At 70.9% G+C, this 55,932-nt stretch carries 53 protein-coding genes and 1 pseudogene (1 of these 54 only partly in view); 37 read left to right on the top strand and 17 right to left on the bottom strand.

Annotated elements, in window-relative coordinates:
• On the bottom strand, positions 1-742 hold the 5' portion of the coding sequence (locus tag ABME01_RS09900; RefSeq protein ID WP_353828241.1) for a GNAT family N-acetyltransferase. It extends 335 nt beyond the left edge of the window; 742 of the gene's 1,077 nt are visible here — the first part of the coding sequence; its start codon is at positions 740-742; its stop codon lies off the left edge, out of view.
• Positions 743-886: 144 nt separating this feature from the next.
• On the opposite strand from ABME01_RS09900, the gene smc reads away from it, so the two are divergent.
• A complete protein-coding gene (gene smc, locus ABME01_RS09895) occupies positions 887-4,402 on the top strand; it encodes a chromosome segregation protein SMC (protein ID WP_353828240.1) in 3,516 nt (1,171 codons plus the stop codon).
• Between the two features lie 56 nt (positions 4,403-4,458).
• On the opposite strand, the gene ABME01_RS09890 is transcribed toward smc, so the two are convergent.
• Together ABME01_RS09890 and ABME01_RS09885 are read right to left on the bottom strand one after the other, a co-directional pair.
• Positions 4,459-6,123: an alpha-amylase family protein gene (locus tag ABME01_RS09890; RefSeq protein WP_353828239.1), complete on the bottom strand. Its 1,665-nt coding sequence runs from the start codon at positions 6,121-6,123 to the stop codon at positions 4,459-4,461.
• A 4-nt stretch (positions 6,124-6,127) separates the two neighbouring features.
• Complete coding sequence (locus ABME01_RS09885) at positions 6,128-7,126, bottom strand: TIGR03885 family FMN-dependent LLM class oxidoreductase (protein ID WP_353828238.1); 999 nt, start codon at positions 7,124-7,126, stop codon at positions 6,128-6,130.
• 155 nt (positions 7,127-7,281) lie between these two features.
• On the opposite strand from ABME01_RS09885, the gene ftsY reads away from it, so the two are divergent.
• The 4 genes from ftsY to ABME01_RS09865 all read left to right on the top strand — a co-directional run bounded on the left by ftsY (position 7,282) and on the right by ABME01_RS09865 (position 11,821).
• Positions 7,282-8,157, top strand: coding sequence for a signal recognition particle-docking protein FtsY (gene ftsY, locus ABME01_RS09880; protein ID WP_353828237.1), 876 nt, complete (start codon positions 7,282-7,284; stop codon positions 8,155-8,157).
• Positions 8,158-8,173: 16 nt separating this feature from the next.
• Positions 8,174-8,662, top strand: coding sequence for a DUF2004 domain-containing protein (locus ABME01_RS09875; RefSeq protein ID WP_353828236.1), 489 nt, complete (start codon positions 8,174-8,176; stop codon positions 8,660-8,662).
• A gap of 50 nt (positions 8,663-8,712) precedes the next feature.
• A complete protein-coding gene (gene ffh, locus ABME01_RS09870) occupies positions 8,713-10,278 on the top strand; it encodes a signal recognition particle protein (RefSeq protein ID WP_353828235.1) in 1,566 nt (521 codons plus the stop codon).
• Positions 10,279-10,387: 109 nt separating this feature from the next.
• Positions 10,388-11,821 carry a GH1 family beta-glucosidase gene (locus ABME01_RS09865; protein WP_353828234.1) on the top strand — a complete coding sequence of 478 codons (1,434 nt, stop codon included), beginning with the start codon at positions 10,388-10,390 and terminating at the stop codon, positions 11,819-11,821.
• Here the strand turns inward: ABME01_RS09865 and ABME01_RS09860 are convergent.
• Entirely contained in the window at positions 11,818-12,972 is a 1,155-nt protein-coding gene (locus ABME01_RS09860) for a glutamate--cysteine ligase (protein WP_353828233.1), read from the bottom strand. The two genes, ABME01_RS09865 and ABME01_RS09860, sit on opposite strands and share 4 nt — an antisense overlap.
• Before the next feature lie 266 nt (positions 12,973-13,238).
• Here ABME01_RS09860 and rpsP point away from each other — a divergent pair, with 266 nt between their 5' ends.
• From rpsP to ABME01_RS09835, 5 genes are all read left to right on the top strand, one after another.
• Positions 13,239-13,652, top strand: a complete 414-nt coding sequence (gene rpsP / locus ABME01_RS09855; protein ID WP_353828231.1) for a 30S ribosomal protein S16 — start codon at positions 13,239-13,241, stop codon at positions 13,650-13,652.
• Between the two features lie 4 nt (positions 13,653-13,656).
• The gene (locus ABME01_RS09850; RefSeq protein ID WP_353828230.1) at positions 13,657-13,893 is read left to right on the top strand and encodes an RNA-binding protein; all 237 of its coding nucleotides are present in this window, start codon (positions 13,657-13,659) and stop codon (positions 13,891-13,893) included.
• A 1-nt stretch (position 13,894) separates the two neighbouring features.
• Positions 13,895-14,509 carry a ribosome maturation factor RimM gene (gene rimM, locus ABME01_RS09845; RefSeq protein WP_353828229.1) on the top strand — a complete coding sequence of 205 codons (615 nt, stop codon included), beginning with the start codon at positions 13,895-13,897 and terminating at the stop codon, positions 14,507-14,509.
• A gap of 9 nt (positions 14,510-14,518) precedes the next feature.
• On the top strand, positions 14,519-15,253 hold the full coding sequence (gene trmD, locus ABME01_RS09840) for a tRNA (guanosine(37)-N1)-methyltransferase TrmD (protein ID WP_353828228.1): 735 nt from the start codon (positions 14,519-14,521) through the stop codon (positions 15,251-15,253).
• A 109-nt stretch (positions 15,254-15,362) separates the two neighbouring features.
• Entirely contained in the window at positions 15,363-16,124 is a 762-nt protein-coding gene (locus ABME01_RS09835) for a sirohydrochlorin chelatase (RefSeq protein WP_353828227.1), read from the top strand.
• A gap of 28 nt (positions 16,125-16,152) precedes the next feature.
• On the opposite strand, the gene map is transcribed toward ABME01_RS09835, so the two are convergent.
• On the bottom strand, positions 16,153-16,920 hold the full coding sequence (map, locus tag ABME01_RS09830) for a type I methionyl aminopeptidase (protein WP_353828226.1): 768 nt from the start codon (positions 16,918-16,920) through the stop codon (positions 16,153-16,155).
• Between the two features lie 86 nt (positions 16,921-17,006).
• Between map and ABME01_RS09825 the strand changes: the two genes are divergently transcribed.
• The 9 genes and pseudogenes from ABME01_RS09825 (at position 17,007) to ABME01_RS09785 (ending at position 23,895) form a co-directional block, all read left to right on the top strand.
• Positions 17,007-17,531: a hypothetical protein gene (locus tag ABME01_RS09825; RefSeq protein WP_353828225.1), complete on the top strand. Its 525-nt coding sequence runs from the start codon at positions 17,007-17,009 to the stop codon at positions 17,529-17,531.
• Positions 17,532-17,738: 207 nt separating this feature from the next.
• A complete protein-coding gene (gene rplS, locus ABME01_RS09820; RefSeq protein WP_353828224.1) occupies positions 17,739-18,086 on the top strand; it encodes a 50S ribosomal protein L19 in 348 nt (115 codons plus the stop codon).
• 78 nt (positions 18,087-18,164) lie between these two features.
• Positions 18,165-18,911 carry a signal peptidase I gene (gene lepB, locus ABME01_RS09815; RefSeq protein WP_353828223.1) on the top strand — a complete coding sequence of 249 codons (747 nt, stop codon included), beginning with the start codon at positions 18,165-18,167 and terminating at the stop codon, positions 18,909-18,911.
• 16 nt (positions 18,912-18,927) lie between these two features.
• Positions 18,928-19,599: a ribonuclease HII gene (rnhB, locus tag ABME01_RS09810; RefSeq protein ID WP_353828222.1), complete on the top strand. Its 672-nt coding sequence runs from the start codon at positions 18,928-18,930 to the stop codon at positions 19,597-19,599.
• A 6-nt stretch (positions 19,600-19,605) separates the two neighbouring features.
• Positions 19,606-19,929, top strand: coding sequence for a DUF2469 family protein (locus ABME01_RS09805; protein ID WP_353828221.1), 324 nt, complete (start codon positions 19,606-19,608; stop codon positions 19,927-19,929).
• Positions 19,930-20,151: 222 nt separating this feature from the next.
• Positions 20,152-22,140 carry a CHAT domain-containing protein gene (locus ABME01_RS09800; RefSeq protein ID WP_353828220.1) on the top strand — a complete coding sequence of 663 codons (1,989 nt, stop codon included), beginning with the start codon at positions 20,152-20,154 and terminating at the stop codon, positions 22,138-22,140.
• Positions 22,141-22,316: 176 nt separating this feature from the next.
• Positions 22,317-22,673: a YraN family protein gene (locus ABME01_RS09795; RefSeq protein WP_353828219.1), complete on the top strand. Its 357-nt coding sequence runs from the start codon at positions 22,317-22,319 to the stop codon at positions 22,671-22,673.
• Positions 22,673-22,924 (top strand): annotated as a pseudogene (locus ABME01_RS09790) (magnesium chelatase domain-containing protein); the annotation flags it as partial. The gene ABME01_RS09795 and the pseudogene ABME01_RS09790, both read left to right, overlap by 1 nt.
• Positions 22,925-23,007: 83 nt before the next feature.
• Positions 23,008-23,895: an AbiTii domain-containing protein gene (locus tag ABME01_RS09785; protein ID WP_353828218.1), complete on the top strand. Its 888-nt coding sequence runs from the start codon at positions 23,008-23,010 to the stop codon at positions 23,893-23,895.
• A 38-nt stretch (positions 23,896-23,933) separates the two neighbouring features.
• On the opposite strand, the gene ABME01_RS09780 is transcribed toward ABME01_RS09785, so the two are convergent.
• The 5 genes from ABME01_RS09780 to ABME01_RS09760 all read right to left on the bottom strand — a co-directional run bounded on the left by ABME01_RS09780 (position 23,934) and on the right by ABME01_RS09760 (position 27,612).
• Complete coding sequence (locus ABME01_RS09780) at positions 23,934-24,881, bottom strand: hypothetical protein (protein ID WP_353828217.1); 948 nt, start codon at positions 24,879-24,881, stop codon at positions 23,934-23,936.
• 13 nt (positions 24,882-24,894) lie between these two features.
• Complete coding sequence (locus ABME01_RS09775) at positions 24,895-25,221, bottom strand: hypothetical protein (RefSeq protein ID WP_353828216.1); 327 nt, start codon at positions 25,219-25,221, stop codon at positions 24,895-24,897.
• Between the two features lie 891 nt (positions 25,222-26,112).
• Positions 26,113-26,964 carry a hypothetical protein gene (locus ABME01_RS09770; protein ID WP_353828215.1) on the bottom strand — a complete coding sequence of 284 codons (852 nt, stop codon included), beginning with the start codon at positions 26,962-26,964 and terminating at the stop codon, positions 26,113-26,115.
• Positions 26,961-27,236 carry a hypothetical protein gene (locus ABME01_RS09765; RefSeq protein WP_353828214.1) on the bottom strand — a complete coding sequence of 92 codons (276 nt, stop codon included), beginning with the start codon at positions 27,234-27,236 and terminating at the stop codon, positions 26,961-26,963. The genes ABME01_RS09770 and ABME01_RS09765 overlap by 4 nt, the downstream gene beginning before the upstream one ends.
• Positions 27,237-27,342: 106 nt before the next feature.
• Positions 27,343-27,612, bottom strand: coding sequence for a hypothetical protein (locus ABME01_RS09760; protein ID WP_353828213.1), 270 nt, complete (start codon positions 27,610-27,612; stop codon positions 27,343-27,345).
• Positions 27,613-27,997: 385 nt separating this feature from the next.
• Between ABME01_RS09760 and ABME01_RS09755 the strand changes: the two genes are divergently transcribed.
• Both ABME01_RS09755 and ABME01_RS09750 read left to right on the top strand, forming a co-directional pair.
• On the top strand, positions 27,998-29,464 hold the full coding sequence (locus ABME01_RS09755) for an ApeA N-terminal domain 1-containing protein (RefSeq protein ID WP_353828212.1): 1,467 nt from the start codon (positions 27,998-28,000) through the stop codon (positions 29,462-29,464).
• Positions 29,465-29,576: 112 nt separating this feature from the next.
• Entirely contained in the window at positions 29,577-30,515 is a 939-nt protein-coding gene (locus ABME01_RS09750; protein ID WP_353828211.1) for a hypothetical protein, read from the top strand.
• 23 nt (positions 30,516-30,538) lie between these two features.
• On the opposite strand, the gene ABME01_RS09745 is transcribed toward ABME01_RS09750, so the two are convergent.
• Complete coding sequence (locus ABME01_RS09745; protein WP_353828210.1) at positions 30,539-31,966, bottom strand: recombinase family protein; 1,428 nt, start codon at positions 31,964-31,966, stop codon at positions 30,539-30,541.
• On the bottom strand, positions 31,963-32,592 hold the full coding sequence (locus tag ABME01_RS09740; RefSeq protein ID WP_353828209.1) for a hypothetical protein: 630 nt from the start codon (positions 32,590-32,592) through the stop codon (positions 31,963-31,965). The genes ABME01_RS09745 and ABME01_RS09740 overlap by 4 nt, the downstream gene beginning before the upstream one ends.
• On the opposite strand from ABME01_RS09740, the gene ABME01_RS09735 reads away from it, so the two are divergent.
• From ABME01_RS09735 to ABME01_RS09720, 4 genes are all read left to right on the top strand, one after another.
• Positions 32,474-33,934, top strand: coding sequence for a YifB family Mg chelatase-like AAA ATPase (locus ABME01_RS09735; RefSeq protein ID WP_353828297.1), 1,461 nt, complete (start codon positions 32,474-32,476; stop codon positions 33,932-33,934). The two genes, ABME01_RS09740 and ABME01_RS09735, sit on opposite strands and share 119 nt — an antisense overlap.
• The gene (gene dprA, locus ABME01_RS09730) at positions 33,931-35,184 is read left to right on the top strand and encodes a DNA-processing protein DprA (RefSeq protein ID WP_353828208.1); all 1,254 of its coding nucleotides are present in this window, start codon (positions 33,931-33,933) and stop codon (positions 35,182-35,184) included. The genes ABME01_RS09735 and dprA overlap by 4 nt, the downstream gene beginning before the upstream one ends.
• 76 nt (positions 35,185-35,260) lie before the next feature.
• Positions 35,261-36,181: a metallophosphoesterase gene (locus ABME01_RS09725; RefSeq protein ID WP_353828207.1), complete on the top strand. Its 921-nt coding sequence runs from the start codon at positions 35,261-35,263 to the stop codon at positions 36,179-36,181.
• A complete protein-coding gene (locus tag ABME01_RS09720) occupies positions 36,174-37,133 on the top strand; it encodes a tyrosine recombinase XerC (protein WP_353828206.1) in 960 nt (319 codons plus the stop codon). Before ABME01_RS09725 ends, ABME01_RS09720 begins: the two co-directional genes overlap by 8 nt.
• 33 nt (positions 37,134-37,166) lie before the next feature.
• Here the strand turns inward: ABME01_RS09720 and ABME01_RS09715 are convergent, their stop codons facing one another.
• Positions 37,167-37,799 (bottom strand): M23 family metallopeptidase, encoded by a 633-nt coding sequence (locus ABME01_RS09715; protein ID WP_353828205.1) that lies wholly within the window; start codon positions 37,797-37,799, stop codon positions 37,167-37,169.
• Between the two features lie 268 nt (positions 37,800-38,067).
• Here ABME01_RS09715 and rpsB point away from each other — a divergent pair, with 268 nt between their 5' ends.
• The 9 genes from rpsB (at position 38,068) to ABME01_RS09670 (ending at position 44,888) form a co-directional block, all read left to right on the top strand.
• Positions 38,068-38,991, top strand: coding sequence for a 30S ribosomal protein S2 (gene rpsB, locus ABME01_RS09710; RefSeq protein WP_353828204.1), 924 nt, complete (start codon positions 38,068-38,070; stop codon positions 38,989-38,991).
• A gap of 46 nt (positions 38,992-39,037) precedes the next feature.
• Complete coding sequence (gene tsf, locus ABME01_RS09705) at positions 39,038-39,868, top strand: translation elongation factor Ts (RefSeq protein ID WP_353828203.1); 831 nt, start codon at positions 39,038-39,040, stop codon at positions 39,866-39,868.
• A 155-nt stretch (positions 39,869-40,023) separates the two neighbouring features.
• Complete coding sequence (pyrH, locus tag ABME01_RS09700) at positions 40,024-40,755, top strand: UMP kinase (protein ID WP_353828202.1); 732 nt, start codon at positions 40,024-40,026, stop codon at positions 40,753-40,755.
• 30 nt (positions 40,756-40,785) lie between these two features.
• A complete protein-coding gene (frr, locus tag ABME01_RS09695; protein WP_353828201.1) occupies positions 40,786-41,340 on the top strand; it encodes a ribosome recycling factor in 555 nt (184 codons plus the stop codon).
• An 8-nt stretch (positions 41,341-41,348) separates the two neighbouring features.
• Positions 41,349-42,332, top strand: a complete 984-nt coding sequence (locus ABME01_RS09690; protein ID WP_353828200.1) for a phosphatidate cytidylyltransferase — start codon at positions 41,349-41,351, stop codon at positions 42,330-42,332.
• 40 nt (positions 42,333-42,372) lie between these two features.
• A complete protein-coding gene (locus tag ABME01_RS09685; protein ID WP_353828199.1) occupies positions 42,373-42,927 on the top strand; it encodes a DivIVA domain-containing protein in 555 nt (184 codons plus the stop codon).
• A 230-nt stretch (positions 42,928-43,157) separates the two neighbouring features.
• Positions 43,158-43,820 carry an aggregation-promoting factor C-terminal-like domain-containing protein gene (locus ABME01_RS09680; RefSeq protein WP_353828198.1) on the top strand — a complete coding sequence of 221 codons (663 nt, stop codon included), beginning with the start codon at positions 43,158-43,160 and terminating at the stop codon, positions 43,818-43,820.
• Between the two features lie 22 nt (positions 43,821-43,842).
• Positions 43,843-44,151 carry an Rv1322 family protein gene (locus ABME01_RS09675; protein ID WP_353828197.1) on the top strand — a complete coding sequence of 103 codons (309 nt, stop codon included), beginning with the start codon at positions 43,843-43,845 and terminating at the stop codon, positions 44,149-44,151.
• 11 nt (positions 44,152-44,162) lie between these two features.
• A complete protein-coding gene (locus tag ABME01_RS09670) occupies positions 44,163-44,888 on the top strand; it encodes an alpha/beta hydrolase (RefSeq protein ID WP_353828296.1) in 726 nt (241 codons plus the stop codon).
• Between the two features lie 54 nt (positions 44,889-44,942).
• Here the strand turns inward: ABME01_RS09670 and ABME01_RS09665 are convergent, their stop codons facing one another.
• A complete protein-coding gene (locus ABME01_RS09665; protein WP_353828196.1) occupies positions 44,943-46,007 on the bottom strand; it encodes an AI-2E family transporter in 1,065 nt (354 codons plus the stop codon).
• Positions 46,008-46,029: 22 nt separating this feature from the next.
• Positions 46,030-47,640 carry a DivIVA domain-containing protein gene (locus ABME01_RS09660; protein WP_353828195.1) on the bottom strand — a complete coding sequence of 537 codons (1,611 nt, stop codon included), beginning with the start codon at positions 47,638-47,640 and terminating at the stop codon, positions 46,030-46,032.
• Between the two features lie 194 nt (positions 47,641-47,834).
• Between ABME01_RS09660 and ABME01_RS09655 the strand changes: the two genes are divergently transcribed.
• Positions 47,835-49,712: a DUF8094 domain-containing protein gene (locus ABME01_RS09655; RefSeq protein ID WP_353828194.1), complete on the top strand. Its 1,878-nt coding sequence runs from the start codon at positions 47,835-47,837 to the stop codon at positions 49,710-49,712.
• Entirely contained in the window at positions 49,709-50,668 is a 960-nt protein-coding gene (locus tag ABME01_RS09650; protein ID WP_353828193.1) for a tetratricopeptide repeat protein, read from the top strand. Before ABME01_RS09655 ends, ABME01_RS09650 begins: the two co-directional genes overlap by 4 nt.
• A gap of 27 nt (positions 50,669-50,695) precedes the next feature.
• On the opposite strand, the gene glgB is transcribed toward ABME01_RS09650, so the two are convergent.
• The gene (glgB, locus tag ABME01_RS09645; RefSeq protein WP_353828192.1) at positions 50,696-52,900 is read right to left on the bottom strand and encodes a 1,4-alpha-glucan branching protein GlgB; all 2,205 of its coding nucleotides are present in this window, start codon (positions 52,898-52,900) and stop codon (positions 50,696-50,698) included.
• Positions 52,897-54,912: an alpha-1,4-glucan--maltose-1-phosphate maltosyltransferase gene (locus tag ABME01_RS09640; RefSeq protein WP_353828191.1), complete on the bottom strand. Its 2,016-nt coding sequence runs from the start codon at positions 54,910-54,912 to the stop codon at positions 52,897-52,899. The genes glgB and ABME01_RS09640 overlap by 4 nt, the downstream gene beginning before the upstream one ends.
• A 154-nt stretch (positions 54,913-55,066) precedes the next feature.
• Between ABME01_RS09640 and glgP the strand changes: the two genes are divergently transcribed.
• The coding region (glgP, locus tag ABME01_RS09635; protein ID WP_353828190.1) for an alpha-glucan family phosphorylase at positions 55,067-55,932 on the top strand (866 nt) is incomplete at its 3' end.

Genomic DNA, 55,932 nt, shown 5'->3' with positions numbered 1-55,932 from the left:
GGATGCGCGACGCGTTCCAGTGCTCCAGGCCCCAGGCGATCGCCCCCGCCGGCGGGTCGGTCGACATCCGCTCGTGCGCGAGGGCGAGGGAGTCCACGAGCTCGTCGGGCGCACGGTCCCGCCAGGCGACCAGCCGGTACGCGTCGCCGCCGCGCGCGCGGGCCGCGCCGAGCCGGCGATGGAACTCGTCGGCGCGACCGGCGACCTCCATCGCGCTCACCCGGTACAGCTGGCCGAGCGCGTAGCCGTGCGCGAGCGCGAAGCGCGCCGCCGGGGCATCCGCGGGGATGTCGCCCTCGCCCTGCGGCGGCTCGAGTCGGGGCCCGCCGGCTTTGTCGTGGTCGACGGGGTGGTCCGCCGAGAGCACGGTGCTGGGTCGCCCTGCGGCCCTCGCCGCCGCCTCGGCCGCCTCGAGGAGCGTCGAGCCGATGCCCTCGCGTCGCCGCGAGGGCTCCACGCCCAGCACCTCGATGTACGAGGTGGACTCGCCGTCGTCGACCTCCCACTGCACCTCGGCGAGGCCGACCAGTCGTCCGGCGTCGAATGCGCCGAGCCCGGTCCGCACCGCGTACTCGGCACGGCGGAGATCGTGCAGCACCTCGGGCGGTCGACGGGTCAACTCGGACGTCCCGAGCGACTCGACGTCGAGTCGCCCGAGGAGCCCGGCATAGGCGAGCAGCTCCTCCGCACCGGATCCGTCGGCGGTCCCCGGCAGCCGGATCGGGCGGACCTCGAGCGCCATCGCATGCCTCCCTCACTCGGGCAGCGGGCCAGCCTAGCTGCGGCCGATGACGGTGGCAACGGCGGGGGAGGAGCGGTCGGCGGCATCCGCTCGGGTACGCTCGTGCGAGGCATCCGCACGACCGCGCCGCGACCCCGGGGGGACATGTACCTCAAGAGCCTCACCCTCAAGGGCTTCAAGTCCTTCGCGCAGCCGACCACGTTCGCGTTCGAACCGGGGGTCACCTGCATCGTGGGACCGAACGGGTCGGGCAAGTCGAACGTGGTCGACGCGCTCGCCTGGGTGATGGGCGAGCAGGGCGCGAAGACGCTGCGCGGCGGCAAGATGGAGGACGTCATCTTCGCGGGCACCTCGACCCGCGGCCCGCTCGGGCGGGCGGAGGTCAGCCTCACGATCGACAACACGGACGGCGCGCTGCCGATCGAGTACGCCGAGGTGACGATCTCGCGCACGCTGTTCCGCAACGGGGGCAGCGAGTACGCCATCAACGGCGAGCAGTGCCGCCTGCTCGACGTGCAGGAACTGCTGAGCGACTCCGGCCTCGGCCGCGAGATGCACGTCATCGTCGGGCAGGGCCAGCTCGACCAGGTCCTGCACGCCAGTCCCGAGGACCGACGCGGCTTCATCGAGGAGGCCGCGGGGATCCTCAAGCACCGCCGTCGCAAGGAGAAGACGCTCCGCAAGCTCGACGCGATGCAGGCGAACCTCACGCGCCTGACCGACCTCGCGGCCGAGCTGCGCCGTCAGCTGAAGCCCCTCGGGCGGCAGGCCGAGGTCGCTCGCGAGGCCGCCGGGATCGCCGCGGTCGTCCGCGATGCCAAGGCCCGCCTCGTCGCGGACGACGTCGTCGAACTGCGGCGCGTCCTCGAGACCGCCGGGCGGACCGAGCACGAGCGCCACGCCGAGCGACTCGTGCTGCAGCAGGAGCTCGAGCGCCACGAGGCGCACATCCAGCGTCTCGAGCAGGCACAGGGAGGCGACGACGTCGACCGGGCTCGGGCGACGAGCTTCGCGCTCGAGCAGTCCGAGGCGAGGCTCCGCTCCCTCGACTCCCTCGCCCGACAGCGGATCGCCCTGCTCTCGGCCGCCGACGACGGCGCGGATGCGGCGCCGACCGTGACGCTCGCCGACATCGACGCCGCGCGCGCGGAGCTCGACGGCATCCGAGGGAGCGTCGGCGATGCCGCCGCGTCGCTCGAGCAGGCGACGACGGAGACCCGTGACGCGCGCGCCGCGCTCGACGCCGTCGACGAGGAGATCGCGGCGCAGGCCGCACGCGTCAGCGAGTACGACCTGCGCGCCTCCCAGCTCTCCGGCCGCGCCGACACCGCGGCGTCGGCGCTCGCGGCCGTCCGCGGCGAGGTCCTCCGCCATCGGAACGCGCTCGACGCGGCGACGCTGCGCCGGGATGCGGCCGCGACCGAGCTGGCGCGGGTGGAGGCCGAGACCGTCGCGGACCCCGTGACGGGGACCGACCTCGACGAGGCCTACGAACTGGCCCAGGCCGCCGTGTTCGAGGCCGAGGGCGAGATCGACCGGCTCCGCGAGGCCCTGCACGAGCGCGAGCGCGAGCGCGACGCCCTGGACGCACGCGTCACGGCGCTGTCGCTCGCCCTCGACCAGAAGGACGGCTCGGCCGCGCTGACCGGGTCCGGAACCCCGGGCGTGCGCGGGCTGCTCGCCGAGCACCTGCGCGTCGAGCCCGGCTACGAGGTCGCCGTGGCCGCCGCGCTCGGGCCGCTGGCCGAGTCCGTGCTGGTCGACGACCGCGGCGCGGCGCTGCGCGCCGTCGACGTGGCGGTCGACGGCGACTTGGGGCGCGTCGCGCTCACGGTCGCCGATCCGGGAGCCTCCGCCCCGGCGCCACTGGCGATTCCCGGGCTCGTCCCGGCCGCCGACGTCATCACGGCCCCGCCCGGCGTGCTCGCGCTGCTGGCCGAGGTGCTCGTCGCCGACGACCTCGACGCGGTCCGTGATGCGGAGCCCGGGCTCGCGGCCCTGGATCGGCCGGCCACGGTCATCACCCGCGACGGCACCGTCGTCGGACGGTACGTCGTGCACGGCGGGTCCGGGCGCACCCAGAGCCGCATCGAGCTGCTCGCCGAGCGCGAGCGCGCCCAGGCGCGGCTCGACGAGGTGCGGTCGGAGATCGAGCGCGCCCGCGCCGACCTCGACGGGCAGCGCGGCGCGGCCGACGGCGCGCGCGAGCGGTCGAAGCTCGCGCTCGCCGCGCTGCGCGAGTTCGATGCGCAGCTCGCCCAGCGCACCGAGTCGCTGAACCGCGCCCGGGTGCAGGCCGAGGCGGCCGCCGCCGAGACGGAGCGACTCGCCGACGCGCTGCGGAGGGCCGAGGACCGGGTCGCCGACGCCGAGACCGCGAGTGCCGAGGCCGGGGCCGAGCTCGCGGCCGCCCGTGCGCAGCCGCGTCCGGTGCTCGAGGCGGAGCGCCGCGACGGCGCGCTGGCCGCACTCGAGCGCGCGCGCGAAGGCGAGGTCGAGGCGCGCCTGCGGCTGGAGACCGCGCGCGAGCGTGTCCGCGCCGAGGAGGCCCGCATCGCGGTCATGCAGCGCCAGCACGAGGCCGAGCATCGGGCCGCCGAGGAGGCCGCGCGGCGCACCGTCATCCGCCGCGCCCAGCTCGCCGCGGCCCAGCGCGTGGCCGACGCCCTCCCGCCCGTGCTCGCAGCCGTCGGGCGATCCGTCGCCGAGGCCCGGCTCGCCCTCGCCGCCGCGGAGGCGGAGCGCGCCAGCCGCAACGAGGAGGTGCAGGCCGCCCGGCGCGGTGAGGCCGCCGCGCGCGAGCGCCTGCATGCGGTCACCGAGGACGTGCACGGCCTCGAGCTGCGCATCTACGAGAAGAAGCTGCAGGTCGGGTCACTCCTCGAGCGCGCGCAGAGCGAGCTCGGGCTCGACGAGGAGGTGCTCGTCGCCGAGTACGGACCGGACCAGCCGATCCCGGTCGACGGCGACCCGGACGCCGAGCCCCGGCCGTTCGACCGCGCGGCGCAGCAGAAGCGCCTCCAGGCGTCCGAGCGCAAGCTCGCACAGCTCGGCCGGGTGAACCCGCTCGCGCTCGAGGAGTTCGCCGCGCTCGAGCAGCGGCACCAGTTCCTCCAGGAGCAGCTGACCGACCTGGCGAACACCCGCAAGGACCTGCTGACGATCATCGACGAGATCGACGGCCGGATGGAGTCGATCTTCCGGGCGGCGTTCGAGGACACGCGCACGGCGTTCGCCGAGGTCTTCCCGATCCTCTTCCCCGGTGGCGAGGGGCGCATCGCGCTGACGAACCCCGACGACCTGCTCACGACGGGGATCGAGGTGAGCGTCAAGCCCGCGGGCAAGAAGATCGAACGGCTCTCGCTGCTCTCGGGCGGCGAGCGCTCGCTCGCGGCCGTCGCGCTGCTGCTCGCGATCTTCAAGGCGCGACCGAGCCCGTTCTACATCATGGACGAGGTGGAGGCCGCGCTCGACGACGCGAACCTCGGGCGGCTGCTCACCACGTTCGAGGACCTTCGCGAGTCGAGCCAGCTCATCGTCATCACGCACCAGAAGCGCACGATGGAGATCGCCGATGCTCTGTACGGCGTCTCGATGCGGCAGGACGGCGTGTCGGCGGTCGTCGGGCAGCGCGTGCGACAGGAGCTCGCGAGCGCCTGAGCGCCGCGGCGCCCCCGGCCGAGCGCGCCGCCCCGGCCGGGGTCAGCGGCGAGCGGTCAGGTCAGCCGGCGATCGCCCGGCGCGAGCACGCGGAACCACCGGTACCCGTACGCCTCGAGTTCGACCTCCACGCGACCGCGCTCGTCGATCGCGTCCGCGTCGACGGCGAACAGGTCGCTGAGCACCGCGTCCTCGGGCACGTCGCCGAGCTCGAGCGTCACCCGGACCGGGTCCGGTGCGAAGTTGTGCACCGCGACGAACCGCAGGTGGTCCTCGGTGATGCGATGCGCGAGCACCGCGGGTTCACCCGCGTCGAGCAGTTCGAACCGACCCCACCCGATCTCGGGCGAGCTCCGGTACCGGGCGATGAACCCGCGGATCGTCGACAGCAGCGAGTCCGGGTCGTGCATCTGCGCCTGGACGTTCACGTGCTCCGGCGCGGAGCCGTCCGCGGGCGGCTGCGCCGCCAGCCGGCTCGGCGCGGCGCGCGAGAACCCGCCGTTGCGGTCGCCGGTCCACTGCATCGGCGTGCGCACCGCCTGGCGCTTCTCCTGCTCCGGGTTCTCGCCCATCCCGATCTCCTCGCCGTAGAAGAGCACCGGCGTGCCCGGCAGCGAGAACAGCAGGCTGTAGACCATGCGGATGCGACGCGGATCGCCGCCGAGCATCGTCGGCAGCCGCCGCACGATCCCGCGGCCGTAGACGCGCATCCACTCCTCGGGCGCGAACGCCTCGAAGACCTCCTCGCGCTCGTCGTCCGAGAGCTTGTCGAGGGTGAGCTCGTCGTGGTTCCGCACGAAGTTCGCCCACTGCTTCTCCGGTTCGAGCTGCGGTCGGCGCGCGAGCATGTCGCGCAGGGTCGTGGCGTCGTCCCGTGCGAGCGAGAGGTAGAGGCGCTGCATCGCCTCGAAGTCGAACTGCAGCGTGAGCTCGGGCGGGTCGCCCTCCGCGCCGAAGTAGTCGAGCTGCTGCTCGTACGGCAGGTTGACCTCGCCGAGCAGGATGGCGTCGCTCGCACGGCGCTGCAGGTAGCGCCGCAGGTCGCGCATGAGCTCGTGCGGATCCCCGACGTCCTCGCCCTCCGGCGGCTCGATCAGGAACGGCACGGCGTCGACGCGGAAGCCCGAGATGCCGAGCTGGAGCCAGAACCCGACCGTCTTCGCGATCTCGTCGCGGACCGCCGGGTTCGCGATGTTGAGGTCGGGCTGGTGGCGGTAGAAGGAGTGCAGGTAGTACTGCCCCGTGCCCTCGTGCCACTCCCACACGCCCTCCTCCTCGCCCGGGAAGACGCTCTCGGCGGGGTTCGGCGGGATCTCGTCGCGCCACACGTAGAAATCGCGGTACGGCGAGTTCCGGCTGCGCTTGGCGGAGGTGAACCACGGATGCCGGTCCGAGGTGTGGTTCATGACCAGGTCCATGATCACCCGGATGCCGCGATCACGCGCGGCGCGGATGAACGCGACGACGTCGCCGAGCGAACCGAGCCGCGGATCGACCCCGAAGTAGTCGGTGATGTCGTAGCCGTCGTCCTGGTCGGGCGAGGGCTGGAAGGGCATCAGCCAGATGCAGGTGACGCCGAGCTCGGCGAGGTGGTCGAGCCGCTGGGCGAGCCCCTCGAAGTCGCCGGAGCCGTCGTCGTTCCAGTCCATGTACGTCTCGACGTCGAGGCAGTAGACGACGGCGGTCTTCCACCACAGGTCGCCGCGGGCGGTCGCGCGCATCCGGTCAGCTCCCCGCGGTCGTGGTCGGCGCAGCGGCATCGTCCGTCGTCGACAGCCTCGGCAGGACGTGCTCGCCGAAGGCATCGATGAACCCGCGTTGCTCCTGCCCGACATGGTGCAGGTAGATCCGGTCCACGCCGAGGTCGGCGAGCTCCTGCAGCGCATCCAGGTGCCGCTCGAGGTCGGAGGAGGCGAGCAGGGTCTCCGCCACCTCGCCCGGCGAGGCGTCCGAGGTCCGCTCGTCGAAGGCCTCGGGGCTGGCGAGCTCCCATGCGAGGTTCGGCGGAACGAGGCTCTGCCGCCACTGGTCGTGCGCGATGGCGACCGCCTCGTCGTCGGTCGGCGCCCAGCTCAGGTGCACCTGGACGCAGACCGGCCCGCGGCCGCCCGCGCCGCGGTACGCGTCCATGAAGTCCTTCAAAGCCGAGCGATCCTGGTCGACGGTGATGACGCCGTCGGCCCATTCGGCGGTCTCCGCGGCGGTCTCGGTGCTCACGGCGGCCGCCACCAGCGCGGGCGTGGTGTCGGGGCGGGTCCAGAGCCTCGCCTCGTGCACGCTGAAGGTGCCGTCGTGGTCGACGGTCTCGCCGGCCAGCAGCCGCCGCATCACGTCGATCGTCTCGGCGAGCCGCCGGTCGCGCGTGTCCTTGTCGGGCCACGGCTCGCCCGTGATGTGCTCGTTCACCGCCTCGCCGCTGCCGATGGCGGCCCAGAAGCGCCCCGGGAACATCTCGCCGAGGGTCGCGATCTTCTGCGCCGCGACGGCCGGGTGATAGCGCTGCCCGGGCGCCGTGACCACCCCGAGCGAGAAGGACGTGGCCTGCAGCGCGGCGCCGAGCCACGCCCACGCGTAGCCCGAGTGCCCCTGCCGCACGCTCCAGGGGGCCCAGTGGTCGCTGCACATCGCGGCGCCGAACCCGGCGCGTTCGGCGTGGACGACGGCGTCGAGCAGTTCGCTCGGCGGGATCTGCTCGTGCGAGGCGTGGAATCCGACGAGGGGCATGGGTCTCCTTCCGACTGCGCCACGATGCTTCCGGTCGCCGCTCGCCGCGACAAGGCCTTGCGGACCCGGAGCGCGCTCGGTAACGAGCGACCGCGCGGGTGCGGGGTGGACTGCGGGGTGAGTGGGCGGCATCCGTCACCCGTAGGCTGGACGGCATGGTGGAACGCGCATCGTGGTCGCTCGGATCGGCCCTCCGCAACGTGTTCGGCGCGAGGACGATCGACGAGGACACGTGGGACGACCTCGAGGCCGCGCTCATCCGCGCGGACTTCGGACCGGCCGTCACCGAGGAGATCGTCGAGTCGATCCAGGCGCAGGTCGAGCGGTACAAGACCACCGACCCGCGCGACGTGCAGCGGATGCTGCGCGAGACGATCGAGGAGCGGCTCGCGAAGTACGACCCGACGCTCAAGCTCACCGAACGTCCGGCCGTCGTGCTCGTGGTCGGCGTGAACGGCGTCGGCAAGACCACCACCATCGGCAAGTTCGCGAAGTTCCTGCGCAACTACGACCGCAGCGTCGTCGTCGGCGCCGCCGACACCTTCCGCGCCGCCGCGGTCGACCAGCTGGCCACCTGGGCCGCACGCGCAGGCGTCGAGGTGGTGCGTCCCGAGCGCGAGGGTCAGGACCCCGCCTCCGTCGCGTTCCAGACGGTCGACTACGCCAAGCGCACCGGCACCGAGATGGTCATCATCGACACCGCAGGACGGCTGCACACCAAGGGCGGGCTCATGGACGAGCTCGGCAAGATCCGTCGCGTCGTCGAGAAGCAGGCGCCGATCAGCGAGGTGCTGCTGGTGCTCGACGCGACGACCGGCCAGAACGGGCTCGCCCAGGCCGAGGCGTTCATCGAGCACGGCGGCGTGACCGGACTCGTGCTCACCAAGCTCGACGGCTCCGCCAAGGGCGGGTTCGTCATCGCCGTGCAGGAGAAGACCGGCCTGCCGATCAAGCTGATCGGCCAGGGCGAGGGCATCGGCGACCTCACCGGGTTCACGCCGCACGTGTTCGCACAGCAGCTGGTCGGCTGAGAGGGGAGCGGGACCGATGTCGATGGAGCACGACTACTTCGGGTTGGTCGGTGACTACTGGTCGGAAGACGTCGAGTACGGCGACCAGCGGGTGGAGGTCGTCCTCGACGCCGACGCCGACACCGTGTCGATGGCCGCGCTCGACGCCGCGGCGACCCTCGTCGGCGAGCTCGAGCTCGTCGACGACGAGCTCCGCTCCGCGTTCGTGACCCAGCTCGACTCCAGCGGGTCGCCGGTCATGCGCTTCCTGCTCACGCTGCTCGACCCCGAGTCGCCGCAGGCGGAGGAGGTCGAGACCGCCATCGGTCGCGACTCGGGCGACCGCCAGATCGACGCGCTGCGGTCGATGTCGCTCGTCCGCGTCGACCTCCGGCCCGACGCGGACGAGCCGGGCGACGCCTTCGCCGAGTTCGAGTACGGGCTCGCGCCGGAGGACACCGACGAGCGCCTCGTGGTCTCGATCGACGTCGGGCGCGAGATCGTCGACGTCCGCCACGAGGACTGAGCGGCCCCGCACCGTCCGCCCACCCGCGGCCCTCTACACTTGAGGGCATCATGGCTACGTTCGGCACCCTCTCTGACCGTCTGACCGAGACGTTCAAGAACCTCCGCACCAAGGGCAAGCTCTCCGCATCCGATGTCGACGGCACCGTCCGCGAGATCCGGCGCGCCCTCCTCGACGCCGACGTCTCGCTCGACGTCGTGAAGTCGTTCACCGCGACGGTGCGCGAGCGCGCACTGGGCGACGAGGTGAACCGCGCGCTGAACCCCGCCCAGCAGGTCGTGCAGATCGTCAACGAGGAGCTCGTCGGCATCCTCGGCGGTCAGCAGCGCCGACTCCAGTTCGCCAAGAACCCGCCGACGGTCATCATGCTCGCGGGCCTCCAGGGCGCCGGAAAGACCACGCTCGCGGGCAAGCTCGCGAAGTGGCTGAAGAAGGACGGCCACACGCCGATGCTCGTGGCCGCAGACCTGCAGCGGCCGAACGCCGTCAACCAGCTCCAGGTCGTGGGCGAGCAGGCCGGCGTGGCCGTGTTCGCCCCGGAGCCCGGCAACGGCGTGGGCGATCCCGTGAAGGTCGCCAAGCAGGCCGTCGCCCAGGCCGAGCGCGCCCAGCACGACGTGGTCATCATCGACACCGCGGGCCGGCTCGGCGTCGACGCCGAGCTCATGAAGCAGGCCGCGAACATCCGCGCGGCGACGAACCCCGACGAGGTGCTCTTCGTCATCGACGCGATGATCGGCCAGGACGCGGTGACCACCGCGAGGGCCTTCCAGGACGGCGTCGACTTCACCGGCGTCGTGCTCTCCAAGCTCGACGGCGACGCGCGCGGCGGCGCGGCGCTCTCGGTGGCCTCGGTCACCGGCCGCCCCATCATCTTCGCCTCGACCGGCGAGGGCCTGGACGACTTCGAGCCGTTCCACCCCGACCGCATGGCCAGCCGCATCCTCGACCTCGGCGACATCCTCACCCTCATCGAGCAGGCCCAGCAGGCCTTCGACGAGGAGGAGGCGATCAAGGTCGCCGAGAAGCTCGCCACGGAGCAGTTCACGCTCGAGGACTTCCTCCAGCAGATGCAGCAGCTGCGCGGCGCGGGCTCGATCAAGAAGATGCTCGGCATGCTCCCCGGCGCGGGCGGCATGAAGCAGCAGCTCGAGAACTTCGACGAGCGCGAGATCGTGCGCACCGAGGCGATCATCCAGTCGATGACGACCGCGGAGCGACGCAACCCGAAGCTGCTGAACGGCTCGCGTCGCCTGCGCATCGCGAAGGGCTCGGGCATGACCGTGACCGACGTGAACCAGCTCGTGCAGCGCTTCGAGCAGGCCGCCAAGATGATGAAGACCGTCGCACGCGGCGGCGTGCCGCAGGTGCCGGGCATGGGCCCGATCCCCGGCGGGCACGGCGGCGGCGCCCGCAAGGCCAAGGGCAAAAAGAAGCCGCAGGGCTCGCGATCCGGCAACCCCGCCAAGCGCGCCGCGGAGAACGCCGCACTCGCCTCGGGCCAGGCGCCTGCGGCGAACGCCCCGGCCGGGTCGGGCTTCGGCCTCGGCGGCGGCGCCAAGGGCGCGCCGAGCGACGAGGAACTCGCCACCCTGCAGAAGATGCTCGGCCGCTGACCGGACGGCCGACGGGGCCGCCGGCCGGGTGACCCCGTCGGTGCAGCCGCCGGCTCGGCATAGGGTTGGAGCGGTGGCGACCCCGCCTCGCCACCGGGACGGAGCGACGATGACCACCGGCGACCCCGACTACCGCGACTCGGGCCTCGAGTTCGCCCCCGACTTCCTCCTCGGCTCGGCCACGGCCGCGTACCAGATCGAGGGCGCGGCCACGGAGGACGGCCGCGGTCCGTCGATCTGGGACACGTTCAGCCACACCCCCGGCAAGGTGTGGAACGGCGATACCGGCGACGTGGCGTGCGACCACTACCACCGGATGGACGCCGACCTCGACCTCATGGTCGAGCTCGGGCTCGAGGCGTACCGGTTCTCGATCGCGTGGCCCCGCATCCAGCCCACGGGCCGGGGCCCGGCGAACGAGGCGGGCCTGGCGTTCTACGAGCGCCTCGTCGACGGGCTCATCGCCCGCGGCATCCGCCCCATCGCGACGCTCTACCACTGGGACCTGCCGCAGGCCCTCGAGGATGAGGGCGGCTGGACGAACCGCGCGACCGCCGAGTCGTTCGCCGACTACGCCCGGATCCTGGGGGAGCGGCTCGGCGACCGCGTGGCCGTGTGGACGACGCTGAACGAGCCGTGGTGCTCGGCGTACCTCGGCTACGGGTCGGGCGCGCACGCGCCCGGGCAGACGGACGGCGCGAAGGCGCTCGCGGCGGTCCACCACCTGAACCTCGCGCACGGCCTCGCGGTCGCGGCGCTGCGCGAGGTGGTCGTGAACGACCCGGAGTTCTCGATCACCCTCAACCTGCATGTCATCCGCCCCTCCGGCGAGACCGGGCACGAGGCCGCGCGCCGCATCGACGGCCTGGCCAACCGCGTGTTCCTCGGCCCGCTCTTCGGCGACGGCTATCCGGCCGACGTGATCGAGGACACGGCCGCGGTGACCGACTGGGCGTTCGTGAAGCCCGGCGACACCGAGCTGATCGCGCAGCCGATCGACCTGCTCGGCGTGAACTACTACTCCACGGTCACGGTGCGCATGTGGGACGGCGTCTCGCCGCGCGCCCACGCGGACGGGCACAAGGACATGGGCGGCACGCCGTGGCCCGGCTCCGAGCACGTGGAGTTCCTCGAGCAGCCGGGGCCGGCGACGGCGATGGGATGGAACATCGACCCGTCGGGGCTCGAGGACCTGCTCGTCGCGCTGCACGGCGCCTACCCCGAGGTGCCGCTCATGATCACCGAGAACGGCGCCGCGTTCGACGACCGCGTCGTCGACGGGCCGAGCGGCCCCGAGGTGCCCGACGAGGACCGGATCGACTACCTGCGCCGGCACTTCACGGCCGCGCACCGCGCCCTGGCCCGTGGGGTCGACCTGCGCGGCTACCAGGTGTGGTCACTGCTGGACAACTTCGAGTGGGGGTACGGGTACTCCAAGCGCTTCGGCATCGTGCGCGTCGATTACGACACGCTCGAGCGACTGCCCAAGGCCAGCGCGCGCTGGTTCGCGGAGCTCATCCGCACCCGTCGGATCCCCGCCTAGCCCCGGTCGGGCCCGCTGCCGGTGCCCTCTCGGAGCTCCCGAGCGAGGTGCGCGACCACGGCGGTGAGGTCGCCGTCGTGCTCCTCGGCGACCCGGAGCTGCCGCTGGTACCCGGCGCCGTGCTCGAGCGTGCGCCGGATGCGCTGGAGTTCGGTGGCGCAGCCGAGGCGCTCGGCGAACGGCGCGAGGGTGACGAGGAGCTCGGCGATCGCCTCCGCGACCGGGCGCTCGTTCCCGGCGGCGTCGGTGATGATCTCCGCGTGCATGCCGTACCGCGCCGCGCGCCACTTGTTCTCGCGCACGTACCACGTCTGCATGGTCGGCAGCGTCTCGCCGTCGTCGAGGCGGGTCGACATCCATTCGACGAGGCACTGGATGAGCGCGGCGATCGCGCCGATCTCCTCGGCCGACGAGACGCCGTCGCAGACCCGCACCTCCACGGTGCCCCAGCGCGGCGAGGGGCGGATGTCCCAGCGCACCTCGGTGTGGTCCTCGATCACGCCCGTCCGGACGAGGTCGTCGACGTACCGCTCGTAGGACGCCCAGTCGGGCAGCTGGTACGGCAGTCCTGCGGTCGGCAGCTGCTGGAACATCAGGGCGCGGTTGGACGCGTAGCCCGTCTCGACGCCCGCCCAGAACGGACTCGACGCCGACAGGGCCTGCAGGTGCGGGACGTACGCGAGCATCGCGTCGAGGATCCGCAGCGCCTTGTCGCGCTCCTCGATGCCGACGTGCACGTGGATGCCCCAGATCATCATGTTGCGCCCCCACCAGCGGGTGCGCTCGACGAGCTTGCGGTAGCGGGGCTTGTCGGTCAGGCGCTGGTCGTACCAGCGGCTAAACGGGTGGGACCCGCTGCAGATGAGCTCGTACTCGCCGAGGCGGTCGAGCACGGCGTGCACCTCGGCGACCTGGCCGGTCAGGTCCTCGACGGCGCCGGACACGCGGTCGTGGACGCCGCTGACCAGCTCGACGGTGTTCGTGAGCAGCTCGGACGTGATGGACGCGTGCGGGGTCCCGTCGGCGTCGCCCAGCTCGGACAGCACCCGATCGCCCACCGAGGCGAGTTCACCCGTCGAGCGATCGACGATCGCGAGCTCCCACTCGATGCCCACGGTGGACCGTTCCGACCGCGCGAACTCGATCTGCATGGGCGGCCCCCCGTCGTTCGCAGCGCGACATGCACGGCGTGCACGGCGTGCGCCCATCCTGCCACGGCGTGCCGCCGGTCGGTACGGGCGCGGATCGCGCCGGGCGGATTATCCTCCTGCGCCGAAATCTGCAAGAATGGTCAGTCGAGTTCTGTACCGCCCGACCCTCTATCCGGCGCGCAGGACACCCTTTGAGCTTCCGCCGAGTGTGCACCCCACGCTCACGGCTGTCAGTTCGCCTACCTCACAACACATCCAGGAGAATCGTGGCTGTCAAGATCCGCCTCAAGCGGCTCGGCAAGATCCGTGCCCCGTACTACCGCATCGTCGTCGCCGACTCGCGCACCAAGCGCGATGGTCGCGTGATCGAGGAGATCGGCAAGTACCACCCGACCGAGAACCCCTCGTTCATCGAGGTCGACTCGGACCGCGCCCAGTACTGGCTCGGCGTCGGCGCGCAGCCGACCGAGCAGGTCCTCGCCATCCTCAAGCTCACCGGCGACTGGGGCAAGTTCAAGGGCGACAAGGACGCGAAGTCCACCGTCCTGACCGCCGAGGCCAAGACCGAGTACCAGGTCGACGAGAACAAGAAGTCGGTCGTCAAGCCCAAGGCCGAGAAGCCGGCGAAGGCCGACGAGCCCGCCGAGGCCGCCGACGAGACCGCGTCGGACGAGGCGTAAGGCCTTGCTCACCTCCGCGCTCGAGCACCTCGTCAAGGGGATCGTCGATCACCCGGCCGAGGTGAAGGTCGTCTCCGCGTCGAGCGCACGCGGCGAGGTCCTCGAGGTGCACGTGCACCCCGAGGACCTCGGCCGCGTCATCGGGCGGTCCGGTCGCACGGCGAAGGCCCTGCGCACCATCGTCGCCGCCCTCGCCGACGGTCGCCGAGTCCGTGTCGACGTCGTCGACACCGACGACTGACGTGGCCGCGGCATCCCGCCCGCCCCAGCTGCGCGTCGGTCGCCTGACCAAGGCGCACGGCCTCAAGGGCGCCATCAAGCTCGAGCTCTACACCGACGACCCCGAGCGGCGCTTCGTGCCCGGCGCCGAGTTCTCGCTCCAGGTCCCCGAGAGCTCCCCCTGGCACGGGCGCACCCTGACGCTCCGAGAGCTGCGCTGGTACAACGGCCAGCCCGTCGGCTTCTTCGAGGGCGTCGACGACCGCACGGCCGCTGAGGGCCTCGTGCGGGCGATCCTCTGGGTCGACCAGCCGTCCGACGAGGAACCCGAGCCCGACGCCTGGTACGACCACCAGCTCGTGGGGCTGTCGGTCATGCGCGACGGCCAGAAGGTCGGCGAGGTCGCGCACGTCGATCACCTGCCGGCCCAGGACCTCCTCGTCGTCAAGGGCGGCGGCCGCGAGGTCATGGTCCCCTTCGTCTCGGCCATCGTGCCCGAGGTGGACCTCGAGGCGGGCACCCTGACGGTGACGCCGCCTCCGGGACTCTTCGAGGAGCTGGACGAGCCGCGCGAGAGCACCCGGCCCGCCGACGACGCCGACCGGCCCGGCGACGCGCCCGAGCCCGACGGCGAGTAGGCGGCGGCGATGCGCATCGACATCGTCACGATCTTCCCGTCGTTCTTCGACGTGCTCGACCTGTCGCTGCTCGGCAAGGCCCGGCAGACCGGCCTCATCGAGGTCGTGACCCACGACCTCCGCGACTTCACCCACGACCGGCACCGCACCGTCGACGACACGCCCTACGGTGGTGGCGCCGGCATGGTGATGAAGCCGGAGCCGTGGGGCGAGGCGCTCGACTCCATCGTCGGCGAGGGTCCGTCCGAGGCACTGCTGGTCGTTCCGTCGCCCGCGGGGGAGCCGTTCACGCAGGCCACCGCGCGGGAGCTCGCGGCGGAGGAGCACCTGGTGTTCGCGTGCGGGCGATACGAGGGCATCGACCAGCGCGTCGTCGACCACTACGCCACTCGCATGCGCGTCCGGCTCGTCAGCCTCGGGGACTACGTGCTGAACGGCGGCGAAGTCGCGGTGATGGCGATGATCGAGGCGGCCGGGCGACTGGTGCCGGGCGTCGTCGGCAACCCCGAGAGCCTCGTGGAGGAGTCCCACGAGGACGGACTGCTCGAGTACCCGAGCTACACCAAGCCCGCGGAGTGGCGCGGGCTCGAGGTGCCGCCCGTCCTGCTGTCGGGCCATCACGGTCGCGTCGCGGAGTGGCGGCGCGCGCAGCAGGTGGAGCGAACGCGTCGCGTGCGCCCGGAACTGCTCGGCGAGACCCCGGTCGCACCCGATCCCGCCGAGGAGCCGACCACCCCCGAGTGAGGGACTCTTCACGCGCCGGAAACACGCGGGTGTGTTCGGCGAAACACGCCCTGAATACCGTCGGAGCGGCGGATGAGACCGGACTCCGCCGGAAAGCGCGGGTCGGAAGATGGGTCGGACGAGTGACCTCGGAGTCGAGTCGGCGCCCGATCGCCGCCCCCCGCTCCGGCTCGTCGCCGTCACCCACGGTGCTCCGTCCGCAGCGAACCGCCAGGCGGTGATCCGCCTGGTCGACGGCGTGGCCTCGGCTCGCCCCGAGCTCGCCGTGTCGATCACGTTCGTCGACGCGAGCCACGCCGACATCGGCGCCGCGCTCGAGGCGGCGGCCGAACCGGACGCCGTGATCGTGCCGCTCGTGCTGTCGGCCGGCTTCCACGTCCGCACCGGTCTCTCGCTCGGCCTCGACCGCATCGGCGGATCGGCCCGGCTCGCACCCGAGCTCGGACCCGACGACCGCCTCGTCGACGTGCTCGCCGAGCGGCTCCTCGTGCACGGCATCGCCGACGGCGACACCGTGCTGCTCGCCGCGGCCGGGTCGAACGACCCGCGTGCGGTGCGCGAGTGCTTCGAGACGGCCCGACGTCTCGGGCAGCGTCTCGGGCGCTCGGTCACGGTCGGGTTCATCGCCGCGGCCATCCCGCGCCTGCCCGATGCGATCGAGATGATCCGCGAGGTGCATCCGGGCTCGCGGATCGTCGTCGGGCCGTACCTGCTCGCGCCCGGCACCTTCTACGACCAAGCGGTCGCCGCCGGCGCGGACGCGATCGCCGACCCGCTCCTGCTCCCGGACGCGCCGCCGCCGACCGCGCTCGTCGAACTCGTGCTCGACCGGTACACGGCGGTCGGGCAGGACCAGCGCGAGCACGCCTGAGGCCGGGCCGCTGCGGCTCCCGCCGAGCTCAGCCGCGCTGGGTCAGCACGATCGGGTCGCCGTCCGTGACGGCGACCGTGTGCTCGGAGTGCGCGCCGCGCGACCCGTCGACGCTTCGCAGCGTCCATCCGTCCGGGTCGGTGCGGATCCGGTCGGTCGTGTGCAGGAACCACGGCTCGATCGCGATCACGAGCCCCGGCTTCAGCGGCAGCCCGCGACCCGGTCGGCCGTTGTTCGGCACGTGCGGCTCGCCGTGCATCGTGCGCCCCACGCCGTGGCCGCCGAAGTCCATGTTGATCTTCAGGCCCTCGGCCTTGGCGACGTCGGCGATCGCGCGCGAGATGTCGCCGATGCGGTTGCCCGGCCGGGCGGCGGCGATGCCGGCGTCGAGCGCCCGCTGCGTGGTGTCGATCAGGCGCAGGTCCTCGTCGCGCGGCGTGCCGACGACGACCGAGATCGCCGAGTCGGAGACCCAGCCGTCGACCGCCGCTGCGAAGTCCAGGCTCAGCAGGTCGCCGTCCTTCAGGCGGTAGTCGTGGGGGAGTCCGTGCAGCACCGCGTCGTTGACGGAGGTGCAGATGACCTTGCCGAACGGGCTCGCGCCGAACGACGGGTGGTAGTCGATGTAGCAGCTCTCCGCGCCGGCCTTCCGGATCATCTCGTGCGCGAGCGCGTCGAGCTCCAGGAGGTTCACGCCGACGGCCGCGGCCTTCGACGTCGCCTCCAGCACGCTGGCCACGAAACGACCCGCGGGTCGCATCTGCTCGATCTCAGCAGGGGTCCTCAGTTCGATCACGCTCATCCTCTCCGCATCCCATTCTGTCGGCTCCGCCCTGAGTGAACACCCGGTCCGCTCGCAACCGCGCGAAGTACGCTGGCCACATGCTCATCCGACGGGGGTTCTACCGCTGGCAGTTCGCGGCGGCCGTGGTGCTGCCGTTGTGGCTGCTCCTGGGCTACGCGATCTTCGGGTCGAGCGGCTGGGGCGTGCTCGGGCTCATGTTCGCCGCGCCGATCGCGTTCGTCACGCTCGGGGTCGTCGCGCTCGTCGTCGCGGCGCGGCCCGACGTGCGGAGCGCGCGGGCGGTCGCCTGGTCGGATGTCGCCGTGCTCGGCGTCTGGCACCTGCTCATCATCGCGGCGGGCCTCTACGGGCCGACCGGCATCACGTTCGCCGTCCTCGCGATGATCGGCGCCGTCGTGGCGTTCTGGTACGCGGTCTGGCGCCTGCTCCGGGACGGCGCGCGCCGGGTGCGCGCGACAATGGACGAGTACGAGCGGATCGTCGCGGCCGGTGCGGCCTCCGGCACCGGCGCTGCAGGCCCGTCCATGCGCCCGGCGGCGGAGGACGCCGGCGAGGTGATCGTCATCCGCGAGGAGCGTCGCTGGGACGACGATCGGCGCTGAGGCCGCGCGTCGCGTCGCCGCGGGGTCGTCGCATCCGCCCGGTTTTGGCCGGCGAGGCCCCCATCTGGCAGAATGGATGCTTGTGCCGTCGCATGGCTCTGCCTCCGGGGAGCCCGCACGTCGCGAGCGATCGCGCGAACGGCGCCGAACACTTTCCCAATCCATGATCCGCGTTCGACCGGTGGCGGGCGCAGAGAGCGAACCATCATGCACATCCTCGACCACGTCGACGCGGCCAGCCTCCGCTCGGACATCCCGGACTTCCGCCCGGGCGACACCGTCAAGGTGCACGTGAACATCGTCGAAGGCAACCGCTCGCGCATCCAGGTCTTCCAGGGCGTCGTCATCGGCCGCTCCGGCGAGGGCGTGCGCGAGACCTTCACCGTGCGCAAGGTGAGCTTCCAGGTGGGCGTCGAGCGCAAGTTCCCGGTGCACTCGCCGGTCATCGACCACATCGAGGTCGTCACCCGCGGTGACGTCCGTCGTGCGAAGCTCTACTACCTCCGCGAGCTCCGCGGCAAGAAGGCGAAGATCAAGGAGAAGCGCGACAGCTGATCGGCGAACGCCGCTCCACACGCGTCATCCACTCGAGCTCCCCACCCCTAGACTGGGTCGGGGAGCTCGAGCCGTTTCATGACTGAAGACACACGCACCGAGCGCGATGATCGCGCCACCTCCGCCGCGCCCTCGCGCCGCCGGAGCGCACTGCTGTTCCTGCGCGACCTGGTGGTGATCTTCCTGGTCGCCGTGCTCGTCTCGTTCCTCATCAAGACGTTCCTGATCCGGTCGTTCTTCATCCCGTCGCAGTCGATGGAGGAGACGCTGATGCAGGACGACCGCATCATCGTCAACCAGCTCGTCCCGGACGTGACGCCCATCGAGCACGGCGACGTGGTGGTGTTCCAGGACCCGGGCGGGTGGCTTCCCGCGCGCGCCGAGCAGTCGCGGCCTCCGCTCGTCGCGGTGGTCGACGGATTCTTCGCCTTCGTCGGCCTCTCGGCGCCGGACTCCAACGACCACCTCGTCAAGCGCGTGATCGGCCTCCCCGGCGACCACGTGGCATGCTGCAACGCGCTCGGCCAGATGACCGTCAACGACATCCCGCTCGACGAGCCGTACGTCGTGCTCCCGCCCGGCGAGACGAAGGTCTCGCGCGACGACTTCGACGTCACCGTGCCTGAGGACTCGCTCTGGGTCATGGGCGACAACCGCTACAACTCCAAGGATTCCCGCTACAACACCGAGACCCCGCTCGAGGGCTTCGTCCCGATCGACAACGTCGTGGGCCGGGCCGTCGTCGTGAGCTGGCCGATATCCAACTGGGCCTGGCTCGACAACTACCCCGAGGTGTTCGCCGGCGTCGACGACGGGACCGGCTGAGGTGAGCCGCGCCGGCGTGCCCACGCTGAGGCTCGAGCGCGAGCTGTTCTCCGGCGGCGCACCCGTCGTGCTGGCGTGCGACGAGGTCGGGCGCGGCGCGCTCGCGGGCCCGGTGAGCGTCGGGATGGTCGTCATCGACGCCACGGTGCGCCGGATGCCGGCCGGACTTCGGGACTCGAAGATGCTCCCCGAGCCCAAGCGGGAGCTGCTCGCGCCGCGCGCGGCGTCATGGGTCGTGGCGTCCGCGGTCGGGGAGGCGTCGGCCGACGAGATCGACCGACTCGGCATCATGGCCTGCCTCGGGCTCGCCGGGGCGCGCGCGTTCGCCGCGCTGGGCGTCGACCGCGGGCTCGTCGCGGGTGCGCCGCTCCTGCTCGACGGCAACTACGACTGGCTCAGCCCTTCCATCGAGCATCGCGCGCAGGTGATCACCCGGATCAAGGCCGACCGCGACTGCGCGTCGGTCTCCGCGGCATCCGTCATCGCAAAGGTGCACCGCGACCGCGGGATGCGGCGGGCGCACGACGAGACCCCGCTGTACTCGTGGCACGAGAACAAGGGGTACTCGAGCCCCGCCCACTTCGCGGCGATCGCCGAGCACGGCCCGAGCGACCTGCACCGCCGCACGTGGCTGCACGATCGCGCACCCGAACCGGCGCCGTCGCTGTTCGACCTCGAAGTAGGATGATCCACGATGGATGAAGACGAGTTCGACGACTACGACCGGGAAGTGGAGCTCGCGCTCTACCGCGAGTACCGCGACATCGTGTCGCAGTTCAAGTACGTGGTCGAGACCGAGCGGCGGTTCTACCTCGCGAACGAGGTGGAACTCGTGCGCCGCGACACCGAGCACGACTTCTACTTCGAGCTCACGATGAAGGACGTCTGGGTCTGGGACGTCTACCGGGCCGACCGCTTCGTGAAGGCGGTGCGGGTGCTGACGTTCAAGGACGTCAACGTCGAGGAGCTCGCCGCGCGCGAGTTCGAGCTGCCCAAGGACCTCGCGCTGGAGGAGTAGCGGCGGGTCGACGCCCCGGCGGTGACGCTCACGGCCGGCAGTGATCAGGGCGCTCCCCGATGACGCGGGTCGATCGACGGAGCATACTGAGCACACGAGCTCATCGAGCAGCCCGGGACCTCGGGGTGGTGAGCGACATGATCGGCCTGACGACGCGCGGCGGCGAAGTCGGCGAGCCGATCGGTGGCCGACGACCCCCTCGATCGATTCGAGGTCGTCATCATGCCTGACGCCGATTACGAAGACCTCCAACTCCGCATCGACCGCGATGCCGACGGCGTATACCGCGTCCTCGCCATGGCACCGGACGGTCGCACGGTCCGCGGGACGTTCACCCCGCCGCTGGACGATCTGGAGCTCGATGACTTCGTGCTCCGTGTGGGACTCGCCCGCCGACGTGGCGGTTCGGGGGAGGACCGGATCGCCGAGATCAAGGAGCTCGGTTCGGCGCTGTTCGAGTCCCTGATGAAGGATGACATCGGCACCGTCTACCACTCGGCACGAGCGGCCGCGGCCGAGCGGCTTCGCGGTCTGAGGATCACGCTGCGACTCTCCGGATCTCCCGAACTCATGCGACTTCCGTGGGAGTTCCTCTACAAGCGGCCGCGGTTCATCGCCCAATCGACTCGGACCCCAGTGGTGCGCTCGCTCGACGTGGACACCGCCCTGTCTCCGCGCAAGGTCGAGCTCCCGCTCCGGGTGCTCGGCGTGGTGAGCAGTCCAACGGGATACGACGAGCTCGATGCGGACGCTGAGCGGGCGAACCTGGAACGAGCGCTGGGTCGCCTGATCGACGCGGGACTCGTGGAACTCACCTGGCTCGATCGCGCGACGCTGGGCGAGCTCGGACGGCGAATCGCCGAACCCGACGACATCCATGTGCTGCACTACATCGGCCATGGGGCGTACGACAGCAGGACCGAATCCGGCGTCCTGGTGCTCGAAACTCCGCAGGGACGCGCACACGACGTGTCCGGCGAGGATCTCGGTGCGATGCTGCAGGACGAGGAGAGCCTGCGGCTGGTCGTGCTGAACGCCTGCGAGGGAGCCCGGACCTCGCACATCGATCCATTCTCCGGTGTCGCCACGAGCCTCGTCGGATTCGACATCCCCGCCGTCATCGGCATGCAGTTCGAGATCACCGACGACGCCGCGATCGCGTTCAGCGACAGTCTCTACGCCGGGCTCGCACGGGGACTGCCGATCGACTCGGCAATGGCGCCGGCGCGACGCGCCATCGTCGGGGCCATGAAGGAGAGTGAATTCGCGACGCCCGTCCTCTACCTCCGGGGCCAGGACTCGAGGTTGTTCGATATCGTCGACGCTCCCACCGAAGCCCGGGTCCAGCAGCTCCAGGAGACCGGGGTGACGGGGGCCCGGGGCGACGCGAATCCCGTCGGCGAGGTGCCGACGGCGGTGGCGGGGAGGGCGATACCCGACGACGCCGAAGCGCCGAGCGGGTCGGCATCGCCGTCAGCCGGCGCTGGCCAGGTCGACGACCCCAGCACCATGCACGAGGAGCACCGCGCCGAGCAGGCCTCCGAGCCACCGGAGGGGGCTGCTTCGGAATCGCGGGATCGTTCGACGACACCACCGGCGGCCGGCGCCACCCCGAGGACCAAGCTGTCGATCGCCGCAGCCTTCGCGGCGTCGACGCTCCTGGCGGTCTCGGCCCTGCTGCTCTTCATCGGCGCGACGGACGAGTCGTACTTCTACGTGCGCGACGACAGCCTGCTCATTCCGGGATTCCTGATCGAGGCGATCGGCCTCGCCGTCCTGGCGGTCCACCACCTGGTGCTGTCCGGTCGGCGCGGCGTTCCGATCGGGGTGCTGTACGCGCTCGCCGCCACGTCGTCGCTCCTCGTCGCGTTCCTGATCGCCGGGCCTCCAGCCAGCCTCGTCGCTGCGGCCCTGATCCACGGCGCGGGCGGAGTGGCCGTGCTCGTCGCAGGGGTCCTGCTCCTGCGATCGACCGGGCGCGACGGACCCCGGTCCGTCGCGACCAGCACGCAGGCGGTGCTGGTCATGGCCGGCGGTGGGCTCGTCGTGCTGGCGGAGATCGTCGTGTCGGGCGGGCGCGGTGTCCTCGGAGCGGGGCCACTGTCCTCGATGAACTTCCTCTGGCCGCTCGGGGGTCTCGGGATCGCCGTCGGGTACTCCATCGCCGCGGTCACGCAGATCCGCGCCCTCCGGCAGGTCCCGGAGGAGTGATCGCCGTCGTCGGGTTGCCCGGCAACGTCGAGTCTCGCGAATGACGCCGTGGTCCAGGCGAGCCGCCCTCGACGCGTCGTCGGTCACTCGTCCTCCCCGTCGCCGACTCGCCCCACTCGGGCCCCGGATCCGGCGATCGCCTCCTTCGTGCCCGAGCGCACGACGACCCTTTCCGCATGGCCCACAACACCGAACTCGGCCGGCGCGGCGAACGACTGGCGGCCGAGCACCTCGAGGCGCGCGGCATGCGAGTGCTCGAACGCAACTGGCGATGCCGCCACGGCGAGATCGACCTCGTCGTGCGCGACGGCGATGAGACCGTCTTCGTCGAGGTGAAGACGCGGTCGGGCGACGGCTACGGCCACCCGTTCGAGGCGATCACCGCCCGGAAGCTCGCGCGATTGCGCCGACTGGCGCTCGCCTGGTGCCACGAACGCGGCGCCCGGTCCGGGCGGATCCGGATCGACGCGGTCGCCGTGTTCGCGCCCGCGACGGAACCGGCGATCGTCGAGCACCTCCGCGGGGTGGCCTGATGCCCGTCGCACGCACGCGTTCGATCGCGCTCGTGGGCCTTGCCGGATCGGTCGTCGAGGTGGAGGCCGACCTGTCGAGCCAGCTCCCGGCGTTCGTCATCATCGGGCTGCCGGATGCCGCTCTCGGCGAAGCACGTGAGCGCGTGCGCTCCGCCGCGACCAATGCGGGCTGCCCGCTTCCGAACCGGCGCCTCACCGTCAACCTCTCGCCCGCAGCGCTGCCGAAGCACGGGTCCGCGTTCGACCTCTCAAAACCAAGCAATTTGCTTATGAACTGACCGGTGGTTTTGCGATTTTCCCAATCTCGGCGGCGCTTCCCGATACGGTGAGCCGCATGACAATGCTCGATGACATTATCGACGCCAGCACCGATTCGACGGTTAGTACCCCGGATCTCTTGCGAAAGGTGCAAGTGGTGGCGCACCGGGCTGGGGCGGCGGATATCGCCGCCTGGGTCCGTCAGGAGTTGAGCGGGTATGCGCCTGACGCCGAACTTCCGGCGTACAGGGTCCTCGACACCAACGTCATGGGCACCTTTGCGGGCTTCATGCAATCATTCCGGACCTACCCCCTGACTGTGATGCCTCCAGGTATGGCGGATCGCTGGAAGGCCGAGCTGCGCGAGCCGCTCGTTGAGATACAGATGCTGTCGGAGGGATCGGGAGACGCCTCCCGCCCGTGGTCTGTGGCCGATGTGAAGCGGTACTCCGACTCGGGTGCGTTCACCATCGAGATGCATGAGCTGTATCAAGCCGCGAACGTGATTACGAGGCAGAGCCTCCGCGGTTTGGTCGACGTAGTCCGTTCCAAGGCGCTCGAGTTTGCCCTCGAACTACAGACCGCCTTTCCGGACGCCGGCACTGTGGGTGGTCCTACTGTCAGCAGCGAGCCTGCGCTCGCGGCCGTCGTCTACAACATCACGAACCACATCACGGGCGACGGTACGAATATCGCGGCCGGATCGCACATCGTTCAGCGGTCGCAGGTCAGGAAGGGCGATCCTGAGAGCCTGAGGGTGGCTGCAGAAGCGCTAGGTCTCTCCGCTGAAACTGCGCGCGAGTTCGTCGATGCCGTCGAGTCAGACGGCGGAGTGGACGGGGATCGTACGAGCCGCTTCCTCGAGCGGGTGCGTTCCGGCGCGATCGTGGTTGCGGGAAGCGTCGCGTCTGATGTTGTAGCAGGCTCGCTCATCGAACTCGGCAAGGCCTTTCTAGGAATCTAGCCGCACTTCGGTCGCGAGGATGGAAGAACGCTTCTGCTTCAGCCCCGCAGGTGCTCGGCCACGTCCTCGATGTTCAGGATGTGCTCCCACGGCCGCTCGTTCGGCTCGTCGACCCCTGATACGAGCCAGCCTCGCAAGCCGACGAGCTCGGTTGGGGTCATCGAGCGGCGGCGCAGTGCGAAGTGGAGCATCACGCTGCGCTCCATCGCGGTAGGTCCGAGTGAGCCGACCTCCGAGCGCGCGCGGTCGCAGGTCGGGCAGAGGTACCCGGCGACGCGCTCAGGGGAGCGCCGTCCGCCGATCGCAGACGGGTCGACGGTGGCAGGTGTCCACAGGCCGGCCGCCTGCGACGGGAGCGCGCTCACGGTCTCTACGCCGCACAGCATGCACCCGCCGCCGGTCGGGGGTCCGTACGGCAAAGGGCGCTCCACGCGCGCGTTCAGCAGCCCGGCGAACGCCTTGCGCAGGTCTTCCCGCTGCCACGTCGTGACGTGCTCCCACGGCTGTGAGGCGGCCACGTCGTCGCGTGCCTCCTTGGTCCACACCGGTGTGAACTGCGACGCCCATCGGACGGCGACGCCGAGCGGGGTCATGTGCTCCACGAGGAGGCGCAGGCTCGCGTCCGTGTGCAGCGGCGTGTCCCGCCCGATCGCGTCGAGCGCGTTCAGGGCGGCCTCCACGCGGTGCAGCCCGATGCTGCGGCTGCCCATCTGAGCCTTCACCCGGGGGTGCTCGTCAAGCAGCGTGGCTGCCCGCTCGTGAGCCTGCTCGCATCGAGCGCACCGGGTCATGGTTGTGGTCTTCCCGGCTCTCGGGCGGGGGTCGTCCAGAGCCACGACCCATTCCGGCATCCCCTCGACGTCGACCAGCGCGCCGTGGGGCGGTGGCACCGCGCACCCGCAGGCGTAGCAGGCCAGGTCGTCGGGTCCCAGTGGGATGGACTTCGTGACCGTCATGGTCGCGGTGGGGTGGGCGTCGGGGGTCATGGTGTCTCCTCGCTCAGAATCGCTGGGTGCCGCCGCGGTGACGTCGCGCACGGGTGGCGGTGTCCAGGTCCGGCACGGCGCGCATCAGCGCCTTGACCGCCTGATACTCCTCACGGGACAGCACCACCGATCCCTCGGGGATCGTCAGTGCGGGCGGCGGTGCTGGCTCCGGCTTCGGCTTGAGGTTCAGCTTCGGCCGCGGATTGGGTGCAGGCGGCTCCGGCCGGGCAGGCGGAGCCGGGTTCCAGCGCGCCGCCTGCTCGCGCCGCCGGTCCGCGGCTCGAGCTCGAGCGTCCTGCGCGGCATCCCACGGGCTCGGCTCGTACGGCAGGCGGATCATCGCTGCGCCGCCTCGTGGATCACTGCGGCGATCCGGGCTCGCTCCGCAGATGCTCGGGCGGCTCGCTCCCTGAGCCTGTCGCGTCGCTTCTCACCGGCTCGGCGGGCAGCCTCCGTCCGCATCCGACTCGTGCGGGTGGTGACCTCCCGTTCGATCCTCGCGAGGCAGATCCATCCCCAAGGGTGGGCTGCGTCCGGCGGCGTGCAGGTCACGCCCACTCGTGCCTGCCAGTGCCGCCGGTCCGGGCAGCGGACCTGCAGCGCCAGGTTCAGAGCGCGACGTTGCGCCGCCCGCTGGTCAAGCGCAGGTATCGGCCGCGTCGGCGCCTGCGCAGGCGCCATGCGCCCCTGCGCAGCCGTAGACAGCGTTGCAGCGTCGAGTGGTACGCGAGTACCACGGAGTTCCTGCGCCCTCCTGTCGGGCTCTGAGCGGAACAGGCTGGCGGTTCGTTCGATAGAGGGCATAGCGGGGGTCCGATCTCTCGGCCCGGCCCTACTGCCAGCAGCAACGCTCTGAGGCGTATGTTAAGTAGCGTACTACGGCAACAACATGAAGATGTAGCGCAGCTAAAAGGAGATCACTCAATGGAGTCTCATGAGCCGCAGCAGAACCAGTCCCTCATGGCCCTTGGCGTCCCCACCGCAAACCCGATCCGGTCCGCCGTCCAGCACATCCGTTCGACGCAGGCGGACCTCACGCCGCGCCAGCAGGCGGTCCGTGACGCCGGTCGGCGGCAAGTCGACGCTCTCGTTGCGTCTGGACACTTCTCTCTCGCGCCTCGCTTCTAGGAGCCGCCGGGGCTGCTCTGCTTTGTCCCGTCTGTCCTGTCCCGACGTGCACACGTAGTGTGCACAGTCGGGACAGGACGTGGTGGGACGGTGACGGGGCAGTTCAGGCGGTGCCCGACTTGGCGTGACGTAGGGCCGCTTCGACAGCTCGCTTGGGCGGATGACCGTCGATCGCGTTCGCGCGCGCCCATGCTGCCCGAGCGGTGAGCGTGGCGTCGATGTCGTTCTGTTCGAGCCAGGCGAGCGTGCGGCGCTCAGTCCAGCTCTCCGCCGGGGCCGTGGGCGCGCTCCGCGCCGTCGGCGGTGGTGTCCGCGCGAGCAGGCGCCGGGCGCGTGCGAGCCGCTGCGTGACGAACTCCTCTCGATGCTCCGGAAGCCAGTCGGGCCAGATTCCGTCGAGTTCCGCGATCGCCTCGTCGGTACGTTCGACCCACCACCGCGCGTCCGCCATCGCAGCGAGGAGGCCGAACTGCCACAGCACAAACGAGACCGGTGAGGTGCTTCCCACGATCCCGGGGCCGCTCCGAGTGCGACCGCGCTTCTGTCCCATGTCGTGCCCGGCTCGGTGGAAGTCGCCTTCTTCTCCGTACTCGCATCTCGGGCATGTCAGCAGCCACCGCGCGAGGACCTGATCGTTGCACTTCTCGCATGGCGAATCCGGATCGACGCTCACCCAACCGTCGTCCTCGACGATCAGCCGCACTCTCCTGAAGTCGCGCCGGTCGGGTGTCCGGTGCATGTAGGGACAGGGGAACTCGATCACGAGGGGGAGCTTCGTCGCCCACTTGCTCCCCCGGCTCCACGCCCTCGCGTTTTCCGCCTTCACGCCCGCCTCGCGCAGTCCCGCGATCCACGCATCCACGATGATGACGACCGTCAGCGGCCGACTCAATCGCGCGAGGCTCCGGTCCAATTGCCACAGGGCCGACTCCATCGCCTCCAGCGCCGCGCTCATGGTGTCGGCTCCGTCGTCGTCTCGTCCCACAGCTGCGGCTCGACGTGCAGCGCGGCGAGGCCGGCAGCGATCTGCCGCTGCGTCATCGTGTTGAAGTACGCCGCGTCTTCCAGTTCGCGCAGGCGCTGGTGCCGGTGGCTGTTGAATGCGCCCCTGCACGGGTTGCCGCAGAAGAGCCGGTGGCCCTGATAGTGGGCGTGAAATGGTCTCCCGCACTCGGGCCACTGGCACTTGTACTGCTCCGCTGTGCGGTGTTCCGCGGGCCGGGTCATCGTCGGGCCTCCCCGCTGGTGAGGCTCAGCAGCGCCGCCACGCGCGCCGCCTGCTCCTCGGTGAGGGGCGGGAGGGCGTGCGCTGCCTCGGCGGGCGTCGCGGCGCTCACCGGTCGCTGCCTTCGAGCGGGCTGACGACCTCGGCGCGATGGACGATGACCGGAACGATGCGCGCGTCCTTGCCGTACGTCCTGCGGCCGTCGCGCATGCGGGAGTTCTGTTTGAGCGCAGTCTCAAGCTCTTCGAGGTTCACGAGGATCGAGCCCGGAGCGTCACGGTAGCCGGTGATGTAGCCGTGACCGATCCAGTTTTCGATCGTCTTGACGGTACGGCCGACGCGCGCGGCGGCCTGCTGCTTGCTGATGTACGGGGCCATGATGGGCCTTCCGGGGAGTAACCGTCTCCCGGGTGCGTCCCGTTGCCCTGAGCTATGAGGCCCCGCCGAATTGGCCCCGGCGGGCGAACCGTCGTCCCAAGTAGCTGGGCGATCTGCCCTATGCAGCTACGCGAGTACGCCCTGATGGGCGGGGAATTCAGCACTCTTCCGTGCCTACCCTCGCGCTTTCTATTCTACCGTCTCGGGGGTATGTCACCTAGGGCGGATACCGGCCGCATCCGTCGTTGTGCGCCGTCCTGGCCGGTCCGTCGTTGGGTTACCGCGGGTGCGCTTGCCGGACGGCGCGCAACGACGGAAACGGCCAATTTCCGCCCGCTGCGCGTCGAGTACGCGATGCCAGCGCACGCCTCGGCAGGATGGCTCCATGGCCGAGCCGACGTTGAATGAGCCTCAAAGCTGGAAAGGCCACTGGTGGCTGCCCGAGGAGCCAGATCATCGAGTCGCGGGGATCCTCACCTACGACCCGGGCCAGGGGCTCCACTTGAGCCTCATCGGCGGGTGGGAGTACCGCGTGATGACTGCTATCGGCACAGGGGGCTACTCGGTGAGCGGTGGGTTTCAACAATGGCCGATGATTCTAGGCCAAGTCGAACGGCAACTCGTGACGGTCCTGGACGCGCGAACGGTGAAGGCGCGCTCGAATCTGTTTGACGCGCCGGGCTCGCCTCCCGATGTGCTCGAACTCGGCGCGAACACGGCACTCATCGGGTGCCATCTTGATTCCCCTGATGAGGCAGCGTTCGTCTCGGGAACTGCGACCGTAGAGAATCTGACTGCGTGGCTGCCCCGCACGAGCATCGAAACGAAAGTCACTTGGACCAAGGGTTCGCAGGCTACGGGCGCGATCGAGGTAGAACGGATCGAGCCTTTGGTAGCTACGTTCGGTGACATCGAGATCAAGATGCACCTTCTCAGTTGGCTCCCCAGCATTGAGACCACACGCGCAGCGACGATCGCGCGCGTGAAAGAGCACGCCTCGATTGAGCTTCGGTCGCCGGACGGTCGAGCGCTCATGGAATGGATTCGCCACTTCTCTGCGGTGGCGGACCTCATGTCGTTCTCCACGCTGAAGGCATGCGGACTGATTGCGATGCGTGTCTATCTGCCCGCGACACCGGACAGATATCCCGACGATTATCCGCTGCGAGACGAGCCCCACAAGGTCGAGGTCTATTCGCGGCGCCATGTCGTGCCTCAGCCAGACGCGCCAGCGGTGACCGACCTCTTGCTTACTCCGAATGATCTACCCTTCGCGGACCTGCTGCCCGGTTGGCTGGCATTGCATGACCAGTTCTCGGCGGCGCGAGGGATGATCCTCGGCCTGCGGTACGTGACTGGCGGCTACATCGAGACGCGCGTCGTCACAGCAGTCGCCGCGGCTGAGGCGATGCACAGGGCGCTTAAACTGGGTCCCCGAATCCCTCAGGACGAGTTCGATGAGCTGAAGAACCTTCTAATGGGTGCCATTCCGGCGCGCAGAAAGCCCTGGCTCTCGGACATGCTCGGGCGGAACGAGCCGACGCTCAAGCAGCGCCTGCTCGCGCTCGCGAAGCGGCCCGGAGCCGTCATGGAAATGCTGGTGCCGGACCCTGAGACATGGGCAAGGCTCGCGGGTCAGGCCCGGAACAAACTGGCTCACGAAGGATCCGGTGGTGGAGGTGACTTCAGGCAGCTATACGCCATTGTTGAGGTCACAGCGGCTGTGGTCGTGCTCAACATGCTGCACGAGTTGGGCGTCCCTGAAGACCGATTGCGAAGAGCCATCACGGAGCACTCCGTGCTCTCGCACGCGGCCCGACTGGCAAGGGATGAACTGACACAGTCCGGCTAGTGCGTCACCGGCGATGTGACGCCACGGGGCACGTTCTGGGCAATCAAGGTTCGGAGAGCGCGGGTCGCGCGCTTCGCCTGACTGCCTGCGGTGACAGATACCGTAGGGCTTCATGGCACCTGTCGAGATCCCCGTCAGCCAATACGAGCACCCTCGGCTCAACGAGCGTTTCTACAAAATGGACCCGTCCGAGTACATCGATACACGGCTTCGATCGCTCGTCCTGACTGTCAGCGACACGGTTGATCACGATCTGCTCTGGTCGCAGGAGATCAATTACCGAGACATGCGGATGAGTGGGGTTGTCATCGATCGAGCAAAGCTAGATCAGTACGCGACTCTCGAATCGACCGTCCTCCTGCATCATTCCTGCGAGACAATGCTGCGCCTCTACCTTGCGCATGCCTTCCGAGCGGAGTGTCCCTGGATCCAGTTGTCCTCGCTCATCAGCGCTCGCGAGTTCAAGCTGGCGATTCGCGAACTCGGCCGCGAGCTCGATGATCCTGTTCGCCAGGCCGACGTCCTTGAGGTGTTCTCGTACGCGTCGGATCCGAGCGGATTTCCGGGCCTCTCAGAAGAGGCGTGGACGAGTCATCGGGATGGCCTTGTCCGACTTCTTCGAGTGGCCATCGAGGAGGTCGGCAGCGCGGCAAACGCGTACAACGCGGCAAAGCATGGCCTTGCTGTGGGTCCGGGAGAAACGGCCATTTCTATCGGTCCCGCGGGTGGCGCGCCGATGTTCACAATGAACGGGCCGTCACTGAGCTACTTGGAAATGTCGAACGGCAAACGCGGTCGTCACTGGCAGATGACGTCGCGCTGGGTAGACCCGTTGAGGAACATGGGACTCACCTTCCTAGTGAAGGAGCGCATCAAGGGGTTGTGGAACGTCGCGCGTCTGTTCAGGGGGTTGAGCACGGAGCCACCACGTCTCTACCCGATTGAGCTGGAGCACGTCGAATCACTGCTTCGGCAAGGTCGCGGCTCGGGCGGGACGAGCTTCTCAGAGCACATCGCGAAGCCGTCCGAACGCGAGAACGACGAGGCATAGCCGTGCTGTGCGCCTACGAGTCGCTAGACAGCGGGCGTCAGTCTCAGCCTGTCGGCAGTCCATGCCTTCCCCCGCATTCCCTCGGGTCGGGGCAGCACCTCGACGCGGAGCACCGTCGCGAGTACGGCACGCTGCACGTCGATCGGCGCGTCGAGGAACGCCTGTCCCGGGTCGGCCGCGCCGACTACCGGTGAGGCCGCCGATCGCTGCACGGCGTTCGCGAGCGCGGCGTCGATCTCCTCGATCGCCTGCTTCACCGTCTCGGTCGCCTTCCGCAGCTGCGCGCCGGTGAGGTCTCCGAGCGCGTAGTCGTGCTCGAAGGTCGAGAGCCGAGTCTCCAGCACAGCCCGGCGCTCGCGCTCAGCGCTGAGGTCCGGTGCCTTCGGGCTGAGCGCGGCAATCACCCGCGGGTCGCGCACGAGCTCGGCCACGACGTCACGCACGTAGGCATCCGTGGGCTCCTGCAACACCATCAGGTGCGCCGCGCCCGAGCACCGGTAGTGGTACTTCCGAACGTGGTTCGGTCGCGCGTTCGTCCCTCCAAACGCCGCGGCCCGGAGGACGGCGCCGCAGCCCTCGATGCCGCAGCGGTAGATGCCCGAGCCCAGCCACCTCGTGTCGCTGCCCTGTTGGGTGCGTCGCGACGGGTCGGTGAGCTTGTCCATGAGCGCTCGCCACGTGTCCTCGTCCACGATGGCCGGCCACTTCGCCGGGCCGACGATCTCGAAGCCCTTCCGGCCGACCTGGCCGTGCGAGATCAGCCCCGCGTTGCGCGGGCGCGTGAGCACGTCGCGTAGCTGAACCGAGGTCCAGTCCTTCCCCGTCGACGTCTTGATCCGTCGCCCATTCAGGTCGCGTGCGATTCCGCTCAGGCTCCGCCCTGCCAGCACAGCGCTCGTCGCATCGCGGATCACCGCCGCCTCTGAGGACTTGAGCACCATGCCGCCCTTCCGGTAGCCGTACGGCCGCCTCCCGCCGCGGTACTCGCCGCTGGCCGCCATCTGCTCCTTCGCGCGCTTCGTCCGCTCGGCGGTCCGCTCTGCCTCAGCCGTCGCCTCGCCCGCGAGGAAGCGGGCCATCCGGCGCCCATCGGCCGTCGCGAGGTCGAAACTGCCCGAGGCCACGGTGTGGATCTGGACTCCGTGTCGCTCGTGCAGGTCGATCAGGTCCTCGAACTCGCGCGGGCGTCGGGTCAGGCGGCTGTTGCTGTAGGCCAGGATCGCGTCGATCCGTTCGGCTCGCGCCTCGCTCAGCATCTCCGCGTACATCGGCCGCGGCTTCCGGCTCTTGGTCGACGCGCTGATGTCGTTGTCGACGTACTCGTCCGCCACCTCGTACCCGAGGCGGGCCGCGAGCGCGCGGCAGTCCTCGATCTGGCGATTCACGCCCAGACGCTCGCCCTCAGCGTCGCGGCTGATCCGGGCGTAGATGGCGGCTCGACCGGTGCTCATGACACGCACGCCTCCTCGAGGTAGGCCAGCACGATCTGGGGCGTGTAGCCGTCGAACTGGCGCGCGACGAGATCGGCGTAGTAGGAACGCCCGGCCTCGTCCATCGGGCAGTAGGTGCCGAGCGGCCCGTCCGACCCCAGTGAGCGGCCGAACGTCGCGTCGAGCGTCGCGCGCTGCCCGTCCGTCAGGGTCACGGGCGTGGCGGCGGGCGACGGTGGGGGAGCCTGGGTCGCCGCGGGCTCCGGCTCCGGCTCTTCCATCCCGTCCATCGCCGCCTGCAGGATGAGTTCCTTCGACTGCTGGATCTGCTCGTCGGTCATATCCGACCCGAAGTAGGAGGAGCACGTAGCAGCCCAGGCGTACTGCTTGCGCGAGGGCGGGGCCATCATCAACCCCTTCCAGTATTCGTCCGCGCCGCACTCACCTTCCAGCGCGTCGTCGGCCATCACCTCGGCGAGTTCGAGATTGTAGGGGTGGTCCTTTCCGAGCGACTCGGTCTCCAGCTCGATCAGGAACCGTTCGACCAGATCGTCTCGCGGCGGGGGAGCGCTGCACCCGCTCAGAGCGACCGCTGCCGCGATCGCGAGGGGTACGGCAGCGGCTCTGGTCAATTTCCTCGGGCTCATATGTATATTCTATGGTTTTGACCTGGCGATCGCGATGGCCTGCCTCGCCGCTGCCGGGACGGTCGACCGGGAGTCCGTCGCGGCGGCGGTCCACCTCGGCGAGCTCGGGCTCGACGGACGACTCCGCGCCACCCACGGCATCCTCCCGGCGGTGCTGGCTGCGGCCCGCGCCGGCCACCGACGGGTCGTCGTCCCTTCGCCGGACGCCGATGAGGCGCGACTGGTCCCCGACGTCGAGGTCGTGCCCGTCGGCTCCCTGATCGAGGCCGCGGTGCTCCACGGCGGTCGGTTCGACGATGCCGTGGTCGCCGCCGCGGTGTCCAGCGACGAAGACGGGCAATCGTCGGGCGACCAGGGCCCCGGTGCCCCCCGCGGCCTCGGCGACCTCGCGGACGTGATCGGGAACCCCCAGGCCGTGGAGGCGCTGCTCACCGCTGCGGCGGGCGGCCACCACCTGCTGCTCGCCGGCCCGCCCGGTGCCGGCAAGACCATGCTCGCCTCACGCCTCCCCGGCATCCTGCCCGACCTCACGCCCGACGCCGCCCTCGAGGTCGCGTCGCTGCGCTCGCTCGCGGGTCGGCGCGTCGGTCGTGAGCTGTCGACGCGCCCGCCGTTCGAGGCACCCCACCACACGACGTCCGCGGCGGCGATGGTGGGCGGCGGAAGCCGGGTGATCCGGCCGGGCGCGGCGGCGCGCGCCTCCCACGGGGTGCTCTTCCTCGATGAAGCGCCCGAGTTCCCGGCGGCGGTGCTCGACGCGCTGCGCCAGCCACTGGAGTCGGGGGAGATCAGCATCCATCGTGCGAACGCCGTCGCGAGCTATCCCGCGAGGTTCCAGCTCGTCCTCGCGGCGAACCCGTGCCCGTGCGGCGGCGGCGACTCGCCGTCCGAGTCGTGCACGTGTCCGCCTGCGGCGAGGCGTCGGTACTTCTCCCGGATCTCGGGCCCGCTCCTCGACCGCGTCGACCTTCGCCTCTGGGTGCACCGCGTCACCCCCGCGATCCTCCGGACCGGGGAATCCGGCGAGCGCCTGACCTCGGATGCCGCCCGAACGCTCGTCGGAGGGGCCCGGGCCGCGGCGGCGGCCCGACTGGCCGGCACGCCCTGGCGGACGAATGCGGAGGTCCCGGGGCCCTGGCTGCGCGGCGAAGGCGGCATGCACCCCGGTGGTCACGCGACGCGGATGCTCGACCGCGCGCTCGAGCTCGGCAGCGTGACGATGCGCGGCTACGACCGGGTGCTGAAGGTGTCATGGACACTGGCCGATCTCGAGGGCGCCGACCGGCCCACCGCGCAGCACGTGGGTCGCGCGCTCGGCATGCGCCAGGGGATGGCGGCGTGAGCGCGCTCGGCCGCCTGGCCGTTGGGCTCGCCTCCGAGATCGTCGCGGTGCGGAAGGCGAGCGACGACGTGTCGACGACCGATGTCGTCGCAGCGGCGATGCTCGGCTTCGTGTCCGAACCCGGTGACGGGGTGATGGGCGGGCTCGTCTCCGTGCTCGGCGTCGGGCGCGTGGCGGATGCGGTCCGATCGGACGTGACGGTCGGAGACCTGCACGCCGAAGCGACCGAGGCGGGTTCCACGCTCGAGGCACGGGAGATCGACGCGGGCCTCGGACGCTGGCGGCCCCGGCTCGACGATGCGGCGTTCGGGCGTGCGTTCGCCCAGGCGGCGCGGATCGGCGCGCGGCTGGTGGTCCCGGGAGACGACGACTGGCCGGACGGGATGCGCGGACTCGACGCGCACGCGCCACTCGCGCTCTGGGTGCGGGGTCGCGTGGGCGCGCTGGCGCAGGGTCGGTCGATCGCCCTGGTCGGGGCTCGAGCGGCGACGAACTACGGCGTGCACGTCACCGCCGAGTCCGCCGCCGGCCTCGTCGACCGCGGGATCACGATCGTCTCCGGCGGGGCGTACGGAATCGACGGCACCGCGCATCGTGCGGCGCTGGCGAGCGGCGGCGACACGATCGCATTCCTCGCGGGCGGTGTCGACCGGTTCTACCCCGCCGGGCACGAGTCCCTGCTCACGCGGGTCGCGGAGACGGGTGCCGTGGCCTCGGAGCTCGCCTGCGGGGCGGCACCGACGCGGTGGAGGTTCCTCCAACGGAATCGACTGATCGCAGCGGCGTCGGATGCGACGGTCGTGCTCGAGGCGGGCATGCGATCCGGCTCCCTGAACACCGCGGGGCACGCCTCGGCGCTGGGCCGCCCGCTGGGTGCCGTGCCCGGACCGGTCACGAGCCCGGCGTCGGCGGGTTGCCACCGACTCCTGCGCGAGTACGACGCGGTCTGCGTGACCGACGCCGCGCAGATGGCGGAGCTGGTGCCCGAACGGACTGTCGCGAACGCCGGGGGAGGCCTCGTGGACGACGGGGCCGTACTCGGTCGCGGGTCGGGATTGCTGGACGCCCTGTCCGGTGACGAGGGCCGGGTGTTCGACGCGCTCGGGCCGCAACGCGCCCGAACGGTCGGCGAACTGGTCGAGCGCTCGGGAACCACGGTGCCCGTGGTCCTCGGAGCGCTCGGTGCGCTCGAAGCCGTCGGGCTGGCAGCGGCCAGGGCAGACGGGTGGGTCCGACGACGGCCTTCGTGATCCGGTTCGGCGACGCCCCGGGAAGTCGGCGAGCGCGGTCGCCTCGTCTGGTCCTAGGCTGGCGGCGGAGGTAGACATGGATCATCCTCGACTGGGCAGGTACCCCGCGGCGCGGCACGTCATCGCCCACCTCAGCGACACCCACCTCCTCGCCGGAGGTGCACTGCTCGGCGGGCGCGCCGACACCGTCGCCCACCTCGAGCAGGCGGCCGCGCAACTGATGCGGATGACCGGGGGACTCGACGCGATCCTCGTGAGCGGCGACGTCGCCGACCTCGGCGAGGAGGACGCGTACCGTCGCGTCCGCGCCACGCTCGCGCCCGTCGCCGAGGCGACCGGTGCCCGGCTGATCTGGGTCATGGGCAACCACGACGAGCGTGAGCCGTTCCGCTCCGTGCTCCTCGGCGAGGAGGGTGGCGGGGAGGCGCCCGTCAACCAGGTCATCGACCTCGACGGACTGCGGATCGTCGCCGTCGACTCGAGCGTGCCCGGCTACCACCACGGCAGGCTCGAACCGGAGACGCTCGACTGGCTCGACGAGGTCCTCGCGGAACCCGCGCCGCACGGCACGCTCGTCGCCCTTCACCACGCGCCGCTCGCCACGCCGCTGGCGCTCATGGACATCCTCGAGCTGCGCGGCCAGGACGACTTCGCCGAGGTGCTCCGCGACCGCGACGTCCGAGCCATCCTCGGAGGACACCTCCATTACCCGACTCAGGGCATGTTCGAGGGCATCCCGGTCTCGGTGGCGGGCGCGCTCGCCTACACGATGGACCTCTCGGCTCCGCCTCGGCACCTCGTCGGCATCGATGGCGGGCGGTCCTTCTCGCTCGTCCACTGCTTCGACGACGCCGTGGTCACCTCGGTCGTGCCGGTGGGCGCGCACGGCGAGATCACCAGCTTCGGCGAACGATTCCTCGCCGAGGTCGAGGCGCTCGACGAGGAGGGCCGTCTGGACAAGTTCTCGCGCAAGCGCGAATGGATCACGGATGCCTGACCCGGGTTCACCGGTGTCCGTGGGCGATCCGCGCGAGGAGGGCGGGCTCGACCTCGCCGTCGATGCGTACGCGGAGCACCTTCGGCTCGAACGCGGCTACTCGGCGCACACGATCTCCGCGTACGCTTCCGATCTCGCCGATCTCGTGCGATTCCTCGAGCGTCGCGGTGCGGGGCGAGCCGCCGACCTCGACCTGGACCTCCTTCGCGACTGGCTCTGGGAGGCCACCGAGGCCGGTTCGGCGCGCGCGACCGTCGCCCGCCGGGCTGCGTCGGCGCGCGGGTTCACCGCGTGGCTCGAGCGGACGGGGCGCATCGGGTCCGACCCGGCCGCACGACTGCGCGCCCCCCGCGCGAAGCGGTCGCTCCCGCGCGTCGTGTCCGCGCCGGCCGTCGCCGACCTGCTCGCGACCATGCAGTCGCGGGCGGATGCGGGCGACCCGATCGCGCAGCGCGATCTCGCCGTCGTTGAACTGCTCTACGCGTGCGGCCTCAGGGTCTCCGAGCTCGTGGGCCTCGACGTCGGCGACCTCGATCGCGGCAACCGCACCGTGCTCGTCACCGGCAAGGGGTCGAAGGAACGGGTCGTGCCATACGGTGCGCCCGCGGCGCGGGCGATCGATCGCTATCTCGCGTCGGCGCGACCGGCGATCCTCGAGCGGGCCGATGCGGCCTCGACGGCGATGTTCGTCGGCGTCCGAGGCGGGCGACTCGGCGTCCGAGCGGTCCACCGGCTCGTCGCCCGGCTGCTCGAAGGGCTTCAGGGAACCGGGCCGTCGGGTCCGCACGCCTTCCGGCACAGTGCCGCCACCCACCTGCTCGACGGCGGCGCCGACCTCCGTGCGGTGCAGGAGTTCCTCGGGCACGCGAGCCTCGGAACGACGCAGATCTACACCCACGTCTCGGCTGAACGGCTGAAGCAGACCTACCGCACGGCCCATCCGCGGGCGTGAATCCGGGCATCCGCGGTCGCCGGGCGAACGACGTCACCCCGACGGCAGCAGCACCGCGCGGGGGACGCCGCCGAGCCAGAGCAGGGGAGAGACGTAGGCCCCGTCGAGCCTGACGCCGAGGTGCACGCACCGCCCGTCGCAGTGACCGCCCTCGCCGACCCGCCCGACGACATCGCCCCGGCGCACGAGCGTGCCTGCCCCGACCTCGGCTCCCACGGGCTCCATCGCGCTCACGACCCCGTCACCGTGGTCGACGACGATGACGTCTCGATCGACGACGCGACCAGCGAAGGTCACCAGCCCGTCGTCGGGGACCACGACGACGCCCCCGGGCTCCGCGGCGAGGTCGAGGCCGCGATGACCCGAGCCGTACGGCGTGGGCGGCGCGCGGAACGGCTCGAGGAGGAGCACGGGCGGTGTCACCGGCCACGCCCACCGCGCCCCGTCGCCGTGCTCAGCGGTCGCGCGAAGGTCGACGTTCGTCGACGTCGCAGAGCCGGCCGACGTCTCGGAACCGGCCCACGCCGCGGAACCCGCCGATCGCGATCGGGCCGACGCCATGGCGTCGGCGCCGGCGGGCGTCGCGGCGGCGAGCAGGCACGACGTCGCGACCAGCGCCGTGGCCGCTCGGTTCACGAACCGCCGTGCTCGTCCCATCCGCTCCATGTCGCCAGTCTCGGCCGCGCGCGCGACGACGCGATCGACCCCTCGCACGCCGTGGATGGAGTGCCTCCGGTCGGCCCCGGTGAGGAGGGGTCGCCCGGGCCCGCCGTGATAGCATGTGCGGAGCGTCCCGCATGTCGGGGCGACTACGCGTGCCCATTCGGCCACCGACTCCATTCAGTCCCGCTCGCAAGAGCCGGCGGAGCCGTGCCGGGCACCAGGGCTCCCGGCCGCCGGCCGGGACATCAACTGAGAACAAAGGAGTACGGCCATGGCCGTCGTCACCATCCGCCAGCTGCTCGACAGCGGCGTGCACTTCGGGCACCAGACCCGCCGTTGGAACCCGAAGATGAAGCGGTTCATCTTCACCGAGCGTTCCGGCATCTACATCATCGACCTTCAGCAGTCGCTCGCCTACATCGACAAGGCCTACGACTTCGTGAAGGAGACGGTCGCCCACGGCGGCACCATCCTCTTCGTCGGCACCAAGAAGCAGGCGCAGGAGTCCATCGCCGAGCAGGCGACTCGCGTCGGCCAGCCCTACGTCAACCAGCGCTGGCTCGGCGGCCTCCTCACCAACTTCTCGACGGTGTCGAAGCGCCTCGCCCGCATGAAGGAGCTCGAGGAGCTCGACTTCGAGGGCACGACCTCCGGCTTCACCAAGAAGGAGCTCCTCCTCAAGAAGCGCGAGCTCGACAAGCTGCACAAGTCGCTCGGCGGCATCCGCAACCTCTCGAAGACGCCGTCGGCGCTCTGGGTCGTGGACACCAAGAAGGAGCACCTCGCCATCGACGAGGCGAAGAAGCTCGGCATCCCCGTGATCGCCATCCTCGACACCAACTGCGACCCGGACGAGGTCCAGTACCCGATCCCGGGCAACGACGACGCCATCCGCTCGGTGAGCCTGCTCACCCGCATCGTCGCCGACGCCGCGGCCGAGGGCCTCATCCAGCGCCACCAGAAGCCCGAGGAGGGCCAGGAGGCCGAGCCGCTGGCCGAGTGGGAGCAGGAGCTCCTGAACGCCGGCTCGGAGACCACCCCGGAGCAGGCCTCCGCCGAGACCGAGAAGGTCGCGGAGACGAAGACCGAGGCCAAGGCCGAGGCTGCCGAGGTCGTCGACGAGGCGGCCACCGAGGTCGCCGCGACCGAGTCCGAGGCCGACGCCGACGCTGCGGCCGCTGCCGCCGCCGAGTAACCGGCACCTTTACACCCACTCCGACACGACAGGGAGTCCATTCCACATGGCCAACGTCAGCATCGCCGACATCAAGGCGCTCCGCGAGCAGCTCGGGACCGGCATGACCGACACCAAGAACGCGCTCGTCGAGGCCGACGGCGACATCGAGAAGGCGACGGAGATCCTGCGCCTGAAGGGTGCGAAGGGCAACGCCAAGCGCGCCGACCGCTCGACCTCCGAGGGCCTCGTCGCCGCCGTCGACAACCGCGACGGCACCGCGACGCTCATCGAGCTCGCCTGCGAGACCGACTTCGTCGCCAAGGGCGAGAAGTTCGTCGGCCTCGCCGACCGCGTGCTCGCGGCCGTCGCCGCCGCCCGCGCCGAGTCCGTCGAGGCCGCTCTGGCCGCGCCGGCCGAGACCGGGACCGTCGCCGAGCTCATCGACGGCGAGGCCGCGATCCTCGGCGAGAAGGTCGAGCTCCGCCGCGTCCGCCTCGTGAAGGGCGAGCAGTTCTCGATCTACCTGCACAAGACCTCGAAGGACCTGCCCCCGCAGGTCGGCGTGGTCCTGGGCTACGCGGGCGACGACGCGGAGACCGCGCGGTCGATCGCGCAGCACATCTCGTTCGCGGCGCCGGAGTACCTCACCCGTGAGGACGTCCCGGCCGAGGCCGTCGAGCGGGAGCGCGCGCTCGTCGAGCAGATCACCCGCGAGGAGGGCAAGCCCGAGGCCGCCCTCCCGAAGATCGTCGAGGGTCGCCTCACCGCGTTCTTCAAGCAGGTCGCGCTGCTCGAGCAGGACTACGCCAAGGACAACAAGTTGTCCGTCGCCAAGGTCCTGCAGGACGCCGGTCTCACGGTGACCGACTTCGCCCGATTCAAGGTCGGCGCGTAACACGTGACAGGGGAGTCCGGACCGCATCCCGCGGTCCGGGCTCCTTTGCTGTGCGCGGGTCCCTCGGGGCCCCGCGTGCGGCACCGGCCCGTCGGCACTGCGCCGGCGACCGGGAACCACTAGTTTTGACCCCAGAGGGGAAGGATCGGTCGGGGATGACGGAACACCAGCGCAGGGTGCTGCTCAAGCTGTCGGGTGAGGCGTTCGGTGGCGGTGCACTCGGGGTCAACCCCGACGTCGTCAGCTCGCTCGCCCGCGAGATCGCGGATGCCGCGCGCACCGTCGAGGTCGCGATCGTGGTCGGCGGCGGCAACTTCTTCCGCGGCGCGGAACTCAGCCAGCGCGGCATGGACCGCGGTCGGGCCGACTACATGGGCATGTTGGGCACCGTGATGAACGCGCTCGCCCTCCAGGACTTCCTCGAGCAGGCCGGCGCCGAGACGCGGGTCCAGTCCGCCATCTCGATGACCCAGGTCGCCGAGCCCTACATCCCGCGCCGCGCTGAGCGCCACCTCGAGAAGGGCCGCGTCGTGATCTTCGGCGCCGGCGCGGGCCTGCCGTACTTCTCGACCGACACCGTCGCCGCGCAGCGCGCCCTCGAGATCGGCGCCGACGAGGTGCTCGTCGCGAAGAACGGCGTCGACGGCGTCTACTCCGACGACCCCCGCACGAACCCCGACGCCCACAAGATCGACCGGATCAGCTACCAGGAGGCTCTGCAGCGCGGTCTCAAGGTCGTCGACTCGACTGCGTTCAGCCTGTGCATGGACAACGGCATGCCCATGATCGTCTTCGGCATGGAGCCCGCCGGCAACGTCACCAAGGCGATCCTCGGCGAGCGGATCGGCACCGTCGTGAGCAACGGCGACCCGAGCACCGATCGATAGACTGTCCCGAGCCCGAGAGAAGGAGTCCCCGTGATCGCGGATGTACTGTCCGAAGCAAGTGACCGCATGCAGAAGGCCGTCGAGGTCGCGAAGGACGACTTCGCGTCGGTGCGCACCGGCCGCGCCAACCCGCAGCTGTTCCAGAAGATCATGGTGAGCTACTACGGCACGCCGACGCCCCTCGCGCAGCTCGCCTCGCTGAGCAACCCGGAGGCTCGCACGCTCGTCGTGACCCCGTACGACAAGGGTGCGATGAAGGACATCGAGCAGGCCATCCGCGACACCCCGAACCTCGGCGCGAACCCGACGAACGACGGCAACCTCATCCGGGTCACGCTCCCCGAGCTGACCGAGGAGCGCCGCAAGGAGTTCGTGAAGATCGTCCGCGCGAAGGCGGAGGACGGCCGCGTGTCGATCCGCAACATCCGGCGCAAGGCGAAGGACGACCTCGAGTCCCTCAAGGGCGAGGTCGGCGACGACGAGGTCGTGCGCGGCGAGAAGGAGCTCGAGCACATCACGAAGTCGCACGTCGACCAGGTCGACGACGCGCTCAAGCGCAAGGAAGCCGAACTCCTCGAGGTCTGAGGCACACGATGACGGGGGTCCCTGAGGACGATCGGTCGGACGCCGAGGACCACCGGCAGTCGACGCGAGAGGAGCTGCGGGCGCAGTTGCACGCGCGCCGGGTCGACCTCGAGCGCCAGTTCGAGGCGTCGCGCGCGCAGTTCGACGAGGCGCAGGAACGGATCAACGCCCGGACCGGCCGCAACCTGCTCGTCGCCATCCTGATCGGCCTGGGGTTCGGCGGCGCGCTCCTGCTCAGCCTCCTGGTCTTCAAGGAGCTGTTCATGGTGTTCGCGGTCGTCATGGCCGCGTTCTCGAGCTCCGAACTCGCGACGGCGCTGCGCAACGGCGGCTACCGCGTGCCGCGCATCCCGACCGTCTTCGTCGCGATCGTCGCGGTCCCGGTCGCCTACTACGGTGGAGCCGCCGGCCAGCTGGTCGGGGTCCTCGCGGGCATGCTCCTCGTGGTGGTGTGGCGCCTCGTGCAGCACGCCTCACCGGGCGTGCGCGCCGAGACCCGCAGCCTCGCGGCCGACCTCGGCGCCGGCGTCTTCGTCCAGGCCTACGTGACGTTCCTCGCGACCTTCGCGGTCGTGCTCGTCGCCGCCGATGGCGGCCAGTGGTGGACGCTCGCGTTCATCATCCTCGCCGTCTCGTCCGACACCGGCGCCTACGCGTCGGGCCTGGCGTTCGGGAAGCACCCGATGGCACCCGTGATCAGCCCGAAGAAGACCTGGGAGGGGTTCGCGGGCGGTGCGGCCGCGAGCCTCGTCGCCGGCGTCCTCCTGGCGATCTTCATGCTCGGCCAACCCTGGTGGTTCGGGCTCATCTTCGGCGCCGCCATCTTCCTCACGGCCACGCTGGGCGACCTCGCCGAGTCGCTGATCAAGCGCGACCTCGGCATCAAGGACATGAGCTCGTGGCTCCCCGGGCACGGAGGATTCCTCGATCGGCTCGACTCGATCCTGCCGTCCGCCGCGGTCGCGTTCGCCGCGTTCCACCTCTTCGGCTGAGCGTGCGGGATTTGCCGTGCTCGTGAGCGATACTGGTGCCGTGGATGCGACGTTCCCCCGTGCCCGCAGGAACCAGATGGGCTACAAGACGACCGAGGTCGAGGAGTTCCTGCGGCGTGCCCGTCGCGCGTACGACGGCCGCCCCGGCTCGGGCGACGAGGACCTCGACGCCGAGCGGATCCGCCTGACCGCGTTCGCCATGCAGAAGGGCGGCTACTCGACCTCGCACGTCGACGCCGCGCTCGAGCGCCTGGAGGACGCGTTCGCGTTCCGTGAGCGGCAGATCGCCTCCCGCCTCCACGGCGACGAGGCGTGGCTCGCCGAGGCGCGCACGACCGCCCAGGTCGTCGCGAACCGGCTCGCCCGTCCCGAGGCGGCTCGGTTCGAGCGCGTGAGCCGCCTGGCGGTCGGCTACCACGTCCGCGAGGTCGACGCCTTCGCGGACCGCCTCACCCGGTACTTCCGCGACGGGTGGCCGGTGTCGATCGAGGAGGTCCGCGGGGTCGTGTTCAGCGCTCAGCGCGGGGGATACCGCGAGGCCCAGGTCGACCTCGTGCTCGACGCGGTCGTCGACGTGATGCTCGCGGTCCGGTGAGCGAGCGCCGGTTCGCCCGGGATGAGTCGCTCGGATACACTCATCCAATCGTGGGCAGGCATACGGATGGATTCGACGACGCGCCGATGGATGCCGTCCGGGAGCGGTGGGCACGTGACGACGCCGCGGCCGACGATCGCGCGCGACGCACGGTTCCGACCTCCGTCCGACCGGCATCCGTCCATCCGGCGCCGTCGGCACGCGCCGCACGAGCCTCGGGTCCCGCTCCCGTGCCCCAGCGCATCGCCTCCGGCCGGCCGGCCGGCGACCCCGTCCGCTCGGCCTCGAGCACACGCGACCGCGTGACCGGTCCGGTCAAGCAGGTCACGACGGTCGTGTTCGCCTTCGCCGCCTCCGTCAGCTTCCTGCTCGTCAACGTCGTCGACCCGTACTCGGGCGCGACCGCCACCTCGACGTACGTCGCGATCGATCGCTTCGGCGGCGAGGCCACGCAGGAGATCCGGCCCGACGACGGGTACTCGTCGGTCGCCATCGCCTCAGAGGGGTACGTCGTCGAGGCCAAGCCCGACGAGCCCGAGCCCGAGCCCGCCTCGTCGGCCGGGTGGGCCCCGCCCGCTGTCGTGCCCGATCCGGGGTCGGCGCAGGCGTACGGCGCCCAGGCGGTCGCCGCGCGCGGTTGGCCGTCGACCGAGTTCGACTGCCTCGTGGCGCTCTGGAACAAGGAGTCGGGCTGGCGGGTGAACGCTTACAACGCCTCGAGCGGCGCCTACGGCATCCCGCAGGCCCTGCCGGGGGACAAGATGGCGACCGCAGGCGCCGACTGGGCCACGAACGCCGGCACGCAGATCGAATGGGGACTCGGGTACATCCAGGGCCGGTACGGCACGCCGTGCGGCGCATGGGCGCATTCGCAGAGCGTCGGCTGGTACTGACGCCCGACCGTAGACTGGACCGATGGCCCGCTCGAACCGCTCCCGCGGCCGCGCCGCGCGCGGGCGCGAGCCCCATCCCGAGCTCGACCTCGCGCGCCTGACCACCGGATGGCGCCGCACCGAGGTCCGCGCCGGACGCGAGTGGAACGTGCAGCCCGTGACCGAGGCCCAGGCCGTGAAGGCCTACCTCTGCCCGGGCTGCGGGCTCGAGATCGAGCCGGGCGTCGCGCACCTCGTGGCGTGGCGCGCCGACGGCGTCCTCGGCGACGCCGCAGACCTGGCCTCGCGGAGGCATTGGCACACGCACTGCTGGAGGATCGGACCGACGTGAACGACGAGACCATGATCGAGATCCGTGCGGGCGTCGAGCTGCCGGCCCGGCGCGAGGAGATCGAGCTGCGCACCGACGACGGGCTGCGGCTCGTGGGCGAACTCGCCGTGCCGCTCGAGCGCGCCCCGGTCGCGACGCTCGTCACGCTGCATCCGCTGCCGACCGCCGGCGGGTTCATGGACTCGCACATCCTGCGGAAGGCCTCCGCGCGCCTGCCCGCGCTCGCGGACCTCGCCGTGCTGCGCTTCAACACGCGGGGCACGACCTCGCCGCGCGGAACCAGCGACGGCGAGTTCGGTCATGGCGTGACCGAGCGAGCGGACGTCGCGGCCGCGATGCGGTTCGTCGCCGAGCGCGGACTGCCGAACCCGTGGCTGGTCGGGTGGTCCTTCGGCACCGAGCTCGCGTTGAAGTACGGCCTCGAGCACGGCATCGCGGGCGCCGTCCTGCTCTCGCCGCCGCTGCACCGCACGAGCGAGGAGGAGCTGCTGCGCTGGCGCTCGGCGAGCGTCCCGGTCGTGGCACTCATCCCCGAGCACGACGACTACCTGCGCCCGGCCGAGGCGGCGGAGCGCTTCGCCGGCCTGCCGAACCTCACCCGGATCGACGTCGAGGGCGGCAAGCACCTCTGGGTCGGTGAGACCCAGACGCGACGCGTGCTCGAGGAGGTCGTCCGCGCGGTGAACCCCTCCGCGCTGCCGCTGCCGACGCAGTGGCCCGCCGCGACGCCGACCTGACTCGCGCCCGGCCGCCCGGAGAGCGCTGCTGGCGTGACGACGGGGCCGCGGCGATCAGCGTTCGTTCTGCCGCGGGATCACGACCTGCTTGATGATGAGCAGGACGGCCGCCGCGACCGGGATCGCGACGAGCGCGCCGAGGATCCCGAGCAGCGCGCCGCCGGCCAGTGCGGCCACGACCACCAGCGCGCCGGGCACCTTGACGGCGCGGCTCATGATGCGCGGCGAGAGCACGTACGCCTCGACCTGCATGTAGACGAGGTAGTAGATCGCCGCGACGAGGGCCGTGAGCGGGGACCCGATGCCCGGGATGAGGCAGACCAGGACGATGATCACGGAGCCCGTGAGCGTGCCGACGAGCGGGACGAGTGAGAACAGGAACGCGATGAAGGCCAGCACCGCCGGGAACGGTGCCCGGATGATCGAGAGGAACGTGAAGCTCAGGAACCCGTTGACCGCCGCGAGGGAGACCTGGCCGATGACGTACCGGCCGACCGACTGGGTGATCTGCTCGGTGAGGTCGGCGAACCGGGCGCGGCGCGATGCCGGGACGAGCTGGTAGGTGGCGCGCTTCATCGCGTCGAGCGACGCCGTGAAGTAGATCGTGAGCACCGCGACGACGATCACGGCGAACGCACCGCCGCCGATCGCCAGCGCGACCGCCCAGACCCCGCCGAGCAGCTCACTCAGGCGGTTCGGGTTCGTGAAGAACTCGGTGAGCGCGGCGCCCGCCTGTGCGCTGATCTCATCGATGAGGAGCAGGGGGAACTGCTCCTGCAGCCAGGCGATCCAGTCGACCTGGTTGACCTGCGCGATGATCCGGGGGACCTGCGCGATGAGCTCGGCCACCTGGTCGACGATGATCGGGATGACCGCGATGAGCAGCGCGGCGACGACGGCCGCGACGCCGAGGATCACGAGCACGATCGCGGCCCAACGGGCGAGCCCCCGGCGCTCGAGCCCGCTCACGGCGGGCTCGAGGCCGAGGGCCAGGAAGAGTGCTGCTCCGATGTAGGTGAGGATCGTCGACAGGCTCGCGACCGCCGACAGGATGACGAGGCCCACGCCGACACCGAGCGTGCCGACGAGGGCCACACGGAACGCGTTCTGGATCCTCACCGATCGCGCTCCCTCGTCTCGGCTACTTCTTGCCGGCCACCTGCTCCGCCTGGGTGAGCACGCCGCGCAGGCTCTCGAAGTAGCCCGCGACCGCGTCTCGCTCGATCTTAATCTGGGCGAGGCGGTCCTCGGCGTCCGCCACGAGGGCGCGCGTGCGCTCCTCGGCGTCGGAGATGAGCTTGCGGGCCTGCGCGTGCGCGGCGGCGACCCGGTCGCGGGCCTCCTCGTCCGCCTTCTCGCGGGCGTCGGCGGCCTCGGTGCGGACCTCGGTCTCGAGGCGCTCGGCCTCGGCGCGCGCGTCGTTCGTGCGCGCGACGGCCTCGGCCAGTTCGGTGTTGGCGTCCTCGAGGAACTTGCGGGTCTGCTCGTTGGCCTCCTGCTGGGCGGTAAGGAGCTCCTGCTCGGCCTCGTCGCGCTTGGTCGCGAGCTCCGCGTCGAGGTCCATGCGCGCGCGCTCGATCTCGCGGCGCATGCGGTCGACCTCGTGCGTGGTCTTCTTCTTCATCGACGTGAGCTGGTTGTCCAGGTCGATCCGGGCCTGCTCGGCCTCGGCCTCGAAGTCGGCCCGCGCCTGCTCCTGCTCGAGCGCGAGGTCGGCACGCATCTGCTCGAGCTCGGCGGCGTGCTTCGCGCGCACGCGCTCCAGCTCGTGCTGCAGCTTCAGCTTGGCGGTCTCGGCCTCGCGGTCGAGGTCGACGGTCACCTGCTCGCGCTCCTGGGAGAGCTTCACGCGCTCGGCCTCGAGCTCGCGGTCGAGGTCGGTGCGGGCCTGCTCGAGCTCGTGCTCGAGTTCGGCGCGACGCTGCTCGACCTCGGCCTCGATGCCGGCGCGGGCCTCGGCGCTCTCGCGCTCGAGGTCGAGTCGCGCCTGCTCGGTCTCGCGGGCCAGGTCGATGCGGGCCTGCTCGGTCTCCTTCGCGAGCTCGGCGCGCTTCTGGTCGAGCTCGACCGCGACCTCGGCGCGCGTCTGCTCGGTCTCCTCCTGGAGGCCGGCGGCGGCCGCCCGGGCTTCGTTCGCCTCGGTGTTCGCAGCGACGAGCATCTCGGCCGCCTTCCGCTCGGCCTCGGCGACGACCGCGCCGGACTCGCGCTTGGCGGTCGCGCGGACCTCGGCGGCCTCGGTGGAGGCGGTGCCACGGATCGAGGCCGCATCGCGGTTCGCGTCCTCGCGCAGCTGCTCGCTGGCCTCGTGGGCGCGGGAGACCATGTCGTCGGCCTCGGCGCGGGCGTTCTCGAGCAGGCGGTTCGCCTGCGCGCGGGCCTCGCTCAGCGTGCGCTCGGCGAGCTCGTGGGCGTCGGAGCGCATGAGGTGCGCCTCGTCCTCGGCGGCGCGGCGCAGTTTCTCGGCGTCGATGTCGGCCTGCGCGATGAGGCGGGTCGACTGCTCCTCCGCGACGCGGAGGGTGTTCTCGAGCTTCGTGCCGAGGCCGGAGAAGGTCGGACTGCCGACCTCCTCGAGCTCGCCGGTGAGCTCCTCGATGCGGGCGAGAAGGCGCTTGTTCTCCTTCTGGAGGTCGCCCGTCGCGTTGTTCGCGGTGATGATCTCGCGGCGGAGCTGGTTGAGGCTCCGGTCGACCTCGTCCTTGTCGTATCCGCGGAATACCTGCGTGAACTCGGTCTCTTCGACGGCCAATTCTTCCTCCGGGGTCCGTGTCCCGCGTTGTGGGGGGTTGTGTGGGGGCGCGCGGGTCGCATCCGATCATACGGCCCGAGCCCCGGCGTGGACAGCCATCGCCATCCAGACTCCGGTTAGCGGACTCCCAGACTGCGTCGCTAGTGTTGGGTGTCTTTGTCCGACGCCGCCCCAGCGGCCTGGAGGTTCCCCGAGTGCGTTTCGTCTTCGCCATCCTGGCGTTCGCTGCTGCCGCCGTGATGGTCGGCTTCGGCATCGCCCAGCGGACCGTCTTCCTCGAGCCCGACAAGGTCTCCCTCGGAACGGTGGTGGAGAACCAGGCCAGCTACACGGTGCTGACGCCCGAGGCGCTCGCCGCCAATCCCGGAAAGCAGACCGTCACGGTGTCCGGCGGCGGCCCGGTGTACCTCTCCTACGGTCGCACGGAGGACGTGCTGGCGTGGATCGGCGAGGAGCCGTACGTCTCGGTCGGCTACGACGCCGCGACCGCAGCGCTGGTGAGCGACGTCGTCGTGGCGAACCCCGTCGCGGACCCGACACCGGGCGGGGCGACCGAGGAGCCCGAGGCCGAGGCGGATGACGCCGAGCCGGACCCGGCGGCATCGCCGGCGGGCAGTGACCTGTGGCTCGACGAGTTCAGCGGCGATCGCACGCTCACCACCACCGTCGACGTGCCCGACGGCATCTCGATCCTGCTCGCCTCCGACGGCACCGCCCCGGCCCCCGGCCGCATCGTCGTCGCGTGGCCGCTCGACAACTCCACCCCGTGGGCCGGTCCGCTCATGGCGGGCGGCGGCCTGCTCTTCCTCGTCGGCATCATCCTCGTCATCTCGGGAGCCATCGCACACCGCCGGTCGCGCGGCCCGCGCCGGAACCTGCCGAAGGGCCCGAAGGGCAAGCTCATGCGCGCACCCCGTCCGCCTCGCTCCGGCCGCGCAGCGGTGACCGGCTCGGGTCCACGCCGAGGATCCGGCCGGGCCACGCGCATCGCCGTCCTCCCGATGCTGCTCGTTCCCGCGATCGCGCTCTCCGGGTGCTCGTCGGAGTACTGGCCGGACTTCTCCTCGGCTCCCGAGACCACGGCGCCGGCGACCCCGGCCGAGACGCAGCCGGAGGCCGGCGACGACACGACCGACGCCACCGACGAGCCCTCGGCTCCCGAAGTGGTGCCCGCCGTGACGGTGCCCCAGATGGAGCGCATCATGCGCCGCATCGCGGTGTTCACGAGCGAGATCGACGCGGAGGCCGACTCCAAGCGGCTCGGGGAGCGGTTCACCGGTCCGGCGCTCGAGGCCCGGAAGGCGAACTACGCGATCCGAAAGTCGCTGCCGGACCACGCGGCGCTGCCCGCCATCCCGGCCTCGCCGCTGACGCTGACGCTGCCGCAGCAGGTCAGCGCCTGGCCGCGCACGGTCCTCACGATCGCGAAGAACAACGACGACGAGACGGTCGCGCCCACCGCGCTGGTGCTCCGCCAGGACTCGCCACGCGAGAACTACAAGGTCCTGTACGCGACCGCCCTCGTCCCGAACGCGGACGTGCCCGAGGTCGCACCGGCCTCGATCGGCGCCCCGCCCATCAACCCGGAGTTCAAGGGCCTGATCATGCCCACCGGCCAGGTCGCGCCCGCGTACGCCGACCTGCTGCTGAAGGGCGAGGAGTCGGAGTTCGCGGAGTTCTTCGACCCGGAGGGCGACGTCATCCTCCAGCAGCTCGGGCCGGAGGGCCAGAAGGCGATCCGCGACGGCGTCCCTGACACGGCCGACGTGAAGTTCTCGAACGAGGTCGGCGACAGCCCGACGGTGGCGCTCGCGACCAACGACTCGGGTGCGCTCGTCGCGGTCTCGATCGAGCAGACCGAGAAGGTCACGCCCAACGACGGCGGTACCGTGGGATTCCAGGAGGGCCAGCCGGGTGCGGCGCTGTCGGGCTTCGACGAGAAGAGCGCGAAGGGCGTGCAGCGCGAGGTCGGCATCCAACTGCTGTTCTACGTTCCGGCCGTCGGTACCGACGAGAAGATCCGCGTGCTGGGCTGGTCCGAATCCCTGATCGGAGCATCGGAGGTCAAGTGACGAACCCGTTCCCCCCGAACGAGCCCGCCAACCTGCGCGGGGCGGTCGACCTGTCCTCGCTCGTCGACCGGAACGAGCGGCGCGCGCCCGACGGCGCCACCGCGGCGCCCGGCGGCGCGCCGAGCGGGTACGTCGCCGCCGTCGACGACCAGACCTTCGGCCAGGTGCTCGAGCTCTCGCGCACGGTCCCGGTCGTCCTCGTGCTGTGGGCGTCGTGGAGCGAGCAGTCGACCCAGCTGGTCGCGTCGCTCGAGCGGCTCGTCGAGGCGCGTGAGGGCCGCCTGGTCCTCGCCCCCGTCGAGGCCGACCGCAGCCCGCAGCTCGTCCAGGCGCTGCAGGCCCAGGCCGTCCCCACCGTCATCGCCCTGGTCGGCGGGCAGCCCGTCCCGCTCTTCGAGGGCGTGCAGCCCGACGACGTCGTCTCCCAGGTGTTCGACCAGCTGCTCGAGATCGCCGAGCGCAACGGCGTGACCGGCCGGGTTCCCGCCGCCGCCGCCGATGGCGACGACGTGGCGACCGAGGAGGAGCCCGCGGAGGAGCCGCTGCCGCCGCTGCACCAGGAGGCGTTCGACGCGATCAGCCGCGGCGACTACGAGGCCGCGGCGGCCGCGTACCGGACCGCGATCGCACAGGACCCGCGCGACGACCTCGCCGTGGCCGGCCTCGCGCAGGCCGAGCTGCTGCGGCGACTCCAGGGCAAGACCCTGGACGACATCCGCAACCGCGCCGCGGCGGCGCCGGACGACCTCGACGCCCAACTCGACGTCGCCGACCTCGACCTGTCGGGCGGGCACGTCGAGGACGCGTTCGGGCGCCTGCTCGACCTGTTCCCGGCCCAGGACCCCGCGGGTCGGAACCGCCTCCGCGAGCGGCTGCTCGAGCTGTTCCAAGTGGTCGGCGTCGAGGACCCGCGCGTCAGCGCGGCCCGTCGACGGCTCGCGACCCTCCTCTACTGACCGAGCTCACCCGGGGCCGACGCGACCTCACTCCGGCTGGAACCAGAGCGCTCCGAGCGGCGGCAGGGTGAACAGCGCCGACGCGGGCTTGCCGCCCCAGGGCTCCTCCTCGGCCACGACCCCGCCGAGGTTGCCCACACCGGATCCGCCGAACTCCTCGGCATCGGTGTTGAGCACCTCGCGCCAGCGACCCGCCGAGGGCAGCCCGAGCCGGACGCCCTCGTGCGGACGGCCGGCGAAGTTCACGACGCACAGCAGCGGTCTCCGCTCGCGGTCGTAGCGCAGGAACGCGATCGCGTTGAGCTGGTCGGCCCCGCCCTCGACCCAGTCGAACCCGGTCGAGTCGTCGTCGAGCTCCCACAGCGCGGGCGTGTTCGCATAGGTGCGGTTCAGCTGCCCGACGAGCTCGGCGAGCTTGCGATGGCTCGGCTGGTCGAGGATCCACCAGTCGAGGCCGCGCTCCTCGCTCCACTCCGAGAGCTGGCCGAACTCCTGTCCCATGAACAGGAGCTGCTTGCCCGGATGCGCCCACATGTACGCCAGGTAGGCGCGGGTGTTCGCAAGCTGCTGCCAGTGGTCGCCCGGCATCTTGCGCACGAGCGAGCCCTTGCCGTGCACGACCTCGTCGTGGCTGATCGGCAGGATGAAGTGCTCGCTGAACGCGTAGAGGAACGAGAACGTGAGCTCGCCGTGGTGGTACGAGCGGTACATCGGGTCGCGGTGGACGTACTGGAGCGTGTCGTGCATCCACCCCATGTTCCACTTGTAGCCGAAGCCCAGTCCGCCCGAGCTCGTCGACGCGGTCACTCCCGGCCAGCTGGTCGACTCCTCGGCGATCATGACGATGCCGGGATTCCGCTTGTACGCGGTCGCCGTGGCCTCCTGCAGGAAGCCGATCGCCTCGAGGTGCTCGCGCCCACCGTACTCGTTCGGCAGCCACTCGCCCTCCTCGCGGGAGTAGTCGAGGTACAGCATGGAAGCCACGGCATCGACCCGCAGCCCGTCGACGTGCATCTCCTCGAGCCAGAACAGCGCGTTCGCGACGAGGAAGTTGCGCACGCGCGGGTTGCCGTAGTCGAAGACGAGCGTGCCCCAGTCCTTCTGCTCTCCGCGCCGGGGGTCGGCGTGCTCGTACAGGGGCTCGCCGTCGAACCGGGCCAGCGCCCACTCGTCCTTCGGGAAGTGCCCCGGCACCCAGTCCATGATCACGCCGATCCCGGCCTGGTGCAGCCGGTCGATCAGGTACTTCAGGTCGTCGGGCGAGCCGAAGCGGCTGGTGATCGCGTAGTACCCCGTGACCTGGTAGCCCCAGGATCCGCCGAACGGGTGCTCGGCGAGGGGCAGGAACTCGACGTGCGTGTACCCGAGCCACTGCAGGTACTCGATGAGCTCGTCGGCGACGTCGCGGTACCCCTTGCCGGGGCGCCACGAGCCGAGGTGCAGCTCGTAGATGCTCATCGGGAGCTCGTGCGGGTTGCGTGCGCCGCGCTCCTGCATCCACTCCGCATCCGCCCACTCGTGGTGGCTCTCGGAGACGACCGACGCGGTGGCCGGGGCGATCTCGGCACGGCGAGCCATCGGATCGGCCTTCTGCAGCCAGTGGCCGGCGGGGGAGAGGATCTCGAACTTGTACGCCGTGCCCGGCTCGACGCCCGGCACGAACAGCTCCCACACGCCGCTCGAGCCCATGTTGCGCATCGCGGACCCCGCGCCGTCCCAGTGGTTGAAGTCGCCGACCACGCGGACGGCGCGCGCGTGCGGCGCCCAGACCGTGAACGCGACGCCGCGGAGCGGCCCCGTCGCCGACGGGTACTCGCGGTGCTGCGCGCCCAGCACGCGCCAGAGCTCCTCGTGCCGGCCCTCCTCGATCAGGTGCAGGTCGAGCTCGCCGATCGTGGGCGCGTAGCGGTACGGGTCGTCCGCCGTCCACTCGCCGCCGTCGTCGTAGCTCGCGTGCACCCGGTACCCCGTCGGCCCGAACGGGCCGGCGCCGGCCCACACGCCGTGCGCCACGTGCTCCAGCGGCAGCTCGGTGCCGTCGTCGAGCACGGCGACGACGGTCGCCGCGAGCGGCCTGCGCACGCGGATCACCGTGTGCGCACCGCCCTCGCCCGGGGCCTCGAAGCCGTGCTGCCCGAGCACGGAATGGGGATCGTGGTGGCGCCCCTCGGCGACCGCCGCGAGGACGTGGTCCGGCACGGACGGGGGCTGGACGGCGGTCGTGTCGCTCATTCGGCGCTCCGGATCACTCGGAGGATGTGGACGGGCTTGGTGAAGGCGTCGAGCCGCACGTAGTTGTGCTCGCCCCACGTCCAGCGGTCGCCCTCGACGAGGTCCTCGACCTCGAAGTCGGCGCCGGCGGGCAGGTCCATCGCCGGCAGGTCGAGGTGGACCATCGTCTCGCGCACCGAGTGCGGGTCGACGTTGGCGATCACGAGGATGGTGTCGTGGTCGTCGTCGTCGCGCCCGTCGATGAACCGGCCCTCGAGGTGCTTGGAGTACACCAGCACCGAGTCGTCCTCGCTGTGGTGGAACCGGATGTTGCGGAGCTGGCCGAGCGCCGGGTGGGCGATGCGGATCCGGTTGAGGATGCCGAGGTAGAGCGCGAGCGACGTGCCCTCCTTCTCGGCCTTGGCGAAGTCGCGCGGCTTGTACTCGTACTTCTCGTTGTCGATGGCCTCCTCCGCGCCGGGACGCGCCACCGACTCGAACAGCTCGAACCCGGAGTAGACGCCCCAGATCGGTCCGGCGGTCGCGGCGATCGTGGCGCGGACCGTGAAGGCCGCGGGTCCGCCGAACTGCAGGTACTCGGTGAGGATGTCGGGGGTGTTGACGAACAGGTTGGGCCGCATGAAGTCGGCGGTCTCCTGCGAGACGCTGGTGAGGAACTCCTCGAGCTCCTGCTTCGTGTTGCGCCAGGTGAAGTACGAGTAGGACTGCTGGAAGCCGACCATCGCGAGCGCCTGCATCATCGCGGGTCGCGTGAACGCCTCCGCGAGGAACACGACGTCGGGGTCGGTGGCGTTGATGTCGCCGATCAGCCGTTCCCAGAACATGAGCGGCTTCGTGTGCGGGTTGTCCACGCGGAAGATGCGCACGCCCTGGTCCATCCAGTGGCGGACGATCCGGGTGACCTCCTCGACGAGGCCGTCGAAGTCCTGGTCGAAGTTGATCGGGTAGATGTCCTGGTACTTCTTCGGGGGGTTCTCGGCGTAGGCGATCGAGCCGTCCGGCAGCTGCGTGAACCACTCGGGATGCTCCTGGACCCACGGGTGGTCGGGCGAGGCCTGCAGCGCGAGGTCGAGCGCGATCTCGATGCCGAGCGACTCGGCGCGGCGCACGAACGCGCGGAAGTCCTCCAACGTGCCGAGGTCGGGGTGCACCGTGTCGTGGCCGCCGTCCGGCGAGCCGATGGCCCACGGGGAGCCCGGATCGTGCGGTCCCGGATCGAGCGTGTTGTTGCGACCCTTGCGGAACGCCAGGCCGATCGGGTGGATCGGCGGGAGGTAGACGACGTCGAAGCCCATGGCGGCGACGCCGTCCAGTCGCTGCTGCGCGGTCTCGAACGTGCCCGACTTCCACGGCCCGTTCTTGCGAGGGCGGCGCGCGCCCTCGGAGCGCGGGAAGAACTCGTACCAGGAGCCGACGCCGGCACGGCGGCGTTCGACGAGGATCTCGTGCAACTCGGACTGCGTCGTCAGGCGTGCGAGCGGACGGCCCTGGAACTCCTCGAGGAGCTGGTCCTCGAGGAGGGCGCGCCGGGCGGCCGGATCGGCGTCGCCGTCGCGCAGCGATGCGGCCCACGCGGTGAGCGCGCGACGCACGGCCGCGGGTCGACCGGCCTCGACGGCCGCCCGCTCCGCGAGCCGTGCGCCGATCTCGTACATGAGCTCGACGTCGACGCCGGCATCGATCTTGACGCCGGCGTCGTGCACCCAGGTCCCGATCTCGTCGCCGAACCCGGCGACGCGCCACTTCCACGTGCCGAGCTCGTCGAGCCGGACCCTCGCCTCCCAGCGGTCGGTCCCCGGCGCCATGGGCGACATCCGGTGCCGCTGCCGCGAGCCGGACGGGCTCGTGAGCACCAGCATCGCACCGACCAGGTCGTGCCCTTCGCGGAAGACCGTGGCGCGGAAGGGGACCACCTCCCCGGAGAACGCCTTCGGCTTCCAACGAGGATCGGGCAGGGCGGGCGTGAGCCGGGTCACGGGGATCCGGCCGGCGCGGATGGGGCGGCTGGTCACGTTCCGACCGTAGCGCGGATGGGTCGCGAACGGCAGGGCGGCCGCGGCCGGGCGCGCACGTCGGTCCGCGACGCCGCCGCCGAGGGCGTCCGCGATCCGGTCGTGGGCGGCCCGTTCACCTCGCCGACACATCCGGCTGCGTAGGGTGTGATCCGTGAAGCCCATCCGCAAGTTCACCGTCCGCGCCGTCGTGCCCGAGCGCCTCGGCGCGCTCGAGGAGCTCGCCGCGAACCTCCGCTGGTCGTGGCACGAACCGACCCGCCGCCTGTTCGAGCACATCGACCCCCTCGGCTGGCGCCGATCGGGTCGCGATCCCATCGCGTTCCTCGGCGAGGTCGACCCGCGGCGGCTCGACGAGCTCGTGCACGACGACGGATTCATCTCGTGGGCCGAGCACGAGCGCGACGCGCTGCGTGCGTACGTCTCCGAGCCGCGCTGGTACCAGTCCCTCGGCGACGCGACCCCGCGGACCATCGCGTACTTCTCGCCCGAGTTCGGCATCACCGAGGCGCTGCCGCAGTACTCCGGCGGCCTCGGCATCCTCGCGGGCGACCACCTCAAGGCGGCCTCCGACCTCGGCGTGCCGCTGGTCGCGGTCGGCCTGTTCTACAAGGCCGGGTACTTCTCGCAGTCGATCGCCCCGGACGGCTGGCAGCAGGAGCGCTACCCGGCGCTCGATCCCGACGGGCTCCCGCTCTCGGTGCTGCGCCGCCCGGACGGCATGCCCGTGCAGGTCACGCTCGCCGTGCCCGGCGGCCGCAGCATGCACGCGCGCGTCTGGCAGGCCGCCGTCGGCCGCGTTCCGCTGCTGCTGCTCGACACGGACATCCCCGCCAACGACGACGACCTCCGCCGGGTCACCGACCGGCTGTACGGCGGCGGGGGCGAGCACCGCCTCCAGCAGGAGCTCCTGCTCGGCGTCGGCGGCGTTCGCGCGCTCCGCGCGTGGAGCGAGCTCACGGGCCGCGACTTCCCCGAGGTCTTCCACATGAACGAGGGCCACGCGGGCTTCCTCGGCCT

It is taken from the genome of Agromyces litoreus (assembly GCF_040496015.1).
Taxonomy (GTDB): domain Bacteria; phylum Actinomycetota; class Actinomycetes; order Actinomycetales; family Microbacteriaceae; genus Agromyces; species Agromyces litoreus.
Note: the sequence above shows the minus strand (reverse complement) of the source record. Positions and strands in the feature narration are given on the sequence as shown.

Excerpts from the sequence above, each read along its gene's own strand:
- ABME01_RS09760 (WP_353828213.1), bottom strand. The coding sequence starts at position 27,612 with ATGGCCCCGTACATCAGCAAGCAGCAGGCCGCCGCGCGCGTCGGCCGT.
- ABME01_RS09775 (WP_353828216.1), bottom strand. The coding sequence starts at position 25,221 with ATGATCCGCCTGCCGTACGAGCCGAGCCCGTGGGATGCCGCGCAGGAC.
- pyrH (WP_353828202.1), top strand. The coding sequence starts at position 40,024 with ATGACGGAACACCAGCGCAGGGTGCTGCTCAAGCTGTCGGGTGAGGCG.
- ABME01_RS09780 (WP_353828217.1), bottom strand. The coding sequence starts at position 24,881 with ATGACCCCCGACGCCCACCCCACCGCGACCATGACGGTCACGAAGTCC.
- ABME01_RS09750 (WP_353828211.1), top strand. The coding sequence starts at position 29,577 with ATGGCACCTGTCGAGATCCCCGTCAGCCAATACGAGCACCCTCGGCTC.
- ABME01_RS09885 (WP_353828238.1), bottom strand. The coding sequence starts at position 7,126 with ATGCCCCTCGTCGGATTCCACGCCTCGCACGAGCAGATCCCGCCGAGC.
- ABME01_RS09725 (WP_353828207.1), top strand. The coding sequence starts at position 35,261 with ATGGATCATCCTCGACTGGGCAGGTACCCCGCGGCGCGGCACGTCATC.
- ABME01_RS09785 (WP_353828218.1), top strand. The coding sequence starts at position 23,008 with ATGACAATGCTCGATGACATTATCGACGCCAGCACCGATTCGACGGTT.
- ABME01_RS09765 (WP_353828214.1), bottom strand. The coding sequence starts at position 27,236 with ATGACCCGGCCCGCGGAACACCGCACAGCGGAGCAGTACAAGTGCCAG.
- ABME01_RS09670 (WP_353828296.1), top strand. The coding sequence starts at position 44,163 with ATGATCGAGATCCGTGCGGGCGTCGAGCTGCCGGCCCGGCGCGAGGAG.
- ABME01_RS09720 (WP_353828206.1), top strand. The coding sequence starts at position 36,174 with ATGCCTGACCCGGGTTCACCGGTGTCCGTGGGCGATCCGCGCGAGGAG.
- ABME01_RS09795 (WP_353828219.1), top strand. The coding sequence starts at position 22,317 with ATGGCCCACAACACCGAACTCGGCCGGCGCGGCGAACGACTGGCGGCC.
- rplS (WP_353828224.1), top strand. The coding sequence starts at position 17,739 with ATGCACATCCTCGACCACGTCGACGCGGCCAGCCTCCGCTCGGACATC.
- ABME01_RS09715 (WP_353828205.1), bottom strand. The coding sequence starts at position 37,799 with ATGGAGCGGATGGGACGAGCACGGCGGTTCGTGAACCGAGCGGCCACG.
- ffh (WP_353828235.1), top strand. The coding sequence starts at position 8,713 with ATGGCTACGTTCGGCACCCTCTCTGACCGTCTGACCGAGACGTTCAAG.
- ABME01_RS09875 (WP_353828236.1), top strand. The coding sequence starts at position 8,174 with ATGTCGATGGAGCACGACTACTTCGGGTTGGTCGGTGACTACTGGTCG.
- rpsB (WP_353828204.1), top strand. The coding sequence starts at position 38,068 with ATGGCCGTCGTCACCATCCGCCAGCTGCTCGACAGCGGCGTGCACTTC.
- ABME01_RS09690 (WP_353828200.1), top strand. The coding sequence starts at position 41,349 with ATGACGGGGGTCCCTGAGGACGATCGGTCGGACGCCGAGGACCACCGG.
- ABME01_RS09890 (WP_353828239.1), bottom strand. The coding sequence starts at position 6,123 with ATGCGCGCGACCGCCCGCGGCGACCTGTGGTGGAAGACCGCCGTCGTC.
- ABME01_RS09675 (WP_353828197.1), top strand. The coding sequence starts at position 43,843 with ATGGCCCGCTCGAACCGCTCCCGCGGCCGCGCCGCGCGCGGGCGCGAG.
- glgB (WP_353828192.1), bottom strand. The coding sequence starts at position 52,900 with ATGAGCGACACGACCGCCGTCCAGCCCCCGTCCGTGCCGGACCACGTC.
- ABME01_RS09770 (WP_353828215.1), bottom strand. The coding sequence starts at position 26,964 with ATGAGCGCGGCGCTGGAGGCGATGGAGTCGGCCCTGTGGCAATTGGAC.
- ABME01_RS09745 (WP_353828210.1), bottom strand. The coding sequence starts at position 31,966 with ATGAGCACCGGTCGAGCCGCCATCTACGCCCGGATCAGCCGCGACGCT.
- ABME01_RS09755 (WP_353828212.1), top strand. The coding sequence starts at position 27,998 with ATGGCCGAGCCGACGTTGAATGAGCCTCAAAGCTGGAAAGGCCACTGG.
- ABME01_RS09805 (WP_353828221.1), top strand. The coding sequence starts at position 19,606 with ATGGATGAAGACGAGTTCGACGACTACGACCGGGAAGTGGAGCTCGCG.
- ftsY (WP_353828237.1), top strand. The coding sequence starts at position 7,282 with ATGGTGGAACGCGCATCGTGGTCGCTCGGATCGGCCCTCCGCAACGTG.
- ABME01_RS09835 (WP_353828227.1), top strand. The coding sequence starts at position 15,363 with ATGGGTCGGACGAGTGACCTCGGAGTCGAGTCGGCGCCCGATCGCCGC.
- ABME01_RS09860 (WP_353828233.1), bottom strand. The coding sequence starts at position 12,972 with ATGCAGATCGAGTTCGCGCGGTCGGAACGGTCCACCGTGGGCATCGAG.
- trmD (WP_353828228.1), top strand. The coding sequence starts at position 14,519 with ATGCGCATCGACATCGTCACGATCTTCCCGTCGTTCTTCGACGTGCTC.
- ABME01_RS09800 (WP_353828220.1), top strand. The coding sequence starts at position 20,152 with ATGCCTGACGCCGATTACGAAGACCTCCAACTCCGCATCGACCGCGAT.
- ABME01_RS09865 (WP_353828234.1), top strand. The coding sequence starts at position 10,388 with ATGACCACCGGCGACCCCGACTACCGCGACTCGGGCCTCGAGTTCGCC.
- ABME01_RS09740 (WP_353828209.1), bottom strand. The coding sequence starts at position 32,592 with ATGAGCCCGAGGAAATTGACCAGAGCCGCTGCCGTACCCCTCGCGATC.
- lepB (WP_353828223.1), top strand. The coding sequence starts at position 18,165 with ATGACTGAAGACACACGCACCGAGCGCGATGATCGCGCCACCTCCGCC.
- ABME01_RS09825 (WP_353828225.1), top strand. The coding sequence starts at position 17,007 with ATGCTCATCCGACGGGGGTTCTACCGCTGGCAGTTCGCGGCGGCCGTG.
- smc (WP_353828240.1), top strand. The coding sequence starts at position 887 with ATGTACCTCAAGAGCCTCACCCTCAAGGGCTTCAAGTCCTTCGCGCAG.
- tsf (WP_353828203.1), top strand. The coding sequence starts at position 39,038 with ATGGCCAACGTCAGCATCGCCGACATCAAGGCGCTCCGCGAGCAGCTC.